Source organism: Streptomyces sp. NPDC044571, assembly GCF_040647115.1.
Taxonomy (GTDB): domain Bacteria; phylum Actinomycetota; class Actinomycetes; order Streptomycetales; family Streptomycetaceae; genus Streptomyces.
This window is the reverse complement of sequence record NZ_JBEZBN010000001.1, coordinates 1-57,671: the sequence shown is the minus strand read 5'-3', so window position 1 is coordinate 57,671 and position 57,671 is coordinate 1. Positions and strand designations below refer to the sequence as shown.

Genomic DNA, 57,671 nt, shown 5'->3' with positions numbered 1-57,671 from the left:
GATGGCGCAGGGCCCGCTCCCGTACGGCGGACAGGGCCTCGGCGGTGCGGTCCGCGGGCGGGACGGGCCGGTCCAGGTACTGGGCGTGCTCGCCGGTGCGGAAGGGGCCCGTCACCATGGAGCGGGCGATGGCCGCCGCGGCCTCCGCGCCGTGCGCCGCCCGCACCAGGTGCAGGCAGAGGTCGATCCCGGAGGCCACCCCGGCGGAGGTCCACAGGCCGCCGTCCTCCACGAACAGCGGGGCGTCCTCGACCAGGACCGCGGGGTGGCGGGCGGCGAGCTGCGGGGCCAGTGACCAGTGGGTCACCGCCCGGCGGCCCGCCAGCAGCCCCGCCTCGGCCAGGATGAACGCCCCGGCGCAGAGCGCGGCGACCGGCACGCCCCGGGCGTGCGCCTCCCGCAGGGCCGCGAGGACCGGCTCGGGCGTCGGGTCGGCGGGGTCGGCCAGGGCCGGTACGACGACCAGGTCGGCCGTGCCGAGCCAGTCGAGCCCCCGGTCGGGGGCCAGGGTCAGCCCGCCGGGCAGCGGGATGGGGGCGGTGCCGACGGCGCACCGGCGCAGCTCGAAGCGCGGGACGCCGAGGCGGCTGCGATCGGGGCCCCAGACCTCGGTGATGACGGCGAGGTCGAAGCTGCGGATGCCGGGCTGGACGACGACGGCGACGCGGTGCATACGACCATCCTGCCAGCCTGGCAGGATCCCATCGTTTCGGGTCCCGGCCGGCGCTGTCGGTCCCGCCGCGGGCCGACCAGCATGGAGGCATGACGAAGAACGCGCCCGAGAACACGCAAGAGAACGCGAACGAGAACGTGCACGAGAACGCGCACCACACCGAGAACGCGCACGAGAACGAGGACAAGACCCGGATGGAGATCGCTCCGGAGAGCGCCCTGCTGGTCATCGACGTGCAGAAGGGCTTCGACGACGCCTCCTTCTGGGGCCCCCGCAACAACCCGGCCGCCGAGGCCAACATCGCCGCCCTGATGGACGCCTGGCAGCAGTCCGGCCGTCCGGTGGTGCTCGTCCGGCACACCTCCCGCGTCCCCGGCTCCGTCCTCGGCGCGGGGGAGCCCGGACACGCCTTCAAGGACTTCGTGGCCCAGCGGCAGGGCGGGGAGGCCCTGCTGGTCACGAAGACCGTCAACTCCTCCTTCTACGGCACCCCCGACCTGGGCGCATGGCTCACCGCCCAGGGCATCGGCCAGCTGGTGGTGACCGGGATCCAGACCAACATGTGCGTCGAGACCACCGCCCGGATGGCCGGCAACCTGGGCTACGACGTGCTGCTCCCGCTCGACGCCACCCACACCTTCGACCTGGAGGGCCCCGACGGGCTGAGCCTGACGGCCGACCAGCTCGCCACCGCCACTGCGGTCAACCTCCAGGGTGGCGGCTTCGCCCGGGTGGTGACGACGGCTCAGCTGCTGGCCGCGTCCGAGGCGGCCCAGCTCACCGCGTAGTGGCGCAGCAGCCATGGCCACGCCGTCGTCCCGCCGCCGGATCTCGTACGCCCCGAAGGGTCCGGGGTCCCCGCCGTCGGCGAGCACCCGCAACCGCAGGGCCCCGGCCCGTCCCCCTCGTCGGGATTACCCGGGCCCCCACCGGTCCTCGGCCCCGGGCGCCCCCCGCGGCCACCGCGCGGGCCCGCTCGGCGTCCAGGGGCACGAGTACGAGTCGCTCGGTCGTCGGCTGGTCCATGGCTCCGGGCATACCAGCTGCCCCCGCCGCTCCGCAGGCGAACGGCGAAGGCCCGGCCCCCTCACGGGTGCCGGGCCTCGGCGTCGGAACGCCAGGACGTCGTACGGGTCAGCGGGCGCCGTACGGCTCGGGGAACGTCGTACGACTCAGAGGACGTCGGCGGCGATGTTCGCCGCGACCTGCTCCAGCAGCGGACCCGCGTTCGGGATGGACTTGGCCGGGTCGGGCTCCAGGTCCGTCAGCGGGTAGGCCTTGCGGATGCCGGCGGCCTCCAGGGCCTCCTGGCCCAGCAGCAGACGGCCGCAGACCGCCACGACCGGCTTGCCCGCCTCGCGCGCCGCCGCCGCGACACCGGCCGGAGCCTTGCCGTGCAGCGTCTGCTCGTCCAGCGAGCCCTCACCGGTGATCACCAGCGTCGCCCGCTCCAGCGCCGGGGCGAAGCCCAGCACCTCCAGCATCAGTTCGATACCGGGCCGGAAGCTCGCGCCGAGCAGCAGGGCGCCGTACCCGATGCCGCCCGCGCCGCCCGCGCCCGGGGAGGCCGCGAGCTCGGCGGCCTTCGGACCGATCGACTTCTCCAGCACCTGCGCGTAGTGCGCCAGCGCCGCGTCCAGCGCCGCCACGTCCTCCGGCGCAGCGCCCTTCTGCGGGCCGTAGACCGCCGCGCAGCCCTTCGGGCCGGTCAGCGGGTTGTCCACGTCACCGGCCAGGACGAAGTCGACCTCCGCGAAGCGCGGGTCGACGCCCGACAGGTCGGCCGAGGCCAGATCGGCCAGCGCCCCGCCGCCCGGGCCCACCGGTTCGCCGTTCGCATCCAGGAACACCGCGCCGAGGGCGGCCAGCATGCCCGCACCGCCGTCGGTGGTGGCGCTGCCGCCCACGCCGAACACGATCGAGCGCGCTCCCGCGTCCAGTGCGGCCTTCAGCAGCTCGCCGGAGCCGTACGTGGTCGCCGTCAGCGGGGCGAAGACGCCCGCCGGCAGCAGCTGCAGGCCGGAGGCTTCCGCCATCTCGACCACGGCGGTACCGTCGCGCAGCGCGAAGGCGGCCGTGACCTGCTCGCCGAGCGGTCCGGTGACCCGTACCTCCCGGCGTTCGAAACCGGCCGCAACAGCGGCCGCGACCGTGCCGTCGCCGCCGTCCGCGACCGGGAGGGTCTCGACCTCCACGCCCGGTACGGCCCTGCGAAGACCCGCCGTCACCCGCTCCGCGACCTGAACGGCCGTGAGCGAGCCCTTGAATTTGTCCGCGGCGATGAGCACGCGCGCGGCCTCAGTTACTGCTCCGTCCGTCACCTTGCTAATCCCTTGCTATCGAACAGTGCAGTCGCGCCACCATGAGCCTATCCGGAGGATCCTCCTATGCCCATGGGTGGCCTGGACCACACCCGGCACACCATGCCCCTATAGCAGTACATGTGCGTGCATAGTGTGGCCGCATGCGGGCCGATTCCCGGAAAGGGGCACGCCCGGCCGCACCCGATGCGGGCTCCGGCAGGCCCGCCCGGCCCGGAGCAGTGACCGTACGGCCTCCTGCCGGGGCGGCGAGCGGGCTGGGTAGGGTTGCCCGGTGACCACCACGGATGACTACGCCACCTACATCGCGAGCCTGCCCCGGGTGTTGGCCGGGGCCGCCGTGCTCTACCGGGACGCCGCCGGGCGCGTGCTGCTCGTGGAGCCCAACTACCGCGAGGGGTGGGCGCTGCCCGGCGGGACCATCGAGTCCGACAGCGGGGAGTCTCCGCGGGCCGCGGCCCGGCGGGAGAGCGCCGAGGAGATCGGCCTCGACCTGCCGCTCGGGCGGCTGCTCGCCGTCGACTGGACCCTCGGGGCGGGCCGGCCGCCGCTGGTCGCCTACCTCTTCGACGGCGGCGTGCTCGACGGGGAGCAGCTCGCCTCCATCAGGCTCCAGGAGGAGGAGCTGCTCTCCTGGCGGCTCGTGGAGCCCGCCGAGCTCACCGCCCACCTCCTCGGCTCGCTCGGCCTGCGCACCCTGGAGGCGTACCGGGTCCTGGAGTCGGGCGAGGGGACCGTGGAGCTGGAGAACGGCCGACGGCCGCTCACCCCGTAACACCGGGCTTACTCCGAGCAGGACAGAATCAGCTGATGATCACGATGTACGCCTGGCCCAGCACGGCCGACGGACCCGACGCCCTGCCCATGGTCCACTTCACGACCGACCAGCAGGCCGGCGGTGAGGTCACCCCGGACGGGGCGCCGGTGTGGGTGTTCGACACCGCGATACGCGAGGGCGGCTGGGCCCAGTTCACCGACTTCGAGGGCTGGGCCGTGCCCGCAGCCGGCTGGCAGGCGTTCTACCGGCGCGAGGACGACCTCCTCGCCGTCACCGGCCCGGGCGCCTGTGAGGGCTGGTACCAGGGCAACCTCGGCGCCGACGCCGACTGGGTGGCGGCCGCCGCCGGCCGGCAGAGCGTGGTCCTCCTGGCCGCCCCCGTGCAGCACCCCTCTCTCTACGGTTACGCCGTGGAGGCGGGGGCCGCCTTCGCGCTGCTGGTCCCGCTCGCCGTGATCTGAAGCGGCAGCGTCCCGGCCTCGAAGGCCAGGAGCTGCACCTTGCGCTCGATGCCGCCCCCGTACCCGGTCATGCCGCCCGAGGCGCCGATCACCCGGTGGCACGGCACGATGATCCCGATCGGGTTCTTGCCGTTGGCCAGGCCCACCGCGCGGGAGGCGTTCGGCTTGCCGAGCCGGGCCGCGAGCTCCCCGTACGACCACGTGCTGCCGTAGGGGATCCGTACGAGCTGCGCCCATACGCTGCGCTGGAACTCCGTGCCCTCCAGCCTGACGGGGAGGTCGAACTCGGTGAGCTCCCCGGTGAAGTACGCCGCCAGTTGCCGGGCCACTTCGGGGAAGGGCCCCTCGGACGCGGCGACCCGCTCGCCGAAGGTCTCCTCCGCCGGCCGGTGCCGCTGTCCGCTCATGTAGAGGCCGCTGAGGACGCCTTCGGTGGCGACCAGGGTGAGCGGCCCGTACGGGCTGTCGACGACGGTGTGCTGCTTGCTGTCCATGACGGGGCGTACTCCTCAGACGGGCAGGTGGTTGATGGGGTGGGTGTCGGTGGCCCACAAGTACTGGACGGCGTACGCGCGCCAGGGCCGCCACTCGGCCGCCCGGGCGGTGAGCGCCGCGGGCGTGGACGGCAGCCCGAGCCCGGCGGCGGCCCGGCGGACGCCGAGGTCCGACGGGAGGAAGGCGTCCGGGTCGCCCAGCGCCCGCATCGCGATCACCTCGGTGGTCCACGGGCCGAAGCCGGGCAGGGCGTTCAGCTCCCCGCGGGCCGCCTCCCAGTCGCTGTCGATGCCGAGCGCGAGCGAACCGTCGGCCAGCGCCGCCACGAGGGTGGTGAGGGTGGTGCGCCGGCTGCGGGGCAGGGCCAACGCCTCGGGGTCCAGCCCGGCGAGGGTCTGCGGGGAGGGGAAGACGTGGGTCAGCCCCCCGTCCGGGTCGGGGTCGGCCACCGGTTCGCCGTACGCGGTGACCAGCCGGGCGGCGTGCGTACGGGCCGCGGCGGTGGACACCTGCTGGCCGAGGACCGCCCGTACCGCGAACTCCGCGGCGTCGACGGTACGCGGCACCCGGCGCCCCGGGGCCTTGTCCACGAGCGGTGCCAGCAGGGGGTCGGCGCGCAGCTGGTCGTCCACGGCCTCGGGGTCCGCGTCGAGGTCGAGCATCCAGCGGCAGCGGCTGATGGCGATGGTGAGGTCGCGCAGGTCGGTGAGGGCGAGCTGGCAGCCGATGTGGCCGGGCTGCGGGCTCAGGGCGACGACACCGGTGCCGTGCGGGAGCCTCAGCGTCCGCCGGTACGCCCCGGCCCGCCACTCCTCGACCCCGGGCACGGCGGTCGCGGCGAGGTGGCCGAAGAGGTTGTCGGGGTTGAGCGGGGCCCGGTAGGGCAGCCGCAGGCTGATCGTCCCGGGAATCCGGGGCTTCTGCCGTCCGGCCTTCCCGGCCCTGCTCCGCAGCTCGCTCGGCGCGAGGGCGAACACCTCGCGCACGGTGTCGTTGAAGGTCCGGATGGAGGAGAACCCGGCGGCGAAGGCGATGTCGCCCATGGGGAGCTCGGAGGTCTCGATGAGCAGCCGGGCCGTCTGCGCCCGCTGGGCCCGGGCGAGCGCGAGGGGCCCGGCGCCGAGCTCGGCGTTGAGCTGCCGTTCGACCTGGCGGGCGGAGTACCCGAGCCGAGCCGCGAGCCCCGGCACGCCCTCGCGGTCCACGACACCGTCCTGGATGAGCCGCATGGCGCGTGCCACGGCGTCGGCGCGGGCGTTCCACTCGGGGGAACCGGGGGAGGTGTCGGGCCGGCACCGCTTGCAGGCCCGGAACCCGGCCTGCTGGCAGGCGGCGGCGCTGGGCAGGAAGGTCATGTTCTCGACCTTCGGGGGCACGGCGGGGCAGCTGGGCCGGCAGTAGATCCGGGTGGTCAGGACGGCGGTGAAGAACCATCCGTCGAAACGGGCGTCCTTCGACTGCACTGCCCTGACGCAGCGGTCGGTGTCGGTGTACATGGCTCCAGCATCCTGGCCCCGCCCCGGCGAAGCTGGCGATTTTCCGACACCAAGCCTAAGCCCTGCCCGGTCCCGCCCCCGGCCCAACGTCTCTGTCGCCGGCGCGGCTGAGAGCGGACGACACCCCGCCCCGCGTCCGTCACCGCCCCGCTTCGAAGCCACCGCCTCCGGGCCACGCCCGCCCGCGGCCGTGCCCGCCGCACCGCCTCAGCGGCAGCGCCCCCGGCAGCAAAGGGCCCCCGGTGCCAGTGGCACCGGGGGCCCTTCATGACGAGCAGCGGTCGGCGTCGGCGTTACGGGAGCTGGGCCGCCCGGGCCTCGCGCCGGTTGTGGCGGAACGTGTTCGCGCGGCGGGTCGTCGCGAACAGCGGGATCGTCGCCGCGAGAGCGATCTGCAGCGCGCATCCCGTCTGCAGCAGCAGCTGCCCGCCCGGCGCGTCGAACGCCCACGCCGCCAGCAGCCCCATCGCCCCGACGATCCAGCTGAGCATCGCCACCGCGAGGACACCCCGCGGCTTCGGGTACTCGACCCGGCTCACCATCAGCCACGCCACCCCGATGATCGCCAGCAGCGTCGGCACGAACGGCAGCTCCAGCAGGACGATCGACACGACCGTCAAGGCCCCGAAGGGGCTCGGCATGCCCTGGAACATGCCGTCCTTCATCGTCACGCAGCTGAATCTCGCCAGGCGCAGGACCACCGCCAGCAGCACCACGATCGCCGCCAGCGCCGACATCTTCTGGTGCGCGTCGTCCGCGACCATGCCGTACACCAGCACGAAGTACGCGGGCGCCAGCCCGAAGCTGATCAGGTCGGACAGGTTGTCCAGCTCCGCGCCCATCGGCGAGCTGCGCAGCTTGCGGGCCACGATGCCGTCGAAGAGGTCGAAGACCGCCGCCAGCAGCATCAGTATCACCGCGGTCGCCGCGCTGTGCCGGGCCATGCCGGACTCGCCGCTGCCGGTGAGGTGCGGGATGAGGATTCCGGTGGTGGTGAAGTACACCGCCATGAATCCGCAGGTGGCGTTGCCGAGGGTGAGCGTGTCCGCTATCGACAGCCTCAGTGACAGCGGCATGTCGTCTTCTGCGGACTCTTCCTCCGCGGCCTCCGGGATCCAGCCTGTGGCCGGGGTCTCAGGGTCAGTCACGGTCAATTCGGGTCACCCCCGCGGTGGTGGCCTGCCCGACCTCGACCGCGACCTCGACGCCCTCCGGGAGGTAGATGTCGACGCGGGAGCCGAAGCGGATCAGACCGATGCGTTCACCCTGCTCCACCTTGGTACCGGCCGGCAGGTACGGGACGATGCGACGCGCGACGGCGCCGGCGATCTGCACCATCTCGATGTCGCCGAGCTCGGTGTCGAAGTGCCAGACAACGCGCTCGTTGTTCTCGCTCTCCTTGTTGAACGCCGGGACGAAGCCGCCGGGGATGTGCTCCACGGACGTCACCGTGCCCGCGAGGGGCGCGCGGTTGACGTGGACGTTCAGCGGGCTCATGAAGATCGCGACGCGGGTGCGCCCGTCCTTCCACGGCATGATGCTCTGCACCACGCCGTCGGCGGGGGAGATGACACGACCCTGGGCGATCTCACGCTCGGGGTCGCGGAAGAACCACAGCATGCCCGCGGCGAGCGCGGTGGCGGGCACGGCCGCCGCGGCCCAGCGTCCGGACTTGCGGGCCCGGGTGAGGCTGAGCGCCGCGGTGGCGACGGTCGGCAGAAGCCACGGCGATGCTCCGCGTGCGAGACGTCCACCGAGGATGCCGACGCGAGGTGCAGAGGTTTGGCTGTGGGGCATGGATGACCTTCGTAGCGGGTGATTGCCGCGCCGCAAACAGGGGGACGGGACGGCGGCTTTACTGGAATGCTATCGGTTGCACGCAACAACTGGGCAAGCCAGAAGCCGAGTCGATGGCCGTCGGCCAGTGACTGCAAGTGACACTTTTGCGGCGAACCCGCGGAGGATTCGCCGCAAAAGGGACTTTCAGCCCTGGAGTCGGTACTCCTCAAGCAGGCGTCGCCCGATGATCATTTTCTGGATCTCGGCAGTACCTTCACCGATCAGCAGCATGGGGGCCTCGCGGTACAGGCGCTCGATCTCGTACTCCTTCGAGAATCCGTAGCCGCCGTGGATGCGGAAGGCGTCCTCCACCACCTCTTTGCAGTACTCGGAGGCGAGGTACTTCGCCATCCCTGCTTCGAGGTCGTTTCGTTCCCCAGAGTCCTTTTTGCGTGCTGCGTTCACCATCATTGCATGGGCGGCCTCGACCTTGGTAGCCATCTCGGCCAGCTTGAACTGGATGGCCTGGTGCTCGGCGATCGCCTTGCCGAAAGTATGACGTTGCTGGGCATAAGAGACACCGAGCTCGAAAGCACGCTGAGCGACGCCGCAGCCACGCGCCGCCACGTTGACGCGGCCGACCTCGACCCCGTCCATCATTTGGTAAAACCCTCGGCCGGTCTGGCCTCCGAGCACCCGATTGGCCGGAATGCGCAGTCCGTCCATGATGAGCTCGGTGGTGTCGACCCCCTTGTAGCCCATCTTGTCGATCTTGCCGGGGATGGTCAGGCCCGGACGGACCTCACCGAAGCCCGGCTCCTTCTCGACGAGGAAGGTCGTCATCGACTTGTGGGGCGCCGTGCCCTCGGGGTGTCCTTCATCACTTCGCACGAGGACGGCCACCAGCGTGGAGCTGCCGCCGTTCGTCAGCCACATCTTCTGGCCGTTCAGGACGTACTCGTCCCCGTCCTTCACCGCCTTGGACGTGATGGCCGACACATCGGAGCCCAGCCCCGGCTCGGACATCGAGAACGCGCCGCGGACCTCGCCCAGCGCCATGCGCGGCAGGAAGTGGTCCTTCTGCTCCTGCGTGCCGTGCTGCTTGAGCATGTACGCCACGATGAAGTGGGTGTTGATGATGCCCGAGACGGACATCCAGCCGCGCGCTATCTCCTCCACGCACAGTGCGTAGGTGAGCAGCGACTCACCCAGGCCGCCGTACTCCTCCGGGATCATCAGCCCGAACAGGCCGAGCTCCTTGAGACCGTCGACGATCTGCTGCGGGTACTCGTCGCGGTGCTCCAGCTCGGTCGCGACCGGGATGATCTCCTTGTCGACGAACTCCCGGACGGTCTTGAGGATCTCCCGCTGGACGTCGTTGAGCCCGGCGGTCTGGGCGAGTCGGGCCATGGCTACTTCCCCTGTTCCTTCAGCTGCGGGCGGCCGGGCTGCTCGCCGCCGCGCTCCTTGATGTACGTCTCGGTCGGGACCATCACCTTGCGTCGGAAGACGCAGACGAGGGTGCCGTCCTGCTTGTAGCCCTTGGTCTCGACGTAGACGATCCCGCGGTCGTCCTTCGACTTCGACGGGGTCTTGTCGAGGACCGTGGTCTCTCCGTAGATGGTGTCGCCGTGGAAGGTCGGCGCCACGTGCCGCAGGGACTCGATCTCCAGGTTGGCGATGGCCTTCCCGGAGACATCGGGCACCGACATGCCCAGCAGCAGCGAGTAGATGTAGTTGCCCACGACCACGTTCTTGCCGAAGTCGGTCGTGTTCTCGGCGTAGTTGCTGTCCATGTGGAGGGGGTGGTGGTTCATGGTCAGCAGACAGAAGAGGTGGTCGTCGTACTCGGTGACCGTCTTTCCGGGCCAGTGCTTGTAGACCGCCCCGACCTCGAACTCTTCGTACGTGCGTCCGAACTGCATGGCCCTACGCCTCCGGGATCTCGAACTTGGTGGTGCGCTGCATGCCGGCGGCGCGGCCCTTGCCCGCGATGACCAGGGCCATCTTGCGGCTGGCCTCGTCGATCATCTCGTCGCCGAGCATCGCCGAGCCCTTCTTGCCGCCGGCCTCGGAGGTGCACCAGTCGTACGCGTCCAGGATCAGCTCGGCGTGGTCGTAGTCCTCCTGCGAGGGGGAGAAGACCTCGTTGGCCGCCTCGACCTGGCCGGGGTGCAGCACCCACTTGCCGTCGAAGCCCAGGGCCGCCGCGCGCCCGGCGACCTCGCGGTACGCGTCCACGTCGCGGATCTGGAGGAAGGGTCCGTCGATCGCCTGGAGGTTGTGCATGCGGGCCGCCATCAGGATCCGCATCAGGATGTAGTGGTAGGCGTCCGCCGGGTAGCCGGGCGGCTGCATGCCCACGACCAGGGACTTCATGTTGATGGAGGCCATGAAGTCGGCCGGGCCGAAGATGATGGTCTCCAGCCGGGGCGAGGCGGCGGCGATCTCGTCGACGTTCACCAGGCCCTTGGCGTTCTCGATCTGCGCCTCGATGCCGATCTTGCCGACCTCGAAGCCCATCGTCTTCTCGATCTGGGTCAGCAGCAGGTCCAGCGCCACGACCTGCTGGGCGTCCTGGACCTTCGGCAGCATGATGCAGTCGAGGTTCTGGCCCGCGCCCTCGACGACCGTGATGACATCGCGGTACGTCCAGTGGGTGGTCCAGTCGTTGACGCGCACGACCCGGGTCTTGCCGGTCCAGTCGCCGTTGTTCAGCGCGTCCACGATCGTGTGCCGGGCGCCCTCCTTGGCGAGCGGGGCGCAGGCGTCCTCCAGGTCGAGGAAGACCTGGTCGGCCGGCAGGCCCTGGGCCTTCTCCAGGAAGCGCGGGTTCGAACCCGGCACCGCGAGGCAGGAGCGGCGCGGTCGCAGCCGGTTCACCGGCGCAGAGGGCGTGGTCATGCGGGGACCTCCAGAGGGTCGAGCTTGTTCGCTTTCCGGATCTCGTCGACGATACGGCCGATGATCTCCGTGATACCGAAGTCTTTGGGGGTGAACACGGCGGCGACTCCGGCCGCCTTCAGCGCCACGGCGTCGGCCTGGGGAATGATGCCGCCGAGCACGACGGGGATGTCACCCGCCCCCGCCGCCCGCAGCCGTTCCAGCACGTCGGGGACGAGCGCGCTGTGCGAGCCGGACAGGATGGACAGTCCCACGCAGTGCACGTCCTCGGCCAGCGCCGCCGCGGAGATCTCCTCGGGCGTGAGCCGGATGCCCTGGTAGACCACCTCGAAGCCGGCGTCGCGGGCCCGTACGGCGATCTGCTCGGCGCCGTTGGAGTGCCCGTCCAGGCCGGGCTTGCCCACCAGCAGGCGCAGCCGGCCGCTGCCCAGTTCCTCGGCCGTCCGGGCGACCTTCTCCCGGACGAGGGCCATCGGGGTGCCCTCCTCGGCGGTGACCGCCACCGGGGCCGAGGAGACCCCGGTCGGGGCGCGGAACTCGCCGAACACCTCGCGCAGCGCGCTCGCCCATTCGCCGGTGGTGACACCGGCCCGGGCGCACTCCAAGGTGGCCTCCATCAGGTTCTCGGTCCCGGCCGCGGCCTCCTTCAGCCGGTCCAGGGCCTGCCCGACGGTGGGGAAGACGAACGGGTCGCCGCCGCCCTGCCGCTCCGAGGACTCCTGCCGCTCGGCCCGCCAGCGGGCGATGCGCTCGACGGTGAGCGCCTCGACCGCACCGTCCACCGTCATGATCGCGGTGTCCAGGTCGGCGGTGAGCGGGTTCTCCTCGGTCTGCTGGAAGCAGTTCACCCCGACGATCTTGTCCTCGCCCGCCTCGATGCGGGCGCGGCGCTCGGCGTGCGAGGAGACGAGCTGGGACTTCAGGTACCCGGACTCGACGGCGGCCATCGCGCCGCCCATCTCCTGGATCCGGTCGATCTCGGCCAGGCAGTCGGCGACCAGGGAGTCGACTTTGGCCTCGATGACGTGGGAGCCGGCGAAGATGTCCTCGTACTCCAGCAGGTCGCTCTCGTGGGCGAGGACCTGCTGGATGCGCAGCGACCACTGCTGGTCCCAGGGCCGGGGCAGGCCCAGCGCCTCGTTCCAGGCGGGCAGCTGCACGGCGCGGGCCCGGGCGTCCTTGGAGAGGGTGACCGCGAGCATCTCCAGCACGATCCGCTGGACGTTGTTCTCCGGCTGCGCCTCGGTCAGGCCCAGGGAGTTGACCTGGACGCCGTACCGGAAGCGGCGCTGCTTGGCGTCCTCGATGCCGTAGCGCTCGCGGGTGACCTTGTCCCAGATCCGCCCGAAGGCGCGCATCTTGCACATCTCCTCGATGAAACGGACGCCCGCGTTCACGAAGAAGGAGATACGGGCGACCACCTCACCGAAACGGTCCTCCGGGACCTGCCCGGAGTCGCGCACCGAGTCCAGCACGGCGATCGCCGTCGACATCGCGTACGAGATCTCCTGGACCGGGGTGGCCCCCGCCTCCTGGAGGTGGTACGAGCAGATGTTGATCGGGTTCCACTTCGGGATGTGGTTGACCGTGTAGGCGATCATGTCCGTCGTCAGGCGGAGCGAGGGCCCGGGCGGGAAGACGTGCGTCCCGCGCGAGAGGTACTCCTTGACGATGTCGTTCTGAGTGGTGCCCTGGAGCTTGGATATGTCCGCGCCCTGCTCCTCGGCGGCCACCTGATAGAGCGCCAGCAGCCACATGGCGGTGGCATTGATCGTCATCGAGGTGTTCATCTGCTCCAGGGGGATGTCCTGGAACAGCCGCCGCATGTCGCCCAGATGGGAGACCGGGACCCCGACCCGGCCCACCTCGCCGCGGGCGAGGATGTGGTCGGGGTCGTAGCCGGTCTGCGTCGGCAGGTCGAACGCGACCGACAGGCCGGTCTGGCCCTTGGCCAGGTTGCGGCGGTACAGCTCGTTGGACGCCTCGGCCGTGGAGTGGCCGGCGTACGTCCGCATGAGCCACGGACGGTCTTTCTGGCGCTCTGTCATCTCAGGCTGTCCCTTTGGCCCTCGAACGGTCTCAGATGTTCCGGAAGCGGTTGATGGCGTCGAGGTGCTTCGCGCGCATCTCGTGGTCGCGCACGCCCAGGCCCTCCTCGGGGGCCAGCGCGAGGACGCCGACCTTGCCCTGGTGGAGGTTGCGGTGGACGTCGTACGCGGCCTGGCCGGTCTCCTCCAGCGAGTAGACCTTCGACAGGGTGGGGTGGATCTTGCCCTTGGCGATGAGACGGTTGGCCTCCCACGCCTCGCGGTAGTTCGCGAAGTGCGAGCCGATGATCCGCTTGAGGGACATCCACAGGTAGCGGTTGTCGTACTCGTGCATGTAGCCCGAGGTCGACGCGCAGGTGGTGATGGTGCCGCCCTTGCGGGTGACGTACACGCTCGCGCCGAAGGTCTCGCGCCCGGGGTGCTCGAAGACGATGTCGATGTCCTCGCCGCCGGTCAGCTCGCGGATGCGCTTGCCGAAGCGCTTCCACTCCTTCGGGTCCTGGGTGTGCTCGTCCTTCCAGAACTTGTAGCCCTCGGCGTTGCGGTCGATGACCGCCTCCGCGCCCATCGCGCGGCAGATGTCCGCCTTCTCGGGGCTGGAGACCACGCAGATCGGGTTGGCGCCGCCGGCCAGGGCGAACTGGGTGGCGTAAGAGCCGAGTCCGCCGCTCGCGCCCCAGATCAGGACGTTGTCGCCCTGCTTCATGCCGGCGCCGTTGCGGGAGACCAGCTGGCGGTAGGCGGTGGAGTTGACCAGGCCGGGGGAGGCGGCCTCCTCCCAGCTGAGGTGGTCCGGCTTCGGCATCAGCTGGTTCGACTTGACCAGGGCGATCTCCGCCAGGCCGCCGAAGTTGGTCTCGAAGCCCCAGATGCGCTGCTCGGGGTCGAGCATGGTGTCGTTGTGGCCGTCCGAGGACTCCAGCTCGACCGACAGGCAGTGCGCGACGACCTCGTCGCCCGGCTTCCAGGCGTTCACGCCGGGGCCGGTGCGCAGCACGACGCCCGCGAGGTCGGAGCCGATGATGTGGTACGGCAGGTCGTGGCGCTTGGTGAGCTCCGACAGGCGCCCGTAGCGCTCCAGGAAGCTGAAGGTGGACACCGGCTCGAAGATCGAGGTCCACACGGAGTTGTAGTTGACCGAGGAGGCCATGACGGCCACCAGTGCCTCGCCCGGACCGAGCTCCGGCAGCGGGACCTGGTCGAGGTGCAGGGACTTGCGCGGGTCCTTCTCGCGCGTCGTGAGCCCGGCGAACATCTCCGCCTCGTCCTTGTGCACGGTGATCGCGCGGTACGAGTCGGGGAGCGGCAGGGCCGCGAAGTCGGCGGCCGTAGCGGCCTGCGACTGGATCGCGTCCAGGATGTCCTTCACGGTGTTGCCTCCGGCTAAGCGCTGATGAGGGTGCGCTGAGGGGATACGCGGCTGCGTGGTGCGGGTGGGGTGTATTGCGTGGTGCGTGGTGCGTGGGCCGTCGGTTCGGCGAAGCGGTGGTGCTGCTCGACGCCTGTGGTGGGGCGCTTGCGGTGCCTGGTGACGCAGGCGTCCGGGGCGCGGTCCGTGCCGAGTGGGCGGGACCGCGGGGACATCCGGACGAGATTCAACGTATGGCACCCCGTGTCACTCAGCAAGGCACCGCGTGCCAAAACTTTCTCTCATTTGCCTACTGACCTGCGCAGATGAGCGATGATCGATCAGAGTTACCCGCGAGTAGGGGCAAGTCGGACAAACGAAAGCGGCCGCCCCCGGTGAGGGAGCGGCCGCTGTGACGCGGATGACTACGGCTTGTTCTTCAGCGCCTCTTCGATGGTGCGCATGACCTCGTCCAGCGGAGCGTCCGTCCGGGCCACCGCCACCAGCACCTCGCCCTGCGTACGGACCTCCGCGGGCGCCGTCGGCGCCGCGGCCGGCGGACCGCTCAGGGTGCGGCCCGCGCCGATCCCGGTGCCGAACGTCTTGCGCACGATCGCGAAGGCGTGGTCGAGCTGGGCCTCCACGTCCCCCTGGCCGCCCGCCCGCAGCCAGCGCCGCAGCACGTGGTTGTGCGCGGTGACGACCGCCGACGCGGCCACCTCGGCCAGCAGCGGGTCGTCGTTGCCGTCGTGGGGCTCGTGCTCGTCGAAGTGGGCCAGCAGGTAGCGGGTGAACAGCCGCTCGTACCGGGCCACCGAGGCGATCTCCCGCTCCCGCAGCGCCGGGACCTCCCGGGTGAGCCGGTAGCGCTCGACCGACACCGCCGGGGAGGCGGCGTACATCTTCATGACTTCCTTGATCCCGCGGCACACGGTGTCGAGCGGGTGCTCGTGCGCCGGAGCCACGTCCAGGACCGCCTCGGCCCTGGTCAGGGTGTCGTCGTGGTCCGGGAAGATCGCCTCTTCCTTGGACCGGAAGTGCCGGAAGAAGGTCCGGCGGGCCACCCCGGCGGTCGCGGCGATCTCGTCGACCGTCGTCGCCTCGTACCCCTTGGTCGCGAACAGCTCCATCGCGGCGGCGGCGAGCTCGCGCCGCATCTTGAGGCGCTGCGCGGCCGCCTTGGTGCCGGCCGCGCTTTCCGGGCCGTCGGACGCCGTGGTGGTGCGGGGTGAGGTCTTGGCGGGCTGGGACATAGAGCGAAAGTACTTCATTCGCCCGGGTGAGCGCGCCTGAGGGGGGTGAGGCGGGGGTGGATGCGGGGGAGAGCCCGCACTGGGCTCGGGAGGGTGTGTCCGCGGTGAGGGTCCGGCGGACCCGAGCAGCCCTCCCCACGCATCCGGTTCAGAGGCCCCGGGGGCGGGACGCGGCTTACCGGCGGGCGTACTCACGGAATCCGCGGCCGGTCTTCCGGCCCAGGCAGCCCGCCGCCACCAGGTGCTCCAGCAGCGGGGACGGGGCCAGTCCCGGGTCGCGGAACTCCTTGTGGAGCACCTTCTCGATGGCCAGCGAGACATCCAGGCCGACGACGTCCAGGAGCTCGAAGGGACCCATCGGGTAGCCGCCGCCCAGCTTCATCGCGGCGTCGATGTCGTCGAGGCTCGCGTAGTGCTGCTCGACCATCTTCACGGCGTTGTTCAGGTACGGGAACAGCAGCGCGTTCACGATGAACCCGGCCCGGTCGCCGCAGTCGACGGGGTGCTTGCGCACCTTCGTGCAGATCTCGCGGACCGTGGCGTGCACGTCGTCGGAGGTCAGGACGGTCCGGACCACCTCGACCAGCTTCATGGCCGGCGCCGGGTTGAAGAAGTGCATGCCGATCACGTCCTGCGGGCGCGAGGTCGCGCGGGCGCAGGCGATCACCGGGAGCGAGGAGGTCGTGGTGGCCAGCACCGCGCCCGGCTTGCAGATCTTGTCCAGGGCCGCGAACAGCTCCTGCTTGACCGCGAGGTCCTCGGCCACCGCCTCCACGGCCAGGTCCACCTGGGCGAAGGCCTCCAGGGAGCCGGCCGGGGTGATCCGGGCCAGCGTCCGGGCGGCGTTCTCCTCCGTCAGCCGGCCCTTGGAGACCGCCCGGCCCAGGGAGGTGCCGATCGCGGCCTTCGCCGCATCGGCCTTCTCCTGGCTGCGGGCGGCGAGCACCACGTCGAAGCCCGCCTGTGCGAAGACCTGGGCGATCCCGCTCGCCATGGTGCCCGAACCGGCCACGCCGACCGAGGTGACCGGACGGCCTTCGCCGAGCCGGGCCCCGTCCAGCGGGGTCTGCGCGTCGCGCACGATCGCTGAGCTGCCGGGCTCGGCGTACGTGTAGAAGCCGCGGCCGGACTTCTGCCCGGTCAGGCCCGCCTCGGCGAGGTGCCCGAGGATCGGGGCGGGGGCGTGCAGCCGGTCGCCGGAGGAGGCGTACATGGCCTCCAGGACGGTGCGCGCGGTGTCGACGCCGATCAGGTCGAGCAGGGCGAGCGGGCCCATGGGCAGACCGCAGCCGAGCCGCATCGCCGCGTCGATGTCCTCGCGGGAGGCGTACTTCGACTCGTACATGGCGGCGGCCTGGTTCAGGTAGCCGAAGAGCAGGCCGTCGGCCACGAAACCGGGGCGGTCGCCGACCGAGACGGGCTCCTTGCCGAGCTCACGGGCCAGCGCGGTGACCGCCTCGACGGCCGGCGGGGCGGTCAGGACGCTGGAGACGACCTCGACCAGCTTCATGGCCGGGGCCGGGTTGAAGAAGTGCAGGCCGAGGACCCGCTCGGGGCGCTGGGACTCGGCGGCGAGCCGGGTCACCGACAGGGCGTTCGTGCCGGTGGCCAGGATGGCGTCGGGCCGCACGATCGCGTCGAGCTCCCGGAACAGCCGCTGCTTGAGCTCGTAGTCCTCCGGGACGACCTCGATGACGAGATCGGCCTCGGCGGCGGCGGTCAGTTCGGTGAAGGTGCGGAACCGGGCGAGGACGCCCTCCCGCTCCTGCTCGGTGAGGCGCTCGCGGGTCACCGCGCGGGCCGTGGCGGCCGCCAGGGCGGAACTCGCGCGGCGGGCGGCGGTCTCGCTGATGTCGATGCCGATGACCTCGCGGCCGGCCCGGGCGAGGACCTCGGCGATGCCGGTGCCCATCGTGCCGAGGCCGACGACGGCGATGGTCTGCAGGGTGGACTGACTGGACGTGGACGGAAGGTCCATCGCGGGACTCCAGTGGATGAGGGTGACGACTGGGGGGCGGCGCGCGGCGCACGAGCGCGGCCGGGGGCTCCGGGGAGCCGGGGACCCGCAAGGCGGGGGACCGGAATCCGGACATCGGGAATGACCGCATGAGAAGCCCGGAGAGCGGGCGGGGCGGAGAGCGGCGGACCCTGTCCCGGGGCCGCGCCGTAACACGAGGAGTACCTGTGGTACCGGACCGACTGGTACGGGGCGGCTGCGTCACCAGGCCGGCCTCGTACGTTGGAGGGAGCGTAACCCGCCGGTAACTGGCGCGCCAGAGCGCGGAGATGTGACCTGTACCGCCCAAATGTACCGATCATCGATCATCGATCAACCACTCGCTGCGGGGGGTGGGCCTGCGGGAAACCCGGCGTGGCGGCGGCGGTGTCCGCCTAGGGTGGCGGCGTGAACGACGTGCTGGAGCGCCTGCGGACGGAATCGGTCGGATCGCCGGAGTACGAGGCGCTGCTCGCCGCGGACCCGGATGCACTGGCGGACTCGCTGACCTCGGCGGGCCGGCCCCTGTGGGCCCGTGAACTGGCCGCCTACCGGCTGGGTCTGGCCGGGGACCGGCGGGCCTTCGAACCGCTGGTGCTGCTGCTGAACCACCGGGACCCACCGCGCTGTGCGGCCGCGGCGGAGGCGCTGGCGGTGCTGGCGGACCCGCGCACGGCCCGGGCGGCGGCTGCCCTGGCGACGAACGAACTGCGCACCGCGTACGCCCTCCAGCCGGTCCGCCTGCTCACCGCCCTGCGGGCCCCGGAATCCGCCCCGGCACTGATCCGGACCCTGTCGCGGCTGCTCGCGCCGAACGACCCGTACTGGCGCGTCGCCCTGGCCTGCGTGGAGGGACTCGGAGCCCTGGCCGACCCCCGCGCCCGCGAGGTCCTCACCCGCGCCCAGTCCCATCCGCGGCTCGCGGTGGCGGCGACGGGCGCGCTGCGCGGGCTCGGCTGACAAGATCGCCCCCATGAGCGGAAACGACGACAGCCACATCACCCGCCTGGCCGCAGGGGGCCTTTGCCGTCGAAGCCGCCTCCCAGACCCGCACAGCGGCGACCCTCCGTGACCCCGTCGAGGATTCGGCGCTGGAACGCTGGGCGCGGCTGGCCGCCCGGCTGGCGAAGCTCGCCGCCGCCGGGTACCTCTCACCCTTGGCCCGCCAGGTTTGGCGGGGGCTCGGCGGCTGCGCTCGTCCGATCCGCCTGCCTGGGCACCGCACCCGCGTCGACACCGCGGCGGGGCCAGGTCCTCGACCACCTCGACGCGCGGCAGCTCCCGGCGGGCGAGCTGCTGGTCCGCTGCTGCAACCGCCGCGCGACCCGCTGCCCGGCCTGCTCGACCGTCTACCGCTACGACACCTACCAGCTCATCGCCGCCGGACTGCGCGGCGGCACGACCGTCCCGGCCGGAAGACCTCGACCTCGAGAGCGGCACCGCCAGCATCCGCCGAACCCTCCAGCGCACCCGCAGCAGCGGCCTGGCCGGACTGCCGACCAAGACCATCAGCTCCGAGCGCCGCATCGCCCTGACGGACTCCTGCGTCACCTCGCTCCGCGCGCAGCGCCAGCGGCAGGCCGAGGAACGGGACCAGGCAGGCGCGGACTGGCAGGGCAGCGGGTACGTCTTCACCCGGCCGGACGGGCACCCGATCGAGCCCGCGCGCGACCCTCACCCGGCACTTCAACGCCCTGCTGCGCGGGGCGCACCTGCGGCCGATCCGGTTCCACGACCTCCGCCACTCGACCGCAACGCTCCTCCTGGAGCAGGGCGCCGAACTCCTCGTCACGAAGGAGCTCCTGGGCCACGCCCACATCGGCGTGACCGCGAGCGTGTATGCCCACGTCCGCCTCCGCCTCCAGCGCCAGGCCATCGACCTCCTCGGACACACACTCAGCGGACTCGCCCAGCCCTCCGCCGAGACCGACGACGGCGACGATCCGCCGGTTTGCGCAGCACCCGTCCTGACGTTGCCGCCAACTACTGCCGTCAGACACTGGTGCGGCCCCGTCGGAGCTTGATTCCGATGGGGCCGCCGGTCATTTTTCAAGCATTCGGGGTTGGTGGGCACCTCTACAGCTGACACCCTCCTCGGGGATTTTGATCCCAGAGTTTTGAGCGCCAAATGAACTTCAGATTCCCCTCACCGCCATGGCTGCCACGCTCAAGACGGCAGATCATTTCGGATCGCTATCCTCATTTCGAAGGAGGCCGATTTGAGGAAATCCGAATCTCTTCCCGGAGGGCAGCAGAAGAGACCGTCCCTTCGTACCACCCGCCAATATCCTGCATCTGCCTGATGGACAGTTCAAATGCGACTCGAAATTCATTCAGGCATTCCATCGAGCGCACCGAGAAATCCGTATTCCCTTCGCGCATATGCTCAGCAACATCTACGATATCCATCCCAGATGAAGCGAGCTCGCGAAGCGTTTCCACCCACTGGCCAGGCTTCATGTCAGGGCCTACTAAACAGGGCCGAGACGCGATCATAGCCACCGTCCATGGATGGGATGGCCCTAGTGATACGAGCACTCGTGAACCCGTACTCGGCAGCTCTCTGCCCCGTCCAGGTTCCGCGGGCGGCCGTTTTCAAAGGCGTTCCTCCCGTTATCAATCGATTGAATGCAGCGAGATTATCACCATATGACCAGTTTCCCTCGATGCTCTTAACCCCGTCTCCGAAGTGGTCCATCACCATACCAAACATCTGCTTCCCGGAAAGAGGAGATCCACTCAGGCGATCCATGCCCAGCGTCAGCTTTCCAGCATCGTCGAGCAAGCCGATCGTCATAGATCCGCTTTCAGCATGGTGAATCACAATCGAGCTGTCATCCTTCGTCACGGTTACACCGTCGGGCAATTCCCCGCAGGTGTTGTGGACCAGGACTGGGACGCCGCCCGCCACGACATAGTACGTGTGGAGTTGGGCGACGGTCAGGTTGTAGCGGGTCGCCGTGCCGGGAGTCTGCTGGACGTTGACCACGCGGATCTCGCGACCGTCCGGGGTGGTCAAAGCGTGCCCAGGCGCCAAATCTGCAGCCGGGACCCAGGTCTGGACGGTTTCGTCCCAGAAGGGGTGCTCCGCAGTGGTGTGGAGTACCTGCTGGTCCTCCGGCGAGACTTCCACCGTGAGATCGATCAGGTCGCTGTCTTCGTGAGCCCAGGTGGCCACGACGGGGCGCCCGCCCGAGTCCTCGCCCGTCTCAGGGTTGGCCGCTTCCACCTTGTCGCCTGGAGTGATCTCGGCGATGGGCTTGGTCTGGCCGCCCTCCAGCAGGACGGGCGTATCGGGCGAGAAACTGCACGTCGTGCCCTCAGCCGCGTGCTCCACCGGGCTGGGGTCCTTCGGGGTCCCTGCGCCCGGCTCGCTCGGTGCTGTGGTCTCGGGGGCGTTCCCGGGCGCGGTTTCCTTCGTCGAGGGGGTGGGGACGTCCTCGTGCAGGAGTTTATTCAGGGGTGCAGCAGCATCGCCGCCGGCCTGAGCGGCCTCTGCTGCCGCTTTGACAGCAGCACGGTATGCCCTGATTGCCTTGAACGCTCCAACGCCATCGGCGAGCACCGAGCCGATGACTCCTGTCCAGTACCCCGCCTGGTACTTCTCGGAGCTGGTGTCGACGCCGAAGAGTTCGGCGGACGGGTTGTCGCCCCAAAGGTTGGGAACGTGGTAGTCGCCGCCGCCCCAGCCTGTCCAGTCGTTGAAGTCGCTGTCGCCATTCCAGATGTCGACGCAGTTGTCGAGGAGCCATCCGGCAGGGTTGAGAACAGGATCGCCAGAGCCCCCGAAAACCCCGTCGAGCAACCCGGAGAACATATCCTCGGCCCAACCCATTCCGGGGAAGAGTCCAGACGGGTCGCTCATGTTGACGGGGTCGTTGCCTGCGTAGGCGTAGCCGCCCATCTGGTTGGGGTCGCCGGCTTCGAAGACCGGGTCGCAGGTCAGGAAGCGGCCTATGACGGGGTCGTAGTTGCGGGCGCCGAGGAGGCTGAGGCCGGTGGCCGTGTCCGTGGGCTGGCCCAGGTATCCGCGGTTGTCGGCCCAGGCCGGCGGGGCCGGGCCGCGCTGGGCTCCATACGGGTCGAAGGCCCTGCGCGTGACGTTGAGCGTGGCCGCGTCGACCTGGAGCTGGGATGTGTTCTGCGGGTTGGTGGCCTGGTAGACGACCGCGCCGGTGGATGAGCGGGTGATCTTGGTGCCGTCGGGCCCCTTGTAGTTGCGCAGCCCTGCGACCGTGCTGGTCGTCTTGTTCAGGGTGAGCTGTTCGGCGCCGCCGAAGAGGTAGAGCGTGTCGCCATCCGGCCCGCGCTGGATCAGCAGTCCGCCGTCGGCGTCGTACAGGTAGTTGGAGGTCTGGGTTCCGCCGGCGGGCTTGGGAGTGATGACGGTGTCGGTGCGGCCCTTGGCGTTGTAGGTGAACGTCTGGGTCGTGGCTGCGGCCGCGCCGACCTTGGTGTCTCGGCTGGTGGTGTTGCCGGCGGTGTCGTAATGCGGGGTGAGGGTGGTCGTGCCGTCCGGCCCCGTGGTGGTGATCGTGGTCGCCGTGTTGGGCTGGGCAGCCGGTGCGGTGCCGTTGCCGGGGTAGGTGATGCTCTGGGTGATGTTCTTGAGCGGGTTGCCTGCCGTGTCGTGCTTGACCTGCTGGGTGCGGTCACCGAGCAGGTTGTACGTGTAGTTCTGCCAGTAAGGGTTGGGACCGCCGATCGTGGTGACGGCCGGCTGCGCAGTGTTGCACTTGGATATCTGACCAGCCTTCGGGGTGGCCAGTCCCTTGGTGTCCGTCCACGCCTGGGCCAGTCGGTTCTGCCCGTCGTACTGGAAGCACTGCGTGTCCGTGCCGGTGACTGCACCCCCGCTGGACTGCACGGTGGAGGTGCCGGTGAGGTTCCCGGCCTCGTCGTAGGCGTAGGTGGTGGCGTCGATCGGGCTGTTGCTGGTGGTCTGCAGGCTCACCGTGTTGGTGGCCAGACGGCCGGTCGCCTGGTCGTACGTCTGGGCCGTGCGGAACTGCTTCCCATAGACGCCGTATGTGGACTGGATGACTTGGCCGAGCGGCGTGTAGAGGGCCTTGTCGAGGTAGGGGGTGGTGCGGGAACCGAACTCTGTCTCGAGTCCCTGCAGGTTGTAGCCGTAGCCGACCGTCTCGGCAGGTAGTCCGCCATCGGCCCCGAAAGTGGAAGACTGCAGCAGTCCCACGGTGGGGGTGTACGCGGCGGTCGCCGTGTAAGTACCGGCGAGCTTGCCCTCCGCCGCCGGGATGACCATGGTGGAGCCGGTGGGCTGGTAGGCCGTGTTATAGCCGTTGATCTTCTTCGTGTAAGCCTTGCCGCTCCCACCGCCGACGAAGCGGGTGGAGGACGTCTGCCGTCCCTTGAGGAGGGTGTCGTACGTCCACTCGGCCAGCTTCTTGGACTGGTCGGTGGTGCTGGTGCCCTCGTACTCACCGGTCTTGCGGCCGAGCGAGTCGTAGGTGGTCGAGATGCTTTTGCCCAGCGCGTCGGTGCTCAGGATCTGCCGACCGAAGACGTCATACCCGAAGGTCGAGAGTCCCGTGTCCGGGTCGGTCTGGGAGGTCTTCTGGCCGAGGAGGTCGTAGGTGTAGGTCCACTTGTTGCCGACGGTGTCGCTGATGGACTTGATGTCGCCGGCGGGCGTGTACGTATACGACGTCTTGGTGTCGGCAACGGCTGCCTTACCGGCCGTTCCCGACGACCAGATGGCAGTGCCTGCGGTGTTGTACATGCGGAAATTACCGTCGCCCTTGACGATGGCGTAGCCGCCCGTCGCTCCGGTCGTGCCTGTGCCAGATGTCCACAGGACCGTCCCGGTGGTGCTGGTGACGACCAGGTTGCCGTCAGCTCGGACCGTGGCGCTCGCACCAGGGTTGCCCGCGGTGCCCGAGGACCAGAGGACCTTGCCGTTGGCGATGCCCGTCAGGACGAGGTTGCCGTCTGCCTGCATGTCGAGGCGGACGCTCTTGGAGGAGAAGGTGGTGCCCGACTGGATGACGGTGCCGGCCGTCAGCTTGCGGTCTGCCGTGGTGTCGAGGGTCTGGGTGGCCGTCGTCTGACCGATGGCGTTGGTGTAGCTGACCGCGGCCTGCCCGCCCTTCGGCGGCGTGGTGATCGTCTTGTCGACGCCCGGGTAGGACGTGGTGGCTTCCCAGAGCTTGGCGCCCTTGGACCACTGCTGGTTGGCCGTGACGCGTCCCTGGCCGTCGTAGACCTGGCGGGTCTGGCTCGGAACCGTGTTCTCGGTTTCCACCCACATCGTGGTGCCCGGATCCGTGGTGGGGTCCGCGTACGTTGCGATGTTGGAGGCCGTCCAGCCGTGGCTGTCGTACGAGGTGGAGGTGATCAGTCGGCCCGCGGAATTGTCTGCCGTCGTCGATTGCTGCTGACGGACCCGCAGCAGGCCGTCATAAATGGTGACGGACTTGCCGTAGCTCCCGTCCTCGCGAAGCGTCTCGGTGGTGACGGCAGCAGGGTTGGGGCTGTCACCGGCCCCGTTCACCAAGTAGGTGAACTTGCGGTCCGGGGTCTGCGTGGCCCGGTCGCGGCCGGGTGTCCAGACCGCCGTGCGCCGGCCCAGGGTGTCGTAGGTGCTGCTGGTGACACGGCCGTTGATGTCGACCGACCGCTTGTTGAGACCGCGTGTCGGGGATACGTCCGTCGTGGTGGTCCAGTTGTACGGCTGGGGGTAGGTCGTGGTGACCTGCGTCGGGAGCGTGCCCGAGGCAGGGGAGAAGGCGGTGGTGGTGGCCTGGGAAGCCACGTCGGTCTGCTTGGTGACGCGACCGTATGCGTCGTACGTCACGCCACCGTTCGTCTGGAATACGGGATTGCCCGCACCGTCGTACTTGGTGGCGACCTGCACTGCCGTCATCTGACCGACCGAGTGCGTCTTGCCGTCAGCGGCCCAGGCCTGGCCCAGCTTCCCGTAGGTTCCGGGGCTGGTCACCGAGCCGTCGCCGTCGTAGAAGATCCGCTTGTGACTGAGGGTCGTGTCCGTCCCGGGCTTGGTGCCGCACGGGCCGGAGACCGAGAGGATCTCGCTCGGGTACGTCAGCATCATCGGGTTGTCCGCCGGTGCCGACGCGTAGTCGGTCGTGGTGCAGTTCTCCTGCTCCGGTGCGGTGATGTCACCCTTGTCGTCGACTTGGTGGATCCGGCCCATGCTGTCGTACGTCGTCACCTTCTTGGAGGTGCGCCAGCTGCCGCTGGACAGCAGGCCCATCGACCGGTTGGTCACCTCCGTCGAACGGCGGGACACCAGGTCGGGCAGCGTCGAGAGAGAGGCCGGTGCCGGGTCCTTCGAGGTCCAGGCCGTCCGGGTGCTGGAGCTGGTGTCCACAGTAGTGAGCGGCCCGTTGAGGGTTTTCGCCGTGACCGTGCCGCCGGCGGCGGTGAAGGTCTGGGACTCCAGGGTGGCACCGGCCAGCCAGTCGCTGTCAGGGAAGGATTCGCCGAGCGAGTTCGTCACCGACACGGATCGTTTCGTGCCGTCCTGCTTGTAGTCGCCGTCCATACCCTGCAGGTACGTGGAGACGGTCTGGGTGATCGGGTCCGGAGCCACACCGGAGGTCGTGGTGACGGTGCGGTATCCCCGGAAGTCGTTCCACGTCCGGTACTGGTCGTCGGTGAGATCGGAGTCGTCGCGGTGCCAGGCCGCACCGCCGTCATAGGCGTAGCTGGTGACCTTGGCCGGTGAGCCTGCCTTGGTGAGGTCGCTGTTGACGACCTGGGTGACGAGCGTCTTGACGAACCAGTCGGCCACGGGCTCGGCCGCACCCGACGGGAACCAGTTGACCGGGTAGCAGGCCATCGTGTTGGTGTCCGCCGAAGCGGGCATCGTGTTCTTGGTGCGGGAGCATTCGGGGTCCCGGTAGGTGACGGCCGAGGACTCGCCGGATTCCGTCCGGATGCTGGAGATGCGAGGACGGTAAAGGGGCGGGGCCGCCGGTTCCAGACCGTCGACGCGGTTGTCCATCTCTATGCCGGTGAAGGTGACCGGGTCCAACGTGATGGGCGTATCGCCCCCCGCTGTGGTGTCACGGCCGGTGTGCTGGATCGAGGACAGCCACATCACCGACTGGAGCATGCCGGCGCTCTCCGTCTTGCCGGTCTTGCCGGTCACGGGGTCCATCACTCCGCCCGCGTCCGAGAAGACGTGGGTCAGGCTGTAGACGTCGACGTCCTGCCACGCGGTACCGATCTTGACCTGGGTGGTGATGTCCTTGAGGCGGTAGGTGGACCAGAACGTGGGCGAACCGAAACGGCAAACGTCGTCGCCCTCGCCCTCGGTCTTGTAACTGGAAGGACAATTGATGTCGTACGGGACGTCAGGCCAGTTCTTCGCCGTGTCCTTGGACAGGTTGTCGTCCTTGCACACCGTGTCCGAGGTGGTGCACCGTTGCTTTGTGCCGAAGTTGATCCGGGCCGCGGGGTCCTTGCCGGCGACGGCGTCTGCGAGCTTGTAGCCGTAGGAGATGCGGGTCAGGTACCCCGAGCGGGTGTACTGCGTCAGGGTTCCGCCCTTGCCGTCCTTGACGACCTGGCCGTAGCCCATGTTGTAGTAGTTCGACTCAGTCGCGTAGTCGTACCGCTGGACGTTGCCCTGCGGGTCGACGGCGAAGTCGAGGTTGAACCGGTAGCCGACCTGCTTGTCGCACTGCGACGCGTTGCCTTTGGAGGAGCTGTAGCACGGGTCGTCGGACTTGGGGTGGTAGACCGGCACGCCCCAGGCGCTGTTGGTCGCGGTGTCGCCGGACGTGCCGGGCGCGTGGTTCAGACCGAGGTAGAAGGCGGTGCCGTCGGGCGTGGTGACCTTGAAGTACTCGCCCTGCCAGAGGTCGTTCGTCGCACCGGTCAGCCGCTCGATCTTGGTACCGTCATCCGATTCCAGCCGGTAGACGCCGTCACTGCCGCGCACAAGCTGACCGGTGTGGGCACCGAGCGACAACGTCGCGTTGTAGCCCGCCCAGCACAGGTCGCCGGAGTCCTCGATCCCCGAGTTCTTGCAGGGCTTGTAGGAGCGCTCGATGAAGCCGGGGGTGTACGCCCAGCCGTCACCGATCCAGGAAGCCTGTGAGTTGCGGGCCGAAGTCTTGCCGTCGACGGACTGCGAGTTGTAGGTGAGTGCCACGGAGGGTGCGGTTCCACCCAAGGAGGGCGGTACCGCTACCGGATAGCTGTACGTGAAGGCGCCGGAGGCCGACTGCGCCCACGATCCCGAAGCCGAGAGAGAAGTAGCGCCGTAGTCGCCTTGCGAGCCGGCCGTGCCCGACACCGCGGCGACGGCGACGGTTTGGCTGCCAGTAGCCGCTGCCATCGTCCGCTGCTGGCCGGAGAGGACCGCGTCCTTGAACGGTGCCGCACTGGCGCCGAGGTTCACGTCGGCGGTGAGCCGCTGGTTCTTGGGATCGTTGACCGTCTGCAGCGGCTTCTGGACGCGGCAGGCCGCGACATCGGGAGTGGTGAGCGCGCACCCCGGCATGGCCACGAGGTGCAGTCGTGAGGCCCAGCCGCCGCCGTAGGCGTTTGCCAACGAGCTGTAGTCAAGGCCCACGGAGACCTTGCCTCCGGCGGCGACACCGTCGGCCGGCGTGAGGCCGACCAGCATTCCGTTCACATTGGCCGAGGCAGCCCGCTTCCGGTCTGCCGTCTCGACCCGGACGGTGGTGGGGCTGCTGTCCGCGGCGGGTGCGTTTGCCGAACCGGTCGTCGAGCGGGCGGTGGCCGTAGACGCTGCCGGAGCGATCCAGACGGGTGACGTGCCGGCCTGAACGGGCGCCCCTACCGGGGCCATACCGCTGTCCGCCGACTTCCCCATGCTGTGCACCTGCTGGGACGGGTGGGCAACCGTGACGGTTTCCGTCCGTGCAGCGGGCCACTTTGGTGCCTTGGGTGTGTGCACTCGCATCTCACGCGCCCCCTGAGGAACGCGAGGCACCGCCTGCTTGACCGCCTGGCCGACCGGGTGTCCCTTGACCACAGGCAGGTCCGGAAGCTCACCGTCCTTCCAGGATTTACCCGTGTAACGGTATCCGCCGACCGTGTCTGCGCTGGCAAGCGGCATGACAAGCGACATCGCCGCCGTCATGGCCACGACGGCAACGATCCGTCTCCGCCAACCTCTTTCAGGCATCACGACAGGCCAGCGCATCGATGTACGCACCTCGACAGTCCCCACCCCAAGTGCGCGACCCCACAGGGCCGAAAAATAGAAGGGGCCGCAGCCGGCCCCACAAGATCAGCGGAACAGTATTGCTGTGTGCATGCAAACCGCAATACCCTTCCCGCAAATCCACCCGCACCCGGGCGCAATGCGCCGACAAGTCCGACGAGTTCGGCATGCGGGATGCCGGGGTGGAGCTTTCAGCACGCCTTACTTTGGGGGGAAACAGCGCTTATGCGCCGCCATCAGCATCAACGCAGCAGACGTACTGTCGGTTTGATCACATCCCTAGGGCTTGTACTCGCCACACCTGGGGCCGCCTTTGCGGCCACACTGGATGCCTCACCCGTCACCCACTCCGCCACAGCCACCACGCCCCCCGCAGGCGCACTACCCAAGGCCCTCCAGCAAGCCAAGGCAGAGAAGAAGCAGGTCCCTGTCCCCAGCCTGACCACACCGACCGCGGAAACCGTCGCGAACCCGGACGGGACGTTCAGCACAACCACAAACATCAAGCCCGTCCGCGTGCTGAAGTCGGGAAAGTGGAAGCCTCTCGACGCCACCCTGCAGCGCAATCCGGACGGAACGTACAGCCCCCTCGCGACACCTGCCGGCGTCTCGCTCTCCGGCGGCGGTGCCGGTCCGTTGGCCACGCTGACTAACGGCTCGGGCCGGCGCCTTGCTCTGTCCTTCCCCGTCGCGCTACCCGCGCCCCGCGTCAGCGGCAGCAGCGCGCTGTACCAGAATGTCTTCCCCGGGGTGGACCTCCAAGCAACCGTCAGCGACCAAGGCGCGTTCAGCGAGGTGCTGATCGTTCACAACGCCGAGGCCGCGGCGAATCCCGCACTGCGCAGCCTGCGGCTGGCCACCGAGGCCGCCGGCTTGACGGTTGGCAGCGACGAAGCCGGAAACCTCCAGGCCAGCACGTCTGAGGGAACACCGGCGTTCACCAGCGCCACCCCTCTCATGTGGGACTCAAGCGCCGCGACGGTGCAGAAGAGTCTTACGAGCAAGAGCTTTGTCACCGACCGCAGTGCGGCGACCGCCGAGGGTACGGGGACTCCTCCTGCGCCCCTCATCGAGAATCCGGTACGGTCATCGGCCACCCGCCCTGGAGAAGGCGCCCGGGTGAAGCCGATCGGCATTTCGGCACTGCCTGAGGCCGTGACCTTGACCCCCGACCTGGATCTGCTGACCGGACCGACGACTTCCTACCCCGTCTTCATTGACCCTGTCGTCAATCCCGTGACCTCGGGGACTGGCCACTACGTGGTGGCCCAGGAAGGGTGTCCAGGCGCAAACACATACGACACCGCGCAGGATTGGGGTGAAGGGGTCGGCTACCAGCAGTACAGCGCCAGCTGCTTCGGAATGCAGGAATCCTTCTTCGAGATCAACACGAGTGCGCTCACTCCGCAGATGGTGATCCAGAAGTCGACCCTGTACCTCACCGAAACCTACGGTGCAGACCACGGCTGCTCGAACACGTGGCCGCTCACCTTGAAGCACACGAACGGCATCAACAGCGGCACGAACTGGAACAAACGCCCGAGTGCGATCGCCACGATCGGAACCCAGCAACTCTCCAGTGCCGGCCCCGCCAACGACTGCGGCTACAAGAGCGCGAACTTCGATGTCACCGATCGCATCAGGCAGGGGGCTTCGCAGGACGCCGACACCTGGACCTTCGGCCTCTACGGCGACAGCCGCAAGACCGTCTCGAACCTCGGCTTCATGCGGTTCAGCACAAACCCTTACCTGGTGACGGTCTTCGACATCCCGCCCTACGCCCCGGACTCCCCGAGCACCACCCCCGATTCCGCGAACCCGGGCGGCGCAGCCTGCAACAACGGCTCTCGGGGGTGGATCGGCAGGACTTCCACGGCCTACGGAACCACCAACCTCACCCTGAACGCCCGCCTGACGACACCCATGGAGGGCGTGAACCTTCAGGCCGTCTACCAGGTCTGGGACGACATGAAGAACAACGGCAGCGGCTCCCCTGCCACTGTGTCCCAGCCCCGAAGCACCTACGTCGCGCCCGGGAGCACGGCACGCACCAACGTGGGGATCGCGCTTGCCGACGGCCATGCGTACGGCTGGGGCGTCAAAGCCTTCGACGGCACCCTGGAAGGCCCCTGGACTCCATACTGCGGTTTCAAGGTCGACCTGACGCCACCCACTGCTGTCGCTTTCGCTGATTCCAAGGCGTTTCCCCCGCTCGCCAGCGGCCGCACGCCCACCGCACACGCTGGCGACTCCGGGATCACCATCGCCGTCTCCAGCAAGGACGTCCTCCCGACCGGATGTGAGCTGAGCGCCTGCATCAAGAGCGACATCCGCCGATTCGAGTACTCGCTGGACACGCCCATCCCCGTGACGGGTGCCCAGTCGATCGCCGTCACCCCCGACGCGAACGGCGCTGCCACTGCCAACATCCCGATCAACCTCACCGCCCAGCAGTGGGGTACGCACACGCTCTACGTGCAGGCCGTGGACGGGGCGAACAACGCCCGCCCCGCCGGATACAGCTTCTACGCCCCCTGGAACCCGGCGGCTCCGGTCACCGCGGGAGACGTCACAGGGGACGGGATACCTGACACTCTCAGGCCGGACCGCAGCGGAAGCGGCAATTTGCTTCTCATCCCCGGCAACACCGACGCGTCCGCCACCGCGGTCACTGCGTCGACGGCGGCACAGAGTCCCGACAAGACAGGCTGGGACAACTACCTCATCACCCACCGCGGAAGCCTCAGCCAGTCCGGGGTGGACGACATCTTCGCTTACAACAGGAACACCCACCGCCTGTACGCCTACGGAAACGACGCTTCCGGAATCGGCGGGGTCGCCGGACACTTCAGCCTCACCCAGGGCGTCATGCCCATCTCGACCAAGCCGGCGTGCAATCCGGCAGCACAGTGCACCGGGTACGTGACGGACTGGTCGAAGGTCACTCAGATCCTCGCTCCGGGCAGCTTCGACAATCCGCGCGGGCTCGCGGATCTGATCACTGTCGAGGACAACCGTCTTTGGTACTACCCCGGCACCTCATTCGGTGGCTTGCACCTTGACCAGGGCATGCTGCTCAGCTCCGGCGACTGGTCACGTACCACCCTCATTGCGCCGGGCAAGATCGGTGACACTCCCACACTGTGGGCACGCGACGACGCCACCGGCCGCATCTACAGCTACCCGCTGAAGTTCGATGCCAACGGCATCCCCACCACGCTGCTGGCTCCTCCCTCGGCGCAGGCGCCTTCGGCCGCCATCGCAACGCTCGACGCGTCGGTGTACCCGCAGGTCGGCTCTTACGGGGATCTCAACAGCGACGGACGTGCCGACCTGTGGGCGATCAATGCCGTCCAACAGCTCTTGGCCTTCAGCGGGACGACCACCGGTTTCTCGCCGGCGCCCGTTTCCCTCGGCAATCTCAACGTGCCGGCAGCCCAGTGGAAGCTGACCGGCCAGAGCGGTGGCACCACTCCGAGCACCGACGGCAAGTACCCGGCGACGGCGTCCGGCGTCACCTGGTCCGCTGACTCCATCGGCGGCAGCCAGACCACGTACGCGGAGTTCAAGGGCGCCCAGTCGACCATCACTGCCAACGGCCCCGTCATCGACACACGCAAGAGCTTCACCATCAGCACCTGGGCCAAGCCCGGAGCCACGACGAGCATCATCGCCAGTCAGGACCTGAACCGAGCCAGTTCATTCATCCTCTACGCGGACGCCAACTCCTCCCAGTGGCACTTCGCCCTGGCCAACGGTGACACCGATGGATGGCCGTTCGACTACACCTACGCTGCCAATGACGCTGCGCGGTTCACTCCCAATGCATGGACGCGCCTGACCGCCGTCTACAACGCGCAGAGCGGCCTGATGAGCCTGTACGTCAACGGCGTCCTGGCCAGCAGTGGGCACCACCAAGCAGCCACCAGTCCGGCCTCCAGCGGCCCGCTCGTCTTCGGCCGGTTCAAGTCCAACGGTGGGCCGCAGGACAGCCTCACGGGCGGGATAAGCAACTTCGCCGTCTACCCCTACGCAACCGCCCCCGCTGCTCCTGGAACCGCCGGTCCGATCGCACTGACCTCGGCTCCCTCCAACTGCATGGACAACGACTACGCCAGGCCCGACGACGGCAACAAGATCCAGATCGCGCGCTGTAACGGCACGCTGGCCCAGAATTTCGAGGTCAGAGGGGACGGAACGCTCCGCATCCAGGGCAAGTGCGTCGACGCCAGCAACGCCGGAACGGCCAATGCCACCCTGCTCATGCTCTACGCGTGCCATGACAGCCCGAATCAGCAGTTCGTGCCCCGCGGCGACGGCTCCTTCTACAATCCGGTCTCCGGTCGCTGTATCGACCTGGGCAACCTCAACACCGCTCCAGGCACCCAGCTCTGGCTGTACGACTGCAACCTTTCGGACGCTCAACGTTGGAGCATCCCGGCCCTGACCACGGCGTCTCTGCCTGTCCCGGCTCCGTAACAACCCCACGAAATGACGATGGTCTCCCATCCCTCCGGGATGGGAGACCATCGTCATTCGCGGAACCGTGTCCCCCAAGACGCAGAGGCGGACGGCGCGCTCGCGAACCCGGTCGGTCCAGTCGGCCCCCTCACCCTCCGGGCAGGGCTCGACGGCATGACCGGCGGCGCTCACGAGGTCGAGCGTTCACGAGGGTCACCGTCCCGTCATGGCTGACATGGATCAGCGGGGTGATCCGCCCCCCGCTCCAGACCTACCCAGCGTGCCGATGAGACCGTCTCGCCCGCGGCCGCCTCGGCGTGCCGGCGGGTCGATCGCCTCAAAACACTGCTGGTGCGGACCGTCCTGAACCGGGCCGCCGCCCCGCAGGACACCGAGCCGCCGCCCCGTCGCCGTCCGGCCGGTGCCGCCCCGATGGCCCGGCGACACCCGGCCGGCGCCGGGCGGCCCCTAGCCGCGGAAGCCCAGCAGGCCGTGCAGGGCCGCTCCGCCCGCCGAGGGGGGTACCGCGCGGGTGGCGGTGGTCGGCTTCGGGGCCGGCTGGGCGGGGCAGGTGGCGTCCGCCGCCGTGCCCGTCCGCAGGTACGCCGCCACCTTCTCGTCCAGGCACTTGTTGCCGCTCATCGAGATCCCGTGGTTGCCGCCGCCCTCCTCCACCACGAGGGCCGATCCCTTCAGCCGCTCCTTCATGCCGAGCGCGCCCCCGAACGGCGTCGCCGCGTCCTCCGTCGCCTGGAGCAGCAGCGCCGGCGGGAGGTCGGCGTTGGTGACGTCCGGCGCCTTCAGGGGCTCGGTCTTCCAGAACGCGCACGGGGCGTTGTACCAGGCATTGTTCCAGGTCATGAACGGGGCCCGGATGTGGGTGCGCCACATGTCCGCGCGCCACTGGTTCCAGTCCTGCGGCCACGCCGAGTCCCGGCACTGCACCGCCGTGTAGACGCTGTACCCGTTGCCCGCCGAGGGTTCCACCGCCCCGAACCGCTCGTACGCCGCGACCAGCGGCTTGGCGTCCTGGTCGACCGCGTACGCGGAGAAGGCCTCGGCCAGGCTCGGCCAGTAGCCGTTGTAGTAGCCGCCGGGCATGTAGGTGTCCTCCAGCTCCGCCGGACCCACCTTGCCCCCGGCCGGCGTCTCGCGCAGGGCGGCTCGCATCGCGTACCAGCGCCTCTCCACCGCCGCCGGATCGCTGCCGAGCCGGTACTTCCCGTCGTACTGGGCCACCCAGGCGAGGAACGCCTTGTGGCGGGCGTCGAAGGCCAGGTCCTGCGCGAGGTTGTCCTCGTACCAGACCCCGCCCGGGTCGACCACGGAGTCCAGGACCAGGCGGTGCACCCGGCCCGGGTGGAGTTTCGCGTACACGGCGCCCAGGTAGGTCCCGTACGAGTAGCCGAAGTAGCTCACCTTCGGCGCGCCGAGGGCGATGCGCACCGCCTCGATGTCACGGGCGGCGGACACGGTGCCGATGTGGGGGAGCACGTCCGCGTGCTTGGTCTGGCAGGACTCGGCGAAGGCTTTGACCCGGTCCAGGTTGGCCCGCTCGGTCTGCGGCTCCAGCGGTACGGAGTCCGGCCGCACCGGTGCGAAGTGGCTGCCCCCGCAGTCGAGGGCCGGCTCGCTCTTGCCCACCCCCCGCGGGTCGAAGCCGATCACGTCGTACTGGGCGGCCACGTCCTTGGGGAGCGCGGAGGCGATGAACCCGGCCAGCGCGCGCCCGCTGCCCCCGGGTCCGCCGGGGTTGACCAGCAGCGGGCCCTGCGAGGTGGCGGCGGTGTGCGCGACACGGGTCAAGGCCAGCGTGATCTGGCGCCCGGCGGGCCGGTCGTGGTCGAGGGGGACCTTGAGGGAGGCGCACTGAAGCGTCGGATAGCGGGTCGTCGCGCAGCCGGTCCAGCGCAGGGCCGCGGCCGTCTGCGCGGTGCCCTGCCCGTGGGCCTGTGCGGGGCCCTGTGCGGCCGTGACCGGGCCGGTCGCGGCGGTGGCGGCGACGGTGGCGATCGACAGCAGGACGGCGGCACGCTTCTTCAAAGGACCGCGCTTCTTCAAGGTGTGGAGCATGGGGGCCTCCCAGCCGAGGGTTCTGGGCGGAATCGTCCCGGAAACCACGTCTGGAAGACGGGATTGGGCTGTTTATTGGCCCGATCTGATGATCCCCGGGCGGCCGTCCGAGGTCACAGGAGGCTGAGCTGGGTCGGCCCGGCGGCCGCCGGCTCCGCGGGCCGCTCGGGCACCACGGTCCGCCGGGCCGCGCCCCGGCGGGCGGGGCCGATGCCGAATTCCGCCGCGAGCTCGTGGACTTGGCGGGTGATCCGGCGCTGGTACCAGGTCGGCGCGTACGACGCGCCCGCGTACATCCGTTCGTACCGCTCGACCAGGTGCGGGTGGTGTGCGGCCAGCCAGGCGGTGAACCACTCGCGCGCCCCGGGCCGCAGATGGAGTACGAGGGGTGTCACGGAGGTCGCGCCGGAATCGGCGATGGCCCGGACGGTCTCGCGCAACTGCTCCGGGGAGTCTCCGAGGAAGGGGATCACCGGGGCCATCAACACCCCGCATTCGATGCCGGCGTCGGTGAGGGTCCGTACGGCGCCCAGCCGGGCGGCGGGGGAGGGCGTTCCGGGTTCCACGGTCCGCCACAGGGCGGTGTCGGTGAAGCCGACGGAGACGGAGATGCCGACCTCGGTGACCTCCGCGGCCTCCTGGAGGAGGGGGAGGTCGCGCAGGATCAGCGTCCCCTTGGTCAGGATGGAGAAGGGGTTGGCGCGGTCGCGCAGGGCCTCGATGATCCCCGGCATCAGCCGGTAGCGGCCCTCGGCGCGCTGGTAGCAGTCCACGTTGGTGCCCATGGCGACGTGCGCACCGGTCCAGCGCCGTGAGCCGAGCTCCCGGCGCAGCAGCTCCGGGGCGTTGGTCTTGACGACGATCTGGCTGTCGAAGCCGATGCCGGTGTCGAGGTCGAGGTAGCTGTGGGTCTTGCGGGCGAAGCAGTACACGCAGGCGTGGCTGCACCCGCGGTACGGGTTCACCGTCCACTCGAACGGCATCCGCGAGGCCCCCGGCACCCGGTTGAGGAGGGAGCGGGCGCGTACCTCGTGGAAGGTGATCCCGCGGAACTCGGGGGTGTCGAAGGTCCGCGTGACGACGGAATCCGCCTCGAACAGTCCCCGCGCCCGTTCCGGCGTCCCGGGCCCGTCGGTCAGATCGTCCCAGCGCATCGGCGCCTCCCTCGGTAGCTCGGACCCCGAGAATAGAACAAACGTTCCCATGATCGTGCGGAATCCTTCCCTGCGCCTCCCGGGCCCGGTCCGCTGTCCGTCCGGCCGGATTTGGGACGCCCGGGCCCGGAGTGGTTGGCTTGCCGCGACGAGCTGACACAATTGCTGGAGGAACAGGTATGGCGCAGGTCGAGGCCACCACGGAGCGGATCATCGCGGCCGACGCGGAGACCGTGTTCGACGCGCTGGCGGACTACAGCGGAACCCGGGGCAAGCTGCTGCCCGAGCACTTCAGCGAGTACGAGGTGCGCGAGGGCGGCGACGGCGAGGGCACCCTCGTCCACTGGAAGCTCCAGGCCACCAGCAAGCGCGTGCGCGACTGCCTGCTGGAGGTCACCGAGCCCACCGACGGCCAGCTCGTGGAGAAGGACCGCAACTCCAGCATGGTCACCACCTGGGTCGTCACCCCGGCCGGCGAGGGCAGGTCCAAGGCCGTCGTCACCACCGTCTGGAACGGCGCGGGCGGCATCGGCGGCTTCTTCGAGCGCACCTTCGCCCCCAAGGGCCTCGGCCGCATCTACGACACCGTGCTGGCCAACCTCGCCGCCGAAGTCGAGCGCTGAGCAAGCGGGTTGACGGTGAGGCCGAGGACGCGGCCTCACCGGTTCGGGTGAACTGACCGCCCGCGGGCGGTGAGGGGGGCGGGCGTCGGCGCTGCGCCTTCGTCGGCCGCCACTTCGCCGGGCGTGGCCCCCGGGCCGTGAGGGCCTTCGCGGTCTAGGGTGGGCAGAGCGCGGGCGGCGCCCGTCCGCGTCGTTCGCGCCGTGCGCCGTCGACCGCCCGGGGGCCCGATGAAGATCCTCATCTCCGCCGACATGGAAGGCGCCACCGGCGTCACCTGGCCCGCCGACGTGCTGCCCGGCACCCCGCAGTGGGAACGCTGCCGGCCCCTGTTCACCTCCGACGTGAACGCCGCCGCGCTCGGCTTCTACGACGGCGGCGCCGACCAGGTCCTCGTCAACGAGGCCCACTGGACGATGCGGAACCTGCTGCTGGAGCAGCTCGACGAGCGGGTCGAGATGCTCACCGGCCGCCACAAGTCCCTCTCCATGGTCGAGGGCGTCCAGCACGGAGACGTCGACGGCGTCGCCTTCGTCGGCTATCACACCGGCGCCGGCGCCGAGGGCGTCCTCGCCCACACCTACCTCGCCAACTCCATCACCGGCGTCTGGCTGAACGGGGTCCGCGCCGGCGAGGGGCTGCTCAACGCGCACGTCGTCGCCGAATTCGGCGTCCCGGTCATCCTGGTCACCGGCGACGACCTGACCTGCGCCGACGCCGCCGGGTACGCCCCCGGCGCGGTGACCGTCGCCGTCAAGGACCACGTCTCCCGCTACGCCGCGGTGTGCCGCACCCCCGCCCGCACCGCCGCCGACATCAGGGCCGCCGCCAAGGAGGCGGCGGCGCTCGCCGTACGCCGCGAGCCCGTGCGCGGCGGTCCGTTCACCGTCGAGCTGGAGTTCGACGCCGAGCACCTCGCGATGGCCGCCACGGTCGTCCCGGGCGTCGAGCGGTCCGGGGAGCGCAGGGCCGCGTACAGCAGCGGGACCATGTACGAGGGGATCCGGACGTTCAAGGCGGTCACGACGGTCGTCTCGGCGGCCGTGGAGGAGCAGTATGGCTGACATGCCCGCAGTCACCCCCCACGACCCGGTCGACCAGGTCGCGCTCGACGAGGTCGTCGCGTTCACCGCCGACCTCATCCGGATCGACACCACCAACCGCGGCGGCGGCGACTGCCGCGAGCGCCCCGCCGCCGAGTACGCGGCGGAGCGGCTCGCCGCCGCCGGCCTGGAGCCGGTGCTGCTGGAACGCACCCCCGGCCGCACCAACGTCGTGGCCCGGATCGAGGGCAGCGACCCGTCCGCCGAGGCCCTCCTCGTCCACGGGCACCTCGACGTGGTCCCCGCCGAGGCCGCCGACTGGAGCACCGACCCCTTCTCCGGAGAGGTCCGCGACGGGGTGGTCTGGGGCCGCGGCGCCGTCGACATGAAGAACATGGACGCGATGGTGCTGGCCGTCGTACGTGCCTGGGCCCGGGCGGGGGTGAAGCCGCGCCGGGACATCGTCGTCGCCTACACCGCCGACGAGGAGGACAGCGCGGTCGACGGCTCCGGCTACCTCGCCGACCACCACGCGCGCCTCTTCGAGGGGTGCACGGAGGGCCTGAGCGAGTCCGGCGCCTTCACCCTGCACACCGGTCCCGGCCGGGCCGTCTACCCGATCGCCGCCGGTGAACGCGGAACCGCCTGGCTCAAGTTGACCGCGCACGGTACGACCGGCCACGGATCCAAGCCCAACCGGGCCAACGCCGTCACCCGGCTCTCCGCCGCCGTGGCCCGGATCGGCGCGTACGAGTGGCCCGTGCGGCTCACCGACACCGTCACCGCCTGCATCACCGAACTCGCCGCCCTGGAAGGCGTGGCCGTGGATCCCCGCAGCCGCGGCTTCGACCTCGACACCGTCCTCCCCAAGCTCGGCCCGGCCGCCGCCCTGGTCGAGGCGACGGTCCGCAACAGCGCCAACCCGACCATGGTCAACGCCGGTTACAAGCTCAACGTGGTCCCCGGACACGCCACCGCCTACGTCGACGGCCGGACGCTCCCGGGCGGCGAGGCCGAGTTCCTGGCCACCCTGGACGAGCTCACCGGACCCGACGTCACCTGGGAGTTCCACCACCGCGAGGTGGCACTCGAAGCCCCCGTGGACGGGCGGACCTACGAGATCCTGCGCCGGTCCGTGGAACGCTTCGACCCCGAGTCGCACGTGGTGCCGTTCTGCATGGCGGGTGGCACCGACGCCAAGCAGTTCTCCCGCCTCGGGATCACCGGCTACGGCTTCTCCCCGCTGAAGCTGCCCCCCGGCTTCGACTACTGGTCCCTCTTCCACGGCGTGGACGAGCGGGTCCCCGTCGACGCCCTGCACTTCGGCGTCCGCGTCCTCGACCACGCCCTGCGGGCCCTGTGATGGGGAGCCGGTGATGGCGGTGCCGGCCGGGCCCTACGGCAGCTGGCCCTCGCCCCTCGACGCCGCCCTCGCCGCCTCCCACGACGGCAGGCCCGAGTACGTCGGCACCGTCGGCCCGGAAGTGTGGTGGACCGAACCCCGGCCGGCAGAGGGCGGCCGCCGCGCGCTGGTGCGCCGCCCCGCGGCCGGCGGCCCCCCGGACTGCGTGCTGCCCCCGCCGTGGAACGTCCGCAGCCGGGTCACCGAGTACGGCGGCCGCCCCTGGGCCGGCGCCGAACGGCCGGCGGGCGGGCCGCTGCTGGTGTTCGTCCACTTCGCCGACCAGCGGCTGTACGCGTACGAGCCGGACGCGCCCGGCGGCCCCGCGCCGCGACCGCTGACCCCGCTCTCCGCGGTCGGCGGCGGGCTGCGCTGGGCGGACCCGGTCCTGCGGGACGGCGAAGTCTGGTGCGTCCTGGAGGAGTTCACCGGCCCGGCGCCCACCGACGTACGGCGTGTGGCGGCCGCCGTACCGCTGGACGGATCGGCGGCCGAGGACCGCTCCCGGGTGCGCGAACTCACCGACGACCGGCACCGTTTCACCACCGGCCCCCGGCTGTCCCCCGACGGCCGGCGAGCCGCCCGGCTGGTGTGGGACCACCCCCGGATGCCGTGGGACGGCACCGAGGTGGAGGTCTCCGAGATCGCGCCCGACGGCACCCTGACCGGGGCCCGTACCGTGCTCGGCGGCCCCGCCGAGTCCGTGGCGCAGGTGGAGTGGACGGCCGACGGGAGCCTGCTCGCCGTGAGCGACCGCAGCGGCTGGTGGAACCCGTACCGGGTGGACCCCGACACCGGGGCCGCCGTCAACCTCTGTCCGCGCGAGGAGGAGTTCGGCGGCCCCCTGTGGAAGCCGGGGCTGAGCTGGCTGGCCCCGCTGTCCGACGGGCTCGTCGCCGTCCTGCACGGCCAGGGCTCCTGCGTGCTCGGAGCCCTCGATCCGGACAGCGGCGACCTGGTGGACGCCGCCGGGCCGTGGACCGCCTGGCAGCCCGCCCTCGCCGCGTACGGCACCCGGGTCTACGGGGTCGCCGCCAGCCCGCGCAGCGCCTACGAGGTGGTGGAGCTGAACACCGAGGACGGGCACGCCCGGGTGGTGGGCGCGGCCGGGACCGACCCGGTGGACCCGGCGTACTACCCCGAACCGCAGAGCCGGACCTTCCTCGGCCCCGGCGGCCGCGAGGTCCACGCGCACGTCTACCCGCCGCACCACCCCGCCCGCCGGGCCCCCGCCGACGAACTGCCGCCCTACGTGATCTGGGCGCACGGCGGCCCCACCGACCACGTGCCGCCCGTACTCGACCTGCACATCGCCTACTTCACCTCGCGAGGCATCGGCGTGGCCGAGGTGAACTACGGCGGCTCCAGCGGGTACGGGCGGGCCTACCGGGAACGGCTGCGCGAGCAGTGGGGCGTCGTCGACGTCGAGGACTGCGCGGCGGTGGCCCGGGTGCTGGCGGCGGAGGGCACCGCGGACCCGGACCGGCTCGCCATCCGGGGTGCCAGCGCGGGCGGCTGGACGGCGGCGGCCTCGCTGGCCGCCACCGATCTGTACGCCTGCGCCGCGATCATCTACCCCGTGCTGGACCTGCTCGGCTTCGCCGAGGAGACCCACGACCTGGAGTCCCGCTACGTCGACGGCCTGGCCGGACCGCCCCAGACCCTTCCCGTACGGTGCCGGGAACGCTCCCCGCTGGCCCGCGCCGACCGGATCACCGCACCGTTCCTGCTGCTCCAGGGACTGGACGACCCGGTGTGCCCGCCGGCCCAGGCGGAGCGCTTCCTCGCCGCGATGCGGGGCCGCGCCGTGCCGCACGCGTACCTCGCCTTCGAGGGCGAGGGCCACGGCTTCCGGCGGGCGGACACCATGGTCCGGGCCCTGGAGGCCGAACTCTCCCTGTACACCCAGGTTTTCGGGATCGAGCGCACGGACGTCCCGCGGCTGCGGCTGGAGGCCTGACGGGTCAGGCGGTGTCCTGACGGGAGGAGCTGTGCAGCCAGACCCGGAGCGGGCCGAGCACGGTGAAGCCGTGGCGCACCGCGGTGTCGAGGTCGTCGCCGGACTCGTAGCCGACCACGGGAAGGTCCGGCCACAGCTGCGCCACAGCGGTGAGGCCGCCCCGCCAGGCCTCGTCGGCCGGGGTGCCCTCGGCGGTGAACACGTTGGAGAGGCCGACGACCCCGGCCGCGACGCTCGCGACGGCCCCGGCGACGACCACCCCGCCCGCCGAACCCGCCAGCAGGGCGATGTCCCCGGTCAGCAGCCCGGGGTGGAACAGGCCGGTGCACTCCCCGCCGTCCCAGGCGGTCTCCCATGCCTCCAGCTCCGCCACGGTGCGGACGCGCGACCACTCCAAGCCGGGGGCCGCCGGAACCGGGACGCCGGCCGGGCGGTGGATCCAGCGGGCCTCGAAGAGCACCTCGAACCCCGCAGGGCCCAGGTCGAGGTCGGCGAAGCTGTCCTTGACCGAGCAGCCGGGGGAGTCGGTGTCCGTCCCGGCCAGCAGCGCCGCGGCCGAGGCGTGGCGGGTGAGGGTCACGGCGTCGGGGTACAGGGGCGGGGTCCGGCGGGCACTGCTCCAGCCATCGGCCGAGAACGCGCCGCCGCGGCAGACCGCGGCGCACCACTCGGCGTTGTTGCGTGCCGCCGCCGGCAGGAGTTCTTCGGTGTTCGGGGTGGTGATCACGCGGGGCATCCTGGCACACGCCCTAACCTGGCCGGATGTCATCTTCCGCGCACCTCCGCGAGGGGCCCCGGATCGGCCTGCGCCCCTTCCGGCTCGCCGACGGCCCCGAGTTCACCGCCCGCGCCCGCGAGAGCCGGGCACTGCACCGCCCGTGGCTGGCGCCGCCGGCGACGCCCGAGGAGTACGAGCCGTACGCGCGGCGGCTGATCGAGGGCGAGGGGGACGGGGCCCGGGCGGGCTACCTGGTGTGCGAGCGGGAGACCGGCGCCATCGGCGGCTTCGTCAACATCAACAACATCGTCCGCGGCGCCTTCCAGTGCGGGGCGCTCGGCTACGGCGCGTTCGCGCACGCCGCCGGGCGCGGGCTGATGCGGGAGGCGCTCGGGCTGGTGGTCGACCACGCCTTCACCCCCGCCGACGCGGGGGGCCTGGCCCTGCACCGCCTGGAGGCCAACATCCAGCCGGGCAACACGGCGTCCCTCGCGCTGGTGCGCGGGGCCGGCTTCCGACTGGAGGGCTTCTCCCCGGAGTTCCTGTACGTGGAGGGGGCCTGGCGGGACCACGAGCGCTGGGCCCTGACCGCCGGAACGCCGCGCCGGCGACCGGAGTCCGCGTAACGCTCCGGCCAGGGCTTTGCGTAATCCTGACCGGTGGTGATCTGCGGAACCCCTGTGCACCGGCCGCCGTGGCGTGTTCCATTTCCTGCATGGCCACCACCGTCCGCCGCGCCGTACTGACCCTGCCCGCAGCTCCCTTGGGGCCCGAGAACCCGCTCCCGGCCCTCCGCGCGCCCGCCGAGGCCCACACCCTGGACGAGCGGTCCCGCGAAGGCCTCCCGCGCGACATGGCACGGCAGATCGGCTACGAGCCGCTCCGGTCGCTGTTGCCCGTCCGGCTCCGGGACGGGTACCAACGCCGGCGCCAGGAGCGCGACTTCGAGGCGATCGTCATCGAGAACGCGCACCTGCGGGCCACCGTCCTGCCCGGGCTCGGCGGCCGGGTGCACTCGCTGGTGCACGTCCCCACCGGACGCGAACTGCTGTACCGCAACCCGGTGTTCCAGCCGGCCAACTTCGCCCTGAACGGTGCCTGGTTCTCCGGCGGGATCGAGTGGAACATCGGCGCCACCGGCCACACCACCCTCTCCTGCGCCCCGCTGCACGCCGCGCTCGTCCCGGCTCCGGACGGGGGCGTCATGGTACGGCTGTGGGAATGGGAACGGCTGCGCGACCTGCCCTTCCAGGTGGACCTGTGGCTGCCGCAGGACGCGGAGTTCCTCTACGTGGGCGTCCGCGTGCGCAACCCGCACGAGCGGCCCGCGCCCGTCTACTGGTGGTCCAACACCGCCGTCCCGGAGAACCCCGGCACCCGGGTGCTCGCCCCCGCCGACGAGGCCTGGCACTTCGGGTACGAGCGGTCCCTGCGCCGGATCCCCGTCCCGCAGTGGGAGGGCGCCGACCGCACCTACCCGCTGGACAGCTCCTACCCGGCCGACTTCTTCTACGAGGTCCAGGACGGGGCCCGGCCGTGGATCGCCTCCCTGGACGCCGACGGGCGCGGTCTCGTCCAGACGTCCACGGCCCGGCTGCGCGGGCGCAAGCTGTTCGTGTGGGGCGCGGGCGAGGGCGGCCGGCGCTGGCAGGAGTGGCTGACGGCGCCCGGCACCGGCGGCTACGCGGAGATCCAGGCGGGACTGGCCCGCACCCAGCTGGAGCACGTACGGCTGGAGCCCGGGGCGGAGTTCAGCTGGCTGGAGGCGTACGGGCCGCTGACCGCGGATCCCGCGGCGGTGCACGGGCCCGACTGGGCGGCGGCCCGCGGCGAGGCGCTGCGGGCCCTGGACGCCGCACTGCCGGGCGAGCTGGTCGAGGAGGCGTACAAGGCGTGGCGCGGAGCGGCCGACACCGAACCGGGGGAACGCCTGGCGGTGGGCTCGGGGTGGGGGGCGCTGGAGGTGCTGTGCGCGGGCCACAAGCTGCCCGGCACCCCCTTCGAGGAAGCCGTGCTCGGCGAGGAGCAGGCGCCCTGGCTGGAGCTGTGGCGCACCGGGGTCTTCCCGACCCCCCGACGGGTGGCGCCGCCGGGGCCGAGCCTGGTGGCCCCGCACTGGCGGGACATGCTGGAGACGGCCCCGGCGGAGCCGCTGACCGAATACCACCTGGGCGTGGCGCAGTGGCATGCCGGCGATGTGGCCCAGGCGGTCCGCAGCTGGGAGCGGGGCCTCGCGCTGGCGCCCTCGCGCTGGCCGCTGCTGCGCTGCCTGGCGGTGGCCGACCTGCTGGCGGGTGACCGGGACCGGTCGGCCGAGCGCTACGCGGAGGCCTTCGACGACCTGATGGCGGAGAGCCGGGGCGGTGATCCGTGGACGGCCGCCGAGTGCGCGCTGGGAGGGGAGGCGATGGCGGCCCTGCTGGCGGCGGGCCGCCTGCCCGCGGCGCGTTCGGTGTGGGAGCGGCTGCGGCCGGCCCTGCGGGAGCAGGGCCGGTTCCGGCTGCTCGCCGCCCGGCTGCTCGCGGCGGAGGGCCATGTGGGCGCGGCCCGGCGGGTGTTCGAGGACGGCTTCGAGCTGCCGGACCTGCGGGAGGGGGACGAGATCCTCTCCGAGGTCTGGTCCCGCCTGACGGACCGCCCCCTCCCGCCGTCCTACGACTTCCGCATGCGCCCGCCCGGCTGACGCACCGCCGCCGGATCAGGCGCGGCAGAGGATTTCGCCGTGCAGGACCGAGAACCAGGCGTCCGGGGCCGCGGCCCAGCGGTGCCAGGAGTCCGCGATCGCGGTCAGGTCCGCGGGGGTGGTGTGGCCGCCCCCGGTCGCGATCGCCGCGTACGACGAGGCCGTCGTCCGGTCCGCCCACAGTGCCGACCACCAGGCGACCTCCTCCGGCTCGGCGAAGCACCAGGCCGTCGCCGAGGAGGCCACCTCGGTGAAGCCCGCCGCCCTCGCCCACGCGAGCAGGCGGCGTCCGGCGTCCGGTTCGCCGCCGTTGGCGCGGGCCACCCGCCGGTACAGGCCCAGCCACTCCTCCAGGCCCGGTTCGGCCGGGTACCAGGTCATCGCCGCGTAGTCCGCGTCCCGCGCGGCGACCACCCCGCCCGGCCGGCACACGCGCCGCATCTCGCGCAGTGCCTGCACCGGGTCACCGACGTGCTGGAGCACCTGGTGCGCGTGGACCACGTCGAAGGAGCCGTCCGGGAAGTCCAGCGCGTGGACATCGGCCGTGGCGAAGGAGACGGCGCCGGCCAGGCCCCGCTCCTTCACGTACGCCGAGGCCTGTTCCACCACGTCCCGCGCGGCGTCCACCGCCGTGACGTGTCCGCCCGGGGAGACCAGTTCCGCCAGGTCCGCCGTGATGGTGCCCGGTCCGCAGCCCACGTCCAGGACCGACATCCCGGGACGCAGCTCACCGATCAGGTACGCCGCCGAGTTGGCGGCCGTGCGCCAGCGGTGGGAGCGCAGCACCGACTCGTGGTGGCCGTGCGTGTAGACGGCCTTCTCGTGGGGACTCATGGACGGATCCTCCTCGTCGAAGCGTTGTGGCCACCGTAAACGATCAGCCCGTCATATGAGATCTGCGTTTTGACATGTGGACAGAAGCCTTGCGGCCACTGGGGAGATGCCAGGTCGGTGGCAGGGCGAAGCAGGGGCGAGGACAGTGGGCTGAAGAGGCATGACACCCCTGCGGAGGACGGTGACCCCCATGCCGGACACGCTGCTCGAAACGAACGCCGAGGCGCTGCGGCTCTTCGGCGAGCGCGTGCGCGCCGTCGAGGACGACCAATGGGGCGCACCCACCCCCTGCACCGAGTGGACCGTGCGCGACCTGGTCAACCACGTCACCGCCGAGCAGCTCTGGATCCCGCCACTGGTCGGCGAGGGCCGCACCGTCGAGGAGGTGGGCGACCGCTTCTCCGGTGATGTGCTCGGCGACGATCCCCTCGCCTCCTGGGAGCGGGCCGCGGCCGCCGCGCAGGCGGCCTTCTCGGCGCCCGGCGCCCTGGACCGCACGGTCACGCTCTCCTACGGGCCCTCGCGCGGCGCGGCGTACTGCTCGGAGCTGACCGCCGACTGCGTCGTGCACACCTGGGACCTGTCCCGGGCCCTCGGAGCCGAGGAGCGGCTGCCGGACGGGCTGGTCGAGTTCTCCCTCAAGGAGGTCATGCCCTATGCGGACGGGCTCGCGGCGAGCGGGATGTACGCCGAGCCGCTGGAGGTGCCCGCGGGCGCCGACGCCCAGACGCGGCTGCTGGCCCTGCTGGGCAGACGGGCCTGATCCCGCCGCCCTGCCCGGGCCGTTCCCGGCGGCGGGCGAGGGGCGGCGGGCGATAACAGGCGTACCGCCGGGAACAACCGTATAAAGGGCTTGCGGTAGGCGGAGCACACGGCGAGTCGGCGACGGACGGGAAGGGCAGGGCGCGGTGTCGGGCACGGAGGGGCTGCAGCGGACGGCGGAGGGCCGCGGTCCGGTCCGGTACGGGCCGCTCGCGCCCCAGCCGGGCCTGCCCGTCCTGCCCGAGCTCACTGCCGTGATCGCCGCGGCCGCCGAGCGTTCCGCCCCCGAACCCCCGGGCGGCGGGGAGCCGGTACGCGCCGCCGCCTGCCGGCACTGGGAGCGGCGCGGCCTCGCCACCGAACCGGAGCACGTGGCCGCCGGGCCCGGAGCACCCGCCGTCCTTCTCGCGCTGCTCGGCGCGTTCGGCGGCGACGTGATGCTGCCGCGGCCCTGCCCCGCCTGGTGGACCCCCCAGGTCCGGCTGCTGGGCCGTCGGGCCTACCACGTGCCGACCCCCGCCGAGTGCGGGGGCGTACCGGATCCGTACGCCCTGTTGGAGACCGTACGGCGGGTGCGTGCCGAAGGCGGGGACCCGCGGGTCCTGCTGCTCTCGGTCGCCGACGACCCCACCGCGACCGTGCCCCCGCCCGAGCTGCTGCGCGAGGCGTGCGAGGCCGCCGCGTCCGCAGGGCTGTTCGTCGTCAGCGACGAAAGCTGGCGCGACACCGTCCACCGGCCGCACGAGACCCTGGTGCTCAGCCCCGCCGAGATGCTCCCCGACGACGCCGCCGTCCTCCTCGACCTGTCCGGCGCACTGCTGCCGGCGGGTTGGCCCGCCGCCGTGGTCCGCTTCCCCGGGACCCCGCGCGGAACCTGGCTCCAGGCCCGCACCCTCGACATGCTCACCGCGACGGGCGCGATGGTGGCGGGCCCGGTCGCCGGCGCGGCCGCGCACGCCCTCGACGAGCCCGACGCCGTCTCCGGCCGCGCCCGGGCGGCCGCCGCGCTGCACGGGGCGGTCGCCGCCGCCGCGCACCGCCGAGTCCTGGCCGTCGGCGCGCTCGCCCTGCCGCCGCAGGCGGGCCGCCACCTGTACGCCGACCTGACCCCGCTGCGGGAGGGACTGGCCGGCCACGGGGTCCGCGACGCGATGGAACTGGAGGACTACCTCGGCGGCAGGCTCGGCGTACCCACGCCCGGCGGCCAGCGGTTCGCCGACGAACTCGGTGCGCTGCGGGTCCGGTTGTCGACGGGGCCGCTGCTGGGTGCCACCCCCGAGGAGCGGCTCGCCGCGCTCACCGCGCGCGATCCCCTCGCACTGGACCACGTGCGGGGCGCCCTGGACCGCCTCGGATCGGTACTGGCCGGGCTCGCCTCCTGAAACGACCTGCGGTGAAGGGAGACTTCGCGATGAGGGACCGGACTGACGCCCCGCCGGCCGACCCGCCGGGCGGCCGCGCGGCAGCGGTACGGACCGCCGTCCCCCCGGCCGCGCCGTCCGCACCCGCGCCGTCCGCGCCCGCGCCACCACCTCCCGCACCGGCCACCGCACCGCGCCCGCTCGGCGAACTCCGCCACTGGCCCGCCTCCTTCGCGGACCGGCTCACCACCCCGCTGCCCGGGGTCCGCGCCTTCGCCCGGCTGGCCCGTGAAGGCGCCTTCCGGCCCGGCCCCGAAGGGCTGCGCGGGATCCCCGACCTGCCGTACGCGCCCGGCCCGCTCCCCACCGTGGCCGCCGGCCGCATCGGAGCGACCTGGGCGGGCCACGCCAGCTGGGTGCTGCGGGTCGGCGGGCTGACCGTCCTCACCGACCCGGTCTGGTCCCGGCGGATCCTGGGAACCCCCGCCCGGATGACGCCCGTCGGCGTGCGCTGGGAGGACCTGCCGCCGGTGGACGCGGTGGTGATCAGCCACAACCACTACGACCACCTCGACGCCCCCACCCTGAGGCGGCTGCCCCGGCACACCGCGCTCTTCGTCCCGGCGGGCCTCGCCCGCTGGTGCCGCCGCCGTGGCTTCACCCGGGTCACGGAGCTCGACTGGTGGGAGTCGGCCGAACTGGGCGGCGTACGCTTCGAGTTCGTACCGGCGCACCACTGGTCGAAGCGGTCCCTGATCGACACCTGCCGGACGCTGTGGGGCGGCTGGGTCCTCACCGACGTCCGCGCCGCCGGCGGGCCGGAACCGAGGAAGGTCTACTTCGCCGGCGACACGGGGTACGGCCACTGGTTCGGGCAGATCGGCCGGCGGCATCCGGGCATCGACCTGGCGCTGCTGCCGATCGGGGCCTACGCGCCCCGGTGGTGGCTGAGTGATGTCCACGCCGACCCGGAAGAGGCCGTACAGGCGTGCCGGGACGTCGGGGCGCGGCGGATGGCGCCCATGCACTGGGGCACTTTCGTCCTGTCGGCCGAGCCGGTGACGGAGCCGCTGGAGCGGGTACGGGCGGCATGGTCCCGCGCCGGCCTCGCCCGCGAGGACCTGTGGGACCTGCCCATCGGCGCCTCCCGCACCTGCTGAGGGGGATCACGGCCGGACGCGGCGCCACAGCGCCGGACCCGCGCTGACCAGCAGCGCCAGGCCCACCGCCAGGGCCACGCCCTTCCACGGCTCGGAGAACAGCGAGCCGCCGAGGATGCCGATCAGCCCGTACGTCGCCGCCCACGCCAGGCACGCCGGTGCGTCCCCGCGGGCGAAGCGGCGCAGCGGGAGCTGCGCCAGCAGGCAGGCGAGCATCACCGGCATCCGGCCCGCGGGAACCAGCCGCGAGAGCACCAGCACCAGCACTCCGTGCCGCTCCAGCTTCACCTGCGCCTGCGCGAGCCGCTCCGGGGTCGCCCGGCCGCGCAGCCCCTCCAGCCACCGCGAGCCGCCGCGGGAACGCACCCCGCGCATGCCCAGCCAGTACAGCGCCACGTCGCCGGTGAAGGCGGCCAGGGCGGACACCCCGAACACGAGCAACACCCCGAGGGGCAGCGGCTGCTGGTGGAAGGCCACCACCGCCGCCGAACTCACCAGCGCCCCCGTCGGGATCACCGGCACCAGCGCGCCCAGCGCCACCAGCACGAACAACGCCGGGTAGCCGACCGCCTGCCCGGTGCTCTCCGGCGGCACCTGACCGGCTGCCGCCACCACGGCGTGCCAGCTCACGGAAGCCGTACCCGTTCGCCGTGGTCCGGGACGCGGACGGCCACCTTCGGCGCGAGCTGCCGCGCCCGGCGCTCGAACTCGGCGCCCGGCGCATGGAATTCGTGCGGCCGCACCGCGTCCATCCCGATCGGCCAGTACGTCCCGTAGTGCACCGGCACCGCCGCGGCCGGCGCCAGCGCGGCCACCGCCTGCGCCGCCCGGCCCGCGTCCAGGTGCCCGGGCCCCAGGTACGGGCCCCAGCCGCCCACCGGCAGCAGCGCCACGTCCACCGGGCCGACCTCCTGCGCCATCGCGTCGAACCACCCGGTGTCCCCGGCGAAGTACGTGCGCGCAGCCCCCTGCACCACGTACCCGAGCGCCGGCGCGAGCCGGGGCCCGAACGGCAGCCGCCGCCCGTCGTGCCGCGCGCGCACCGCCCGTACCCGTACGCCCTCCCGTACGCCGACCTCGTCGCCCGCGGCCACCTCCGTCACCGCCAGCCCGCGCGCCCCCGCCACCCGGACGAGCCCCGGCACGGCCCGGCGCGCCCCGCGCGGCACCAGCAGCCGGGTCCCGGGCGCCAGCCGCGCCAGCGACGGCAGATGCAGATGGTCCGCGTGCAGATGCGACACCAGGACCACGTCCGCCTCCGCGGCCTCCGGCGGGGGCACCTCCCCGCGCCGCCGCAGATGCGCCAGGCGCCGGGCGAACAGCGGGTCCGTCAGCAGCCGGACGCCGGAATCCTCGACCGTGCAGGTGGCGTGCCCCCACCAGGTGATCTCCACCGCACCCGGCCTCCTCCCGCTCCCCGTGCTCACGGTCGAGCCTAGATCCTGCCCCGCTCGGGAGCCCCGAACCGGAGGGGTCCGCCCCCTCCTCGCGGGCGGCCGATCGGAGTAGGGTCGGGCGGCATGGATGAGCTGCGCGTGGCCGCGATCGCCAGCCTGGCCCCGCTTGAGGATCTGGACGCCGACCCGTTCGCCGTGGACACCCGGAGCCAGCACGCCATGTGCGCGCGCTGGGCTGCCGACCGGGGCTACGTGGTGACGCGGGAGCTGCTCTTCTACGGGCTGCGTGCCGACCACTGCGGCATCTGGTGCGACGTCGACTCCGGGCAGATCGACCTGTTCGTCGCCCCCAACCAGCGGGTCCTCGCGCGCGCCCTGCGCTCCGTCGAGGAGTTCACCGCCGAGTGCAGGCGCCGCGGCGTACGGCTGGAGACCGCCGGACTCGACGAGCCGCGGTACACCTCCGCGATGAAGGCCGAGGTCCACCGGCGGCTGTCCATGCCGACCGCCGGCTACGACGGCACATGACCCCGCGCGCCCTCCCGCCCGACGCCCCACGAGGCGGCGGGGACCGGGTGGGCGGCGCGCGCCCGCGGGCATCTCCCCGGTGGGAAGACACGAGGCGGGTACGGCGTGCGGCGAGGACGGTGGCGGACCACGGGCAGCGCCCTGGCACGGGTGATCGTCGTCTGGGCGGTGTCCACCCTCACCCTGCTCGCACTGGCCGGACTCCTCCCGGACTTCCGGCTGCGCTCCGGCGACGACGACAGCCTCACGCAGATCGGGCTGACCGCGGCCTGGGGGGCGGGGGCCTTCGGCCTGTTGAGCGCCCTCGTATGGCCGCTGCTGGTGCGGGCCCTGCTGCTGGTGCCCGCCCTGGTGCTCGGCCTGCTGGTCTTCTTCCTCAACGGGTCGCTGCTGCTGATCGCGCTCAGCCTGATCCCCTCCGGGGGCGGGGAGGCGGAACCGGAGACCGCCGTCGTGGTGGCCGCGGTGATGTCCGCCGTCGCGTCGGCGACCTCGACGGCGCTCGCGGTGCGCGACGACGGGGCGTACCGGCGCAGGCTCTACCGGCTCGCCGCCCGCCGCCGCGGAAGGGGCGGCCGCGGCGGGCCCGGCACGGCCGCGCCCGGCGTGCTCATGCTCCAGCTGGACGGCGTTGGGTACGAGGCGCTGCGCCATGCCGCAGGCAGCGGGGTGATGCCCACGGTGGCCGGCCGGCTCGGCGGCAGCCACCGCCTCACCTCCTGGCGCACCGACTGGTCCAGCCAGACCGGAGCCAGCCAGCTCGGCATCCTGCACGGCTCCGCCTTCGACGTGCCTGCGTTCCGCTGGTACGAGAAGGACACCGGCGAGGTGGTGGTCTGCAACCGGCCGACCAGTGCCGCCGAGCTCCAGCGGCGTGCGATCGCCCGCACCGGGGACGGCGGACTGCTCACGCTGGACGGGGCCGGACGCGGCAACCTGTTCAGCGGCGGCGCCGACCAGCTGGCGCTGGTGCTGTCGGTGTCGGCGCGGCGGGGCCGGGCGAACCGGTCCCGCGCGGGCTATTTCGCGTACTTCTCCGATCCGGCCAACGCCGTCCGCACCGCGCTGTCCTTCGCCGCGGAGGTGGTACGGGAGGTCGGGCAGTCGTTGCGGGCGCGGCTGCGGGCGGAGCAGCCGAGGGTGGCGCGGGGCGGGCTGTACCCGCTGATCCGGGCCTTCGCCACGGTGGTCGAGCGGGACGTCGTCGTCGCGGCGGTGATCGGCGACATGCTGGCGGGACGTACGGCGATCTACGCGGACCTGGTCGGCTACGACGAGGTCGCCCACCACTCGGGGCCCCGCAGCCGGGACACCGACCAGGTGCTGGCCCGTATCGACCGCAGCCTCGCGCTCCTGGCCCGGGTCGCCGAGCACGCGCCGCGGGAGTACCGGATCGTGCTGCTGTCGGACCACGGCCAGAGCCCGGGGGAGACATTCCTTGCCCGGTACGGGCTGACCCTGAAGGATCTGGTCCGGGCGGGCTGCGGGCTGCCGGTCTCCCGCCGGGCGGGCCGCACGCACAGTGGCGCCGAGGCCCGCGCCGCCGTCCTCGCCGCGCTCCACCGGCCGGTGGAGGAGGGGGAGCAGGCCCACCCGGTTCGGGGACCGGACCCGGTGGTGCTGGCCTCCGGGAACCTCGGGCTGATCTCCTTTCCGGACGTCCCGGGCCGGGCCACCCGCGAGCAGATCGAGCGGGCGCACCCGGCTCTGCTGGCGACCCTGGCCAACCACCCGGGGGTGGGGTTCCTGCTGGTGGACGGGGAGGTACTGGGGCCCGGCGGGGCCGTGGCCCGGCTGGACGAGCCGGGCGCGGCGCAGGAACTGCTGGCGCCGTTCGGGCCGGGGGCGGTGGAGGCCGTCCGGCGGACCGACGGCTTCCCGCACGTGGCGGACATCATGGTGAACTCGGCGTACGACCCGCTCACGGGGACGGTGCACGCCTTCGAGGAGCAGATCGGCTCGCACGGCGGGCTGGGCGGGGAGCAGGGGCACGCCTTCCTGATGTGGCCGACGGTCCTGTCGCCTCCCAGCGCGGACGGCGGGGACGGCGGGGAGCTGGTCGGTGCGGAGGCGGTGCACCGGGTGTTGCGGCGTTGGCTGCGGGAGGGCGACGGCCCGCAGGTGCCGCTGCAGGATCCACGGCCGGAAGCGGCATCGAGCGGAGTCTTTCCGTCCGCAACCGTGCCCGGGCAGGACGAAAACCGCTGATTTGGCGCGGGTTTGTGCGTGGCCGACGATATGTCGACCTGTCCGGCATGTGAAACACCCGAGGCGTACCACCCGTGAGCACCACCCTGCACGCCCCCTCCCCGACCGGGGCCGCGACGACGGCCGGGAAGACGATCGAGGAGGCGACCGCCGAGGCGGCGGGCCCGCACGCCCGGCGTTTCGGCCTCCCCGTCGCGACCTGCCTGGTCATGGGCAACATCATCGGCGGCGGGATCTTCGTGCTGCCCGCCTCGGTCGCACCGTTCGGCACGATCAGCCTGCTCGCGTTCGGGGTGCTCACCGTCGGGGCGATCGCCCTCGCCCTGGTCTTCGGCCGGCTCGCCGAACGCCTCCCGCAGACCGGGGGCCCCTACGTGTACGCCCGCGCCGCGTTCGGCGACTTCGCCGGCTTCGTCGCGGCCTGGAGCTACTGGATCACCACCTGGGTCTCCAACGCGGCCCTCGCGGTCGCGGCGGTCGGCTACCTGGCCGTGCTCTTCCCGGCCGTCGGGCAGCACAAGGCGGCGATGTGCCTGGCCGCGCTCACCGTCCAGTGGCTCCCCGCGCTGGCCAACCTGGCCGGCACCCGGTACGTGGGCGCGGTCCAACTGGTCTCCACCGTCCTGAAGTTCGCCCCGCTGCTGCTGGTGGCCGTGGGCGGCCTCTTCTTCTTCGACCCGGCGAACCTCGGCCCCTTCCGGGCCACCGGCCAGAGCCCGGTCGGCGCGGTCTCCGCCTGCGCGGCGATCCTGCTCTTCAGCTACCTCGGCGTGGAGTCGGCCGCCGTCAGCGCGGGCGAGGTCCGCGACCCGGCCCGCAACGTCGGCCGGGCCACCGTCCTCGGCACGGCCGGGGCGGCCCTCGTCTACCTGCTCGGCACCCTCGCCGTCTTCGGCCTGGTCGCCCACGACCGGCTGGTCGCCTCGCAGGCCCCGTTCACCGACGCCGTGAACGCCATGTTCGGCGGAACCTGGGGCGGCACCCTGGTGGCCTGCGCCGCGGTCGTCTCGATGGTCGGCGCGCTCAACGGCTGGACCCTGCTCAGTGCGCAGACCCCGTACGCCGCCGCCAAGGACGGGCTCTTCCCGAAGGTCTTCGAGACCAGGAAGCGGGGCGTTCCCGTGGCCGGCGTGCTCGTCACCGCCGCCTTGGCCTCCGGCCTGACCGTCTACAACTACGCCGTGGGCGCGGACGGCGTCTTCGAGGTCCTCGTCCTGGTCACCACCTTCACGGCGACCGTCCCCTACCTGCTCTCCGCCGCCGCGCAGGTCTACTTCCTGCTGTCCGGGCAGTCCGCGCGCGTCCACCGCGGCCGACTGCTGCGCGACGGGATCCTCGCCGTCCTCGCCTTCGGCTTCTCGATGTGGCTGGTGGCGGGCTCGGGCCACGCGGCCGTCTACCAGGGCGTGCTGTTCCTGTTCGCAGGCGTCCTCGGCTACGCCGCGATGTCCGCGCGCAGGCAGCACGCTGCCGCCTGACCTGCGGAGTAGCGTGGGATCCGGGCACAGACGGGGAGCAGCCAGGGGGCAGTAAGGGGTCGCCATGTCCGCGATCAGACAGAGCATCGACATCGCGCGCCGTCCCGAAGAGGTCTACACCTACATCACGGATCCCGCGCACCTGCCCGAGTGGCAGGCGAGCGCGCTCTCCGCCCGCCCGCTCGACGACGCACCGCCGCACGTGGGACAGCGCGTCGCCGTCACACGCCGGATGGGCAGGAGGGACCTCCCGATGACCATGGAGGTCGTGGAGCTGGACCCACCGCGGAGCTGGCACCTCCACGGAGTCGACGGCCCCGTACGCGGCGATGTGCGCGGGACCATCGAACCGCTCGACGACGGCAGGCGCTCGCGCGTCACCCTGGCCCTCGACTTCGAGGGGCACGGCATCGGCAGGGTCCTCGCCCCCTTGGTGGTCAAGCCGTTCGCCCGCAAGGAGATGCCGCGCAGCGAGGAGAAGCTCAAGCACCTCCTCGAACACGCCTAGACACCGGCGGGCCGGCCTTTCGGCCGGCCCGGCGGGCTCAGTCCAGGTAGTCGCGCAGGACCTGCGAACGCGACGGATGGCGCAGCTTCGACATCGTCTTGGACTCGATCTGGCGGATCCGCTCACGGGTGACCCCGTAGACGCGGCCGATCTCGTCCAGGGTCTTCGGCTGGCCGTCGTTGAGGCCGTACCGCATGGAGACCACGCCCGCCTCGCGCTCGGAGAGCGTGCCCAGGATCGACTGGAGCTGCTCCTGGAGGAAGGTGAAGGAGACCGCGTCGGCCGGGACGACCGCCTCGGAGTCCTCGATGAGGTCACCGAACTCGCTGTCGCCCTCCTCACCCAGCGGGGTGTGCAGGGAGATCGGCTCACGGCCGTACTTCTGGACCTCGATGACCTTCTCGGGGGTCATGTCGAGCTCCTTGCCCAGCTCCTCCGGAGTGGGCTCCCGGCCCAGGTCCTGGAGCATCTGGCGCTGCACGCGGGCGAGCTTGTTGATGATCTCGACCATGTGCACGGGGATGCGGATGGTGCGCGACTGGTCGGCCATGGCACGCGTGATCGCCTGCCGGATCCACCAGGTCGCGTACGTGGAGAACTTGAAGCCCTTGGTGTAGTCGAACTTCTCCACGGCGCGGATCAGGCCGACGTTGCCCTCCTGGATCAGGTCCAGGAAGAGCATGCCGCGGCCGGTGTAGCGCTTGGCCAGGGAGACCACGAGGCGGAGGTTGGCCTCCAGCAGGTGGTTCTTGGCGCGACGGCCGTCCTCGACCAGGATCTCCAGCTCGCGACGGTAGGCGGGCTTGTGGTCCTCCTCCTCTTCGAGCTTGTACTCGGAGAAGAGTCCGGCCTCGATCCGCTTGGCGAGCTCGACCTCCTGCTCGGCGTTGAGCAGCGGCACCTTGCCGATCAGCTTCAGGTAGTCCTTGACGGGGTCGGCGGTGGCACCGGCCACCATGACCGTCTGCGCCGGGGCGTCGTCCTCGTCGTCGTCGGACAGGACGAAGCCCTGGGCGCCGCCCGCCTTGGGCGCTTCCTCCTCGACGTCGTCGACGAGGTCCTCGGCAGCCCAGTCCTCGCCCTCGACGACCGGGGTCTCGCCCTCGTCGGCGTCCTTGGCGGTGGTCTTCTTGGCCGCGGCGGTCTTCTTGACCGCGGTCTTCTTCGCGGCGGTCTTCTTGACCGTCCGCTTCTTCGGCTCGGCGGCGGCCTCGGCCGTCACCTCTTCCGCGGCGGGCGCGGTCGCCGCAGCGGGTATCGCCGCCGCGGCGGAGGGGGCCGTGGCGGCGGCCGAGGCCTTGCGCGCGCCGATGGGGCGCGGCGCGGCGGCCGCCTTCTTGGTCACGGTGCGGGCAGGCGCAGCGGCCGCCTTGCGGGGCTTCTTGGCGGCAGCCTTCGTGGCGGGCGCGGCGCTGACGTGCAGCGCGACACCCTCCTCGTCCAGGACCTGGTTCAGGCTGCGCAGGACCCGCTTCCACTGGTCCACCGGGATGCGGCCGGCCTCGAAGGCCTGGCGCACGTCGTCACCGTTGATGTGACCCTGCTCGCGGCCGCGCTCGACGAGCGCGACGAGGGCCTCCGATTCGGCGATCTCCGGAGGGAACGTACGGGACGGGCTGAGCGACACAAGGAGCCTCTCGTTGCGAACAGATAGGGAGTGGGCGGGACATCATCGCGCGGACTCGGGAAAACAGACCCGGGGGGGTCTGTATTCCGGGGCCGCGCGAGGACACCTGTCGGTTCATCGCATGCCCGAGTCGATTCGTTACGCGCTGAATTGAGTGACCTGCGCCACGCTGTGGGCGGGCAACCGATCCGCCGTGGATCCGTCCGCGCCCCTTCCGACCCTTCCGTCAGCCCGTTTTGCGGGCTTCTATGAGGAAACGGGCGGTGTGCGCCACGAACGGGCCTTCGCGTTCGATCCGTTCGTGGAGCTCTCGCAGCCGGTCCCGGTACTGCCCGACCGTGAAGCCGGGCACCATCCAGATCACCTTCCGGAGAAAGTAGATCACGGCTCCGATGTCGTGGAACTCCGTACGCGGTCTTTCGGCGCGCAGATCCACCACTTCCAGGCGCGCCTTCCCGGCCCCGGCGACCGCGTCATCCGGGTGCCGGGCGCGCCGCACCTGCTCAGGCTGCGGCCCGAGGAAGTACTCGACCAGCTCGAAGACGCTCGCCGGCCCGACCTGCTGGGACAGGTACGTGCCGCCCGGCTGCAGGACCCGGGCGAGGCGCTCGCCCAGCAGCCGGTGGTAGCCCCAGGAGGGGCGCTGCTCGGTGGCCCGGCCGTCTGGCCAGGAGAAGTCCCGTCCGTCCACGGAGACGGACTCCGCCTCGGCGACGAGGTCGTCGAAGGTGCGTGTCATGGCCCCATCGTCCCAGCGGAAGCGCCGGTGATCCACCGGTTTGACCGCTTGTGGGTGGTCTCCGCGTCTTCCCCGGTGGACCGGCCGCCACGTCGATTACAGTGGGACCGGGCCGTGACTGGCGTTCGGGTGGATCACCACCGGGGAGCGGCCCGGCGCACCCCCGTGCGTCGACTGCCGCGCGCCTGGGCGAACCGCGATCCCGCAGCGACGCTCAGGAGATCCCATGACGACTGCCCCGTCCGTTCCGCAGGCCCCGACCGGTGAGCAGGCGCAGACCGCCCGGCTCATGGACGGCACCGCCCTCGCCCGCCGCATCTCGGAGCAGACCGCGGCCTACGCGGCGAAGCTCACCGAGCGCACCGGCACCGCGCCCTGCCTCGCGACCGTGCTGGTCGGCGAGGACCCCGCGTCCGTCACGTACGTCCGCATGAAGCAGAACCGCTGTGCCAAGGCCGGGATCACCTCCCGCCACGTGGAGCTCCCCGCGGAGACCACCACCGAGGAGCTCGTCGCCGCGATCACCGCCCTCTCCGAGGACCCGGAGATCAGCGGCATCCTCCTCCAGCACCCCGTCCCGCACCACATCGACGAGCGCGCCGCCTTCGAGGCCATCGCCCCGGGCAAGGACGTCGACGGCGTCACCATGCACTCCTTCGCCGCCATGGGCTTCGGACTGCCGGGCTTCGTCTCCTGCACGCCCGGCGGCATCATGCGCCTGCTCGCCGAGTACGACGTCGACCTGACCGGCAAGCACGCCGTCGTGGTCGGCCGCAGCGCGATCCTCGGCAAGCCGGCCGGCATGCTGCTGCTGGAGCAGAACGCCACCGTCACCTACTGCCACTCCCGCACCCGGGACCTGCCCTCGATCGTGCGCCAGGCCGATGTGCTGGTCGCCGCCGTCGGCAAGGCCGAGTTCATCCGGGGCGAGGACATCAAGCCCGGCGCGGTGGTCCTGGACGCCGGTTACAACGAGGGCAACGTCGGCGACGTCCACTTCGAGTCGGCCGCCGCCCGGGCCTCGCTGATCACCCCGGTCCCCGGCGGCGTCGGCCCGATGACCATCGCCGTGCTCCTGGAGCAGACCGTGCAGGCGGCCGCCGCCCAGGCCGGCCTGGCGCTCGCCGACCTCTGACACCGGGGCACACCTCCCCGCGGCACGCCCCGCGCCCCGGCCCCCGCGTCCCGGGGGGCGGGGGGTGGCCGGCCCCTGCCG

42 protein-coding genes, 2 pseudogenes and 1 riboswitch (1 of these 45 running past the window's edge) are annotated in these 57,671 nt (G+C 71.4%); of the genes and pseudogenes, 21 read left to right on the top strand and 23 right to left on the bottom strand.

Translation table 11 applies throughout. The features are described from left to right. A protein-coding gene (locus AB0B01_RS00220; protein ID WP_361711426.1) for a helix-turn-helix domain-containing protein crosses the window boundary here: on the bottom strand, positions 1-673 show its 5' portion. The gene continues 302 nt to the left of window position 1, outside the view; 673 of the gene's 975 nt are visible here — the first part of the coding sequence; its start codon is at positions 671-673; its stop codon lies beyond the left edge, outside the window. A 194-nt stretch (positions 674-867) separates the two neighbouring features. Here AB0B01_RS00220 and AB0B01_RS00215 point away from each other — a divergent pair, with 194 nt between their 5' ends. Further along, on the top strand, positions 868-1,461 hold the full coding sequence (locus tag AB0B01_RS00215) for a cysteine hydrolase family protein (RefSeq protein ID WP_361711725.1): 594 nt from the start codon (positions 868-870) through the stop codon (positions 1,459-1,461). 384 nt (positions 1,462-1,845) lie between these two features. Here the strand turns inward: AB0B01_RS00215 and AB0B01_RS00210 are convergent, their stop codons facing one another. After that, positions 1,846-2,994 (bottom strand): glycerate kinase, encoded by a 1,149-nt coding sequence (locus AB0B01_RS00210; RefSeq protein ID WP_361711424.1) that lies wholly within the window; start codon positions 2,992-2,994, stop codon positions 1,846-1,848. 274 nt (positions 2,995-3,268) lie between these two features. On the opposite strand from AB0B01_RS00210, the gene AB0B01_RS00205 reads away from it, so the two are divergent. Both AB0B01_RS00205 and AB0B01_RS00200 read left to right on the top strand, forming a co-directional pair. Further along, complete coding sequence (locus tag AB0B01_RS00205; protein WP_361711422.1) at positions 3,269-3,769, top strand: NUDIX hydrolase; 501 nt, start codon at positions 3,269-3,271, stop codon at positions 3,767-3,769. Between the two features lie 35 nt (positions 3,770-3,804). After that, the gene (locus AB0B01_RS00200) at positions 3,805-4,233 is read left to right on the top strand and encodes a hypothetical protein (protein ID WP_361711420.1); all 429 of its coding nucleotides are present in this window, start codon (positions 3,805-3,807) and stop codon (positions 4,231-4,233) included. Here AB0B01_RS00200 and AB0B01_RS00195 read toward each other — a convergent pair. The 11 genes from AB0B01_RS00195 to AB0B01_RS00145 form a co-directional block, all read right to left on the bottom strand. Further along, a complete protein-coding gene (locus tag AB0B01_RS00195; RefSeq protein ID WP_361711419.1) occupies positions 4,176-4,727 on the bottom strand; it encodes a methylated-DNA--[protein]-cysteine S-methyltransferase in 552 nt (183 codons plus the stop codon). The two genes, AB0B01_RS00200 and AB0B01_RS00195, sit on opposite strands and share 58 nt — an antisense overlap. A gap of 15 nt (positions 4,728-4,742) precedes the next feature. Next, the gene (locus AB0B01_RS00190) at positions 4,743-6,224 is read right to left on the bottom strand and encodes an AlkA N-terminal domain-containing protein (RefSeq protein WP_361711417.1); all 1,482 of its coding nucleotides are present in this window, start codon (positions 6,222-6,224) and stop codon (positions 4,743-4,745) included. A 293-nt stretch (positions 6,225-6,517) separates the two neighbouring features. Beyond that, complete coding sequence (gene pssA / locus AB0B01_RS00185) at positions 6,518-7,339, bottom strand: CDP-diacylglycerol--serine O-phosphatidyltransferase (protein ID WP_356846406.1); 822 nt, start codon at positions 7,337-7,339, stop codon at positions 6,518-6,520. Between the two features lie 25 nt (positions 7,340-7,364). Beyond that, on the bottom strand, positions 7,365-8,021 hold the full coding sequence (locus AB0B01_RS00180; protein WP_361711415.1) for a phosphatidylserine decarboxylase: 657 nt from the start codon (positions 8,019-8,021) through the stop codon (positions 7,365-7,367). A gap of 186 nt (positions 8,022-8,207) precedes the next feature. Further along, positions 8,208-9,413, bottom strand: coding sequence for an acyl-CoA dehydrogenase family protein (locus tag AB0B01_RS00175; protein ID WP_356846342.1), 1,206 nt, complete (start codon positions 9,411-9,413; stop codon positions 8,208-8,210). 2 nt (positions 9,414-9,415) lie between these two features. Next, positions 9,416-9,928 (bottom strand): MaoC family dehydratase, encoded by a 513-nt coding sequence (locus AB0B01_RS00170; RefSeq protein WP_356846341.1) that lies wholly within the window; start codon positions 9,926-9,928, stop codon positions 9,416-9,418. A gap of 4 nt (positions 9,929-9,932) precedes the next feature. Continuing rightward, entirely contained in the window at positions 9,933-10,907 is a 975-nt protein-coding gene (locus AB0B01_RS00165; RefSeq protein ID WP_361711412.1) for a CoA ester lyase, read from the bottom strand. Next, entirely contained in the window at positions 10,904-12,955 is a 2,052-nt protein-coding gene (locus tag AB0B01_RS00160; protein WP_361711410.1) for a protein meaA, read from the bottom strand. The genes AB0B01_RS00165 and AB0B01_RS00160 overlap by 4 nt, the downstream gene beginning before the upstream one ends. Before the next feature lie 31 nt (positions 12,956-12,986). Continuing rightward, complete coding sequence (gene ccrA / locus AB0B01_RS00155; protein ID WP_361711408.1) at positions 12,987-14,324, bottom strand: crotonyl-CoA carboxylase/reductase; 1,338 nt, start codon at positions 14,322-14,324, stop codon at positions 12,987-12,989. Positions 14,325-14,728: 404 nt separating this feature from the next. Next, positions 14,729-15,556: a TetR family transcriptional regulator gene (locus AB0B01_RS00150; RefSeq protein WP_361711406.1), complete on the bottom strand. Its 828-nt coding sequence runs from the start codon at positions 15,554-15,556 to the stop codon at positions 14,729-14,731. Positions 15,557-15,731: 175 nt separating this feature from the next. After that, on the bottom strand, positions 15,732-17,534 hold the full coding sequence (locus AB0B01_RS00145) for a 3-hydroxybutyryl-CoA dehydrogenase (RefSeq protein WP_361711404.1): 1,803 nt from the start codon (positions 17,532-17,534) through the stop codon (positions 15,732-15,734). 426 nt (positions 17,535-17,960) lie between these two features. Here AB0B01_RS00145 and AB0B01_RS00140 point away from each other — a divergent pair, with 426 nt between their 5' ends. From AB0B01_RS00140 to AB0B01_RS00130, 3 genes and pseudogenes are all read left to right on the top strand, one after another. Continuing rightward, positions 17,961-18,512, top strand: a complete 552-nt coding sequence (locus tag AB0B01_RS00140) for an adenylosuccinate lyase (protein ID WP_361711402.1) — start codon at positions 17,961-17,963, stop codon at positions 18,510-18,512. A gap of 131 nt (positions 18,513-18,643) precedes the next feature. Further along, positions 18,644-18,962: pseudogene (locus tag AB0B01_RS00135) on the top strand (replication initiator); the annotation flags it as partial. Between the two features lie 4 nt (positions 18,963-18,966). Continuing rightward, positions 18,967-19,576 (top strand): annotated as a pseudogene (locus AB0B01_RS00130) (site-specific integrase); the annotation flags it as partial. Positions 19,577-19,751: 175 nt separating this feature from the next. Here AB0B01_RS00130 and AB0B01_RS00125 read toward each other — a convergent pair. Both AB0B01_RS00125 and AB0B01_RS00120 read right to left on the bottom strand, forming a co-directional pair. Further along, positions 19,752-20,012 carry a hypothetical protein gene (locus AB0B01_RS00125; RefSeq protein ID WP_361711400.1) on the bottom strand — a complete coding sequence of 87 codons (261 nt, stop codon included), beginning with the start codon at positions 20,010-20,012 and terminating at the stop codon, positions 19,752-19,754. A gap of 1 nt (position 20,013) precedes the next feature. Then, positions 20,014-27,717, bottom strand: coding sequence for a polymorphic toxin-type HINT domain-containing protein (locus AB0B01_RS00120; RefSeq protein WP_361711398.1), 7,704 nt, complete (start codon positions 27,715-27,717; stop codon positions 20,014-20,016). A gap of 288 nt (positions 27,718-28,005) precedes the next feature. On the opposite strand from AB0B01_RS00120, the gene AB0B01_RS00115 reads away from it, so the two are divergent. Beyond that, complete coding sequence (locus tag AB0B01_RS00115; RefSeq protein ID WP_361711396.1) at positions 28,006-32,217, top strand: ricin-type beta-trefoil lectin domain protein; 4,212 nt, start codon at positions 28,006-28,008, stop codon at positions 32,215-32,217. A gap of 450 nt (positions 32,218-32,667) precedes the next feature. Here the strand turns inward: AB0B01_RS00115 and AB0B01_RS00110 are convergent, their stop codons facing one another. Both AB0B01_RS00110 and AB0B01_RS00105 read right to left on the bottom strand, forming a co-directional pair. Next, on the bottom strand, positions 32,668-34,272 hold the full coding sequence (locus tag AB0B01_RS00110; protein ID WP_361711394.1) for an alpha/beta hydrolase: 1,605 nt from the start codon (positions 34,270-34,272) through the stop codon (positions 32,668-32,670). A 113-nt stretch (positions 34,273-34,385) separates the two neighbouring features. Then, positions 34,386-35,426 carry an Rv2578c family radical SAM protein gene (locus AB0B01_RS00105; RefSeq protein ID WP_361711392.1) on the bottom strand — a complete coding sequence of 347 codons (1,041 nt, stop codon included), beginning with the start codon at positions 35,424-35,426 and terminating at the stop codon, positions 34,386-34,388. Positions 35,427-35,605: 179 nt separating this feature from the next. Here AB0B01_RS00105 and AB0B01_RS00100 point away from each other — a divergent pair, with 179 nt between their 5' ends. From AB0B01_RS00100 to AB0B01_RS00085, 4 genes are all read left to right on the top strand, one after another. After that, positions 35,606-36,049 carry an SRPBCC family protein gene (locus AB0B01_RS00100; RefSeq protein WP_361711390.1) on the top strand — a complete coding sequence of 148 codons (444 nt, stop codon included), beginning with the start codon at positions 35,606-35,608 and terminating at the stop codon, positions 36,047-36,049. Between the two features lie 228 nt (positions 36,050-36,277). Next, positions 36,278-37,111, top strand: coding sequence for a M55 family metallopeptidase (locus tag AB0B01_RS00095; protein ID WP_361711388.1), 834 nt, complete (start codon positions 36,278-36,280; stop codon positions 37,109-37,111). Next, positions 37,104-38,453, top strand: a complete 1,350-nt coding sequence (locus tag AB0B01_RS00090; protein WP_361711386.1) for a M20/M25/M40 family metallo-hydrolase — start codon at positions 37,104-37,106, stop codon at positions 38,451-38,453. Before AB0B01_RS00095 ends, AB0B01_RS00090 begins: the two co-directional genes overlap by 8 nt. A gap of 13 nt (positions 38,454-38,466) precedes the next feature. Beyond that, on the top strand, positions 38,467-40,452 hold the full coding sequence (locus AB0B01_RS00085) for a prolyl oligopeptidase family serine peptidase (protein ID WP_361711384.1): 1,986 nt from the start codon (positions 38,467-38,469) through the stop codon (positions 40,450-40,452). A gap of 4 nt (positions 40,453-40,456) precedes the next feature. Here the strand turns inward: AB0B01_RS00085 and AB0B01_RS00080 are convergent, their stop codons facing one another. Beyond that, positions 40,457-41,188, bottom strand: coding sequence for a hypothetical protein (locus tag AB0B01_RS00080; RefSeq protein ID WP_361711382.1), 732 nt, complete (start codon positions 41,186-41,188; stop codon positions 40,457-40,459). 26 nt (positions 41,189-41,214) lie between these two features. On the opposite strand from AB0B01_RS00080, the gene AB0B01_RS00075 reads away from it, so the two are divergent. Beyond that, the gene (locus AB0B01_RS00075; protein WP_361711380.1) at positions 41,215-41,796 is read left to right on the top strand and encodes a GNAT family protein; all 582 of its coding nucleotides are present in this window, start codon (positions 41,215-41,217) and stop codon (positions 41,794-41,796) included. Positions 41,797-41,885: 89 nt separating this feature from the next. Beyond that, a complete protein-coding gene (locus tag AB0B01_RS00070; protein WP_361711378.1) occupies positions 41,886-43,853 on the top strand; it encodes a DUF5107 domain-containing protein in 1,968 nt (655 codons plus the stop codon). A 15-nt stretch (positions 43,854-43,868) separates the two neighbouring features. Here AB0B01_RS00070 and AB0B01_RS00065 read toward each other — a convergent pair whose 3' ends face one another. Then, a complete protein-coding gene (locus tag AB0B01_RS00065; RefSeq protein WP_361711376.1) occupies positions 43,869-44,687 on the bottom strand; it encodes a methyltransferase domain-containing protein in 819 nt (272 codons plus the stop codon). A 190-nt stretch (positions 44,688-44,877) separates the two neighbouring features. Between AB0B01_RS00065 and AB0B01_RS00060 the strand changes: the two genes are divergently transcribed. The 3 genes from AB0B01_RS00060 (at position 44,878) to AB0B01_RS00050 (ending at position 47,970) form a co-directional block, all read left to right on the top strand. Continuing rightward, the gene (locus AB0B01_RS00060) at positions 44,878-45,450 is read left to right on the top strand and encodes a TIGR03086 family metal-binding protein (protein ID WP_361711374.1); all 573 of its coding nucleotides are present in this window, start codon (positions 44,878-44,880) and stop codon (positions 45,448-45,450) included. Between the two features lie 145 nt (positions 45,451-45,595). Continuing rightward, positions 45,596-46,831, top strand: coding sequence for an aminotransferase class I/II-fold pyridoxal phosphate-dependent enzyme (locus tag AB0B01_RS00055; RefSeq protein WP_361711372.1), 1,236 nt, complete (start codon positions 45,596-45,598; stop codon positions 46,829-46,831). Between the two features lie 29 nt (positions 46,832-46,860). Next, the gene (locus AB0B01_RS00050) at positions 46,861-47,970 is read left to right on the top strand and encodes an MBL fold metallo-hydrolase (protein WP_361711370.1); all 1,110 of its coding nucleotides are present in this window, start codon (positions 46,861-46,863) and stop codon (positions 47,968-47,970) included. Between the two features lie 6 nt (positions 47,971-47,976). On the opposite strand, the gene AB0B01_RS00045 is transcribed toward AB0B01_RS00050, so the two are convergent. Both AB0B01_RS00045 and AB0B01_RS00040 read right to left on the bottom strand, forming a co-directional pair. Further along, a complete protein-coding gene (locus AB0B01_RS00045; RefSeq protein ID WP_361711368.1) occupies positions 47,977-48,600 on the bottom strand; it encodes a VTT domain-containing protein in 624 nt (207 codons plus the stop codon). Then, positions 48,597-49,364, bottom strand: a complete 768-nt coding sequence (locus AB0B01_RS00040) for an MBL fold metallo-hydrolase (RefSeq protein WP_361711366.1) — start codon at positions 49,362-49,364, stop codon at positions 48,597-48,599. The genes AB0B01_RS00045 and AB0B01_RS00040 overlap by 4 nt, the downstream gene beginning before the upstream one ends. A gap of 126 nt (positions 49,365-49,490) precedes the next feature. Between AB0B01_RS00040 and AB0B01_RS00035 the strand changes: the two genes are divergently transcribed. The 4 genes from AB0B01_RS00035 (at position 49,491) to AB0B01_RS00020 (ending at position 54,089) form a co-directional block, all read left to right on the top strand. Beyond that, the gene (locus tag AB0B01_RS00035; protein ID WP_361711364.1) at positions 49,491-49,895 is read left to right on the top strand and encodes a hypothetical protein; all 405 of its coding nucleotides are present in this window, start codon (positions 49,491-49,493) and stop codon (positions 49,893-49,895) included. A 105-nt stretch (positions 49,896-50,000) separates the two neighbouring features. Further along, entirely contained in the window at positions 50,001-52,103 is a 2,103-nt protein-coding gene (locus AB0B01_RS00030) for a phage holin family protein (RefSeq protein ID WP_361711362.1), read from the top strand. Between the two features lie 134 nt (positions 52,104-52,237). After that, positions 52,238-53,581 (top strand): amino acid permease, encoded by a 1,344-nt coding sequence (locus AB0B01_RS00025; RefSeq protein ID WP_361711723.1) that lies wholly within the window; start codon positions 52,238-52,240, stop codon positions 53,579-53,581. Between the two features lie 64 nt (positions 53,582-53,645). Continuing rightward, positions 53,646-54,089 (top strand): SRPBCC family protein, encoded by a 444-nt coding sequence (locus AB0B01_RS00020; RefSeq protein ID WP_361711361.1) that lies wholly within the window; start codon positions 53,646-53,648, stop codon positions 54,087-54,089. A 37-nt stretch (positions 54,090-54,126) separates the two neighbouring features. Here the strand turns inward: AB0B01_RS00020 and AB0B01_RS00015 are convergent, their stop codons facing one another. Continuing rightward, positions 54,127-55,716 (bottom strand): RNA polymerase sigma factor, encoded by a 1,590-nt coding sequence (locus AB0B01_RS00015; protein ID WP_361711360.1) that lies wholly within the window; start codon positions 55,714-55,716, stop codon positions 54,127-54,129. A gap of 226 nt (positions 55,717-55,942) precedes the next feature. Beyond that, positions 55,943-56,455, bottom strand: coding sequence for a hypothetical protein (locus tag AB0B01_RS00010; protein ID WP_361711358.1), 513 nt, complete (start codon positions 56,453-56,455; stop codon positions 55,943-55,945). A gap of 104 nt (positions 56,456-56,559) precedes the next feature. Continuing rightward, positions 56,560-56,653: riboswitch (ZMP/ZTP riboswitch) on the top strand. A 28-nt stretch (positions 56,654-56,681) separates the two neighbouring features. On the opposite strand from AB0B01_RS00010, the gene AB0B01_RS00005 reads away from it, so the two are divergent. After that, entirely contained in the window at positions 56,682-57,590 is a 909-nt protein-coding gene (locus tag AB0B01_RS00005; RefSeq protein WP_361711356.1) for a bifunctional 5,10-methylenetetrahydrofolate dehydrogenase/5,10-methenyltetrahydrofolate cyclohydrolase, read from the top strand. The last annotated feature ends 81 nt before the right edge of the window (positions 57,591-57,671 follow it).

What these genes read in the sequence shown, in the direction of transcription:
- AB0B01_RS00200 (WP_361711420.1), top strand. Translation starts at nt 3,805, where the DNA reads ATGATCACGATGTACGCCTGGCCCAGCACGGCCGACGGACCCGACGCC.
- AB0B01_RS00190 (WP_361711417.1), bottom strand. Translation starts at nt 6,224, where the DNA reads ATGTACACCGACACCGACCGCTGCGTCAGGGCAGTGCAGTCGAAGGAC.
- AB0B01_RS00010 (WP_361711358.1), bottom strand. Translation starts at nt 56,455, where the DNA reads ATGACACGCACCTTCGACGACCTCGTCGCCGAGGCGGAGTCCGTCTCC.
- AB0B01_RS00120 (WP_361711398.1), bottom strand. Translation starts at nt 27,717, where the DNA reads ATGCGCTGGCCTGTCGTGATGCCTGAAAGAGGTTGGCGGAGACGGATC.
- AB0B01_RS00065 (WP_361711376.1), bottom strand. Translation starts at nt 44,687, where the DNA reads ATGAGTCCCCACGAGAAGGCCGTCTACACGCACGGCCACCACGAGTCG.
- AB0B01_RS00080 (WP_361711382.1), bottom strand. Translation starts at nt 41,188, where the DNA reads ATGCCCCGCGTGATCACCACCCCGAACACCGAAGAACTCCTGCCGGCG.
- AB0B01_RS00075 (WP_361711380.1), top strand. Translation starts at nt 41,215, where the DNA reads ATGTCATCTTCCGCGCACCTCCGCGAGGGGCCCCGGATCGGCCTGCGC.
- AB0B01_RS00090 (WP_361711386.1), top strand. Translation starts at nt 37,104, where the DNA reads ATGGCTGACATGCCCGCAGTCACCCCCCACGACCCGGTCGACCAGGTC.
- AB0B01_RS00085 (WP_361711384.1), top strand. Translation starts at nt 38,467, where the DNA reads ATGGCGGTGCCGGCCGGGCCCTACGGCAGCTGGCCCTCGCCCCTCGAC.
- AB0B01_RS00070 (WP_361711378.1), top strand. Translation starts at nt 41,886, where the DNA reads ATGGCCACCACCGTCCGCCGCGCCGTACTGACCCTGCCCGCAGCTCCC.
- AB0B01_RS00150 (WP_361711406.1), bottom strand. Translation starts at nt 15,556, where the DNA reads ATGTCCCAGCCCGCCAAGACCTCACCCCGCACCACCACGGCGTCCGAC.
- AB0B01_RS00035 (WP_361711364.1), top strand. Translation starts at nt 49,491, where the DNA reads ATGGATGAGCTGCGCGTGGCCGCGATCGCCAGCCTGGCCCCGCTTGAG.
- AB0B01_RS00060 (WP_361711374.1), top strand. Translation starts at nt 44,878, where the DNA reads ATGCCGGACACGCTGCTCGAAACGAACGCCGAGGCGCTGCGGCTCTTC.
- AB0B01_RS00180 (WP_361711415.1), bottom strand. Translation starts at nt 8,021, where the DNA reads ATGCCCCACAGCCAAACCTCTGCACCTCGCGTCGGCATCCTCGGTGGA.
- AB0B01_RS00100 (WP_361711390.1), top strand. Translation starts at nt 35,606, where the DNA reads ATGGCGCAGGTCGAGGCCACCACGGAGCGGATCATCGCGGCCGACGCG.
- AB0B01_RS00160 (WP_361711410.1), bottom strand. Translation starts at nt 12,955, where the DNA reads ATGACAGAGCGCCAGAAAGACCGTCCGTGGCTCATGCGGACGTACGCC.
- AB0B01_RS00195 (WP_361711419.1), bottom strand. Translation starts at nt 4,727, where the DNA reads ATGGACAGCAAGCAGCACACCGTCGTCGACAGCCCGTACGGGCCGCTC.
- AB0B01_RS00125 (WP_361711400.1), bottom strand. Translation starts at nt 20,012, where the DNA reads ATGAAGCCTGGCCAGTGGGTGGAAACGCTTCGCGAGCTCGCTTCATCT.
- AB0B01_RS00020 (WP_361711361.1), top strand. Translation starts at nt 53,646, where the DNA reads ATGTCCGCGATCAGACAGAGCATCGACATCGCGCGCCGTCCCGAAGAG.
- AB0B01_RS00095 (WP_361711388.1), top strand. Translation starts at nt 36,278, where the DNA reads ATGAAGATCCTCATCTCCGCCGACATGGAAGGCGCCACCGGCGTCACC.
- AB0B01_RS00005 (WP_361711356.1), top strand. Translation starts at nt 56,682, where the DNA reads ATGACGACTGCCCCGTCCGTTCCGCAGGCCCCGACCGGTGAGCAGGCG.
- AB0B01_RS00170 (WP_356846341.1), bottom strand. Translation starts at nt 9,928, where the DNA reads ATGCAGTTCGGACGCACGTACGAAGAGTTCGAGGTCGGGGCGGTCTAC.
- AB0B01_RS00145 (WP_361711404.1), bottom strand. Translation starts at nt 17,534, where the DNA reads ATGGACCTTCCGTCCACGTCCAGTCAGTCCACCCTGCAGACCATCGCC.
- AB0B01_RS00110 (WP_361711394.1), bottom strand. Translation starts at nt 34,272, where the DNA reads ATGCTCCACACCTTGAAGAAGCGCGGTCCTTTGAAGAAGCGTGCCGCC.
- AB0B01_RS00050 (WP_361711370.1), top strand. Translation starts at nt 46,861, where the DNA reads ATGAGGGACCGGACTGACGCCCCGCCGGCCGACCCGCCGGGCGGCCGC.
- AB0B01_RS00165 (WP_361711412.1), bottom strand. Translation starts at nt 10,907, where the DNA reads ATGACCACGCCCTCTGCGCCGGTGAACCGGCTGCGACCGCGCCGCTCC.
- AB0B01_RS00215 (WP_361711725.1), top strand. Translation starts at nt 868, where the DNA reads ATGGAGATCGCTCCGGAGAGCGCCCTGCTGGTCATCGACGTGCAGAAG.
- AB0B01_RS00175 (WP_356846342.1), bottom strand. Translation starts at nt 9,413, where the DNA reads ATGGCCCGACTCGCCCAGACCGCCGGGCTCAACGACGTCCAGCGGGAG.
- AB0B01_RS00105 (WP_361711392.1), bottom strand. Translation starts at nt 35,426, where the DNA reads ATGCGCTGGGACGATCTGACCGACGGGCCCGGGACGCCGGAACGGGCG.